At 64.7% G+C, this 57,355-nt stretch carries 50 protein-coding genes and 1 pseudogene (1 of these 51 cut by a window edge); 24 read left to right on the plus strand and 27 right to left on the minus strand.

Annotated features, from left to right (window positions below):
• Window positions 1–487 precede the first annotated feature (487 nt).
• The 4 genes and pseudogenes from CXY74_RS04285 to CXY74_RS04300 all read right to left on the minus strand — a co-directional run bounded on the left by CXY74_RS04285 (window position 488) and on the right by CXY74_RS04300 (window position 3,311).
• Window positions 488–733 carry a hypothetical protein gene (locus tag CXY74_RS04285; protein ID WP_104199290.1) on the minus strand — a complete coding sequence of 82 codons (246 nt, stop codon included), beginning with the start codon at window positions 731–733 and terminating at the stop codon, window positions 488–490.
• A 352-nt stretch (window positions 734–1,085) separates the two neighbouring features.
• A pseudogene (locus CXY74_RS04290) lies at window positions 1,086–2,264 on the minus strand (molybdopterin dinucleotide binding domain-containing protein); the annotation flags it as partial.
• Window positions 2,265–2,476: 212 nt separating this feature from the next.
• On the minus strand, window positions 2,477–2,686 hold the full coding sequence (locus tag CXY74_RS04295) for a DUF2945 domain-containing protein (RefSeq protein WP_104199292.1): 210 nt from the start codon (window positions 2,684–2,686) through the stop codon (window positions 2,477–2,479).
• A gap of 91 nt (window positions 2,687–2,777) precedes the next feature.
• On the minus strand, window positions 2,778–3,311 hold the full coding sequence (locus CXY74_RS04300; RefSeq protein ID WP_104199293.1) for a DUF488 family protein: 534 nt from the start codon (window positions 3,309–3,311) through the stop codon (window positions 2,778–2,780).
• Window positions 3,312–3,624: 313 nt separating this feature from the next.
• On the opposite strand from CXY74_RS04300, the gene CXY74_RS04305 reads away from it, so the two are divergent.
• Window positions 3,625–4,302, plus strand: a complete 678-nt coding sequence (locus tag CXY74_RS04305; protein ID WP_158252295.1) for a dienelactone hydrolase family protein — start codon at window positions 3,625–3,627, stop codon at window positions 4,300–4,302.
• Window positions 4,303–4,529: 227 nt separating this feature from the next.
• On the opposite strand, the gene CXY74_RS04310 is transcribed toward CXY74_RS04305, so the two are convergent.
• Window positions 4,530–5,600: an isopenicillin N synthase family oxygenase gene (locus CXY74_RS04310; RefSeq protein ID WP_104199295.1), complete on the minus strand. Its 1,071-nt coding sequence runs from the start codon at window positions 5,598–5,600 to the stop codon at window positions 4,530–4,532.
• Window positions 5,601–5,720: 120 nt separating this feature from the next.
• Window positions 5,721–6,584 carry an RDD family protein gene (locus CXY74_RS04315; protein ID WP_104199296.1) on the minus strand — a complete coding sequence of 288 codons (864 nt, stop codon included), beginning with the start codon at window positions 6,582–6,584 and terminating at the stop codon, window positions 5,721–5,723.
• Between the two features lie 17 nt (window positions 6,585–6,601).
• Here CXY74_RS04315 and CXY74_RS04320 point away from each other — a divergent pair, with 17 nt between their 5' ends.
• Window positions 6,602–7,597 carry a stage II sporulation protein M gene (locus CXY74_RS04320; protein ID WP_104199297.1) on the plus strand — a complete coding sequence of 332 codons (996 nt, stop codon included), beginning with the start codon at window positions 6,602–6,604 and terminating at the stop codon, window positions 7,595–7,597.
• Window positions 7,598–7,722: 125 nt separating this feature from the next.
• On the opposite strand, the gene CXY74_RS04325 is transcribed toward CXY74_RS04320, so the two are convergent.
• Genes CXY74_RS04325 through CXY74_RS04345 form a run of 5 tightly spaced genes read right to left on the minus strand, consistent with a single transcriptional unit; the run spans window position 7,723 to window position 13,256 of the window.
• The gene (locus CXY74_RS04325) at window positions 7,723–9,030 is read right to left on the minus strand and encodes a DUF58 domain-containing protein (RefSeq protein WP_104199298.1); all 1,308 of its coding nucleotides are present in this window, start codon (window positions 9,028–9,030) and stop codon (window positions 7,723–7,725) included.
• A gap of 2 nt (window positions 9,031–9,032) precedes the next feature.
• Complete coding sequence (locus CXY74_RS04330; RefSeq protein ID WP_104199299.1) at window positions 9,033–10,055, minus strand: MoxR family ATPase; 1,023 nt, start codon at window positions 10,053–10,055, stop codon at window positions 9,033–9,035.
• The gene (locus CXY74_RS04335) at window positions 10,052–11,380 is read right to left on the minus strand and encodes a DUF4350 domain-containing protein (protein WP_104199300.1); all 1,329 of its coding nucleotides are present in this window, start codon (window positions 11,378–11,380) and stop codon (window positions 10,052–10,054) included. Before CXY74_RS04335 ends, CXY74_RS04330 begins: the two co-directional genes overlap by 4 nt.
• Window positions 11,377–12,096, minus strand: a complete 720-nt coding sequence (locus tag CXY74_RS04340; protein ID WP_233193213.1) for a DUF4129 domain-containing protein — start codon at window positions 12,094–12,096, stop codon at window positions 11,377–11,379. The genes CXY74_RS04335 and CXY74_RS04340 overlap by 4 nt, the downstream gene beginning before the upstream one ends.
• Window positions 12,093–13,256 (minus strand): hypothetical protein, encoded by a 1,164-nt coding sequence (locus CXY74_RS04345; protein ID WP_104199301.1) that lies wholly within the window; start codon window positions 13,254–13,256, stop codon window positions 12,093–12,095. Before CXY74_RS04345 ends, CXY74_RS04340 begins: the two co-directional genes overlap by 4 nt.
• 156 nt (window positions 13,257–13,412) lie before the next feature.
• Between CXY74_RS04345 and mtrA the strand changes: the two genes are divergently transcribed.
• The 6 genes from mtrA to secA all read left to right on the plus strand — a co-directional run bounded on the left by mtrA (window position 13,413) and on the right by secA (window position 22,059).
• Window positions 13,413–14,093: an MtrAB system response regulator MtrA gene (gene mtrA, locus CXY74_RS04350; RefSeq protein ID WP_104196609.1), complete on the plus strand. Its 681-nt coding sequence runs from the start codon at window positions 13,413–13,415 to the stop codon at window positions 14,091–14,093.
• Window positions 14,094–14,150: 57 nt separating this feature from the next.
• Window positions 14,151–15,791: an MtrAB system histidine kinase MtrB gene (gene mtrB / locus CXY74_RS04355; protein ID WP_199183140.1), complete on the plus strand. Its 1,641-nt coding sequence runs from the start codon at window positions 14,151–14,153 to the stop codon at window positions 15,789–15,791.
• Window positions 15,784–17,490: an LpqB family beta-propeller domain-containing protein gene (locus CXY74_RS04360; RefSeq protein ID WP_158252296.1), complete on the plus strand. Its 1,707-nt coding sequence runs from the start codon at window positions 15,784–15,786 to the stop codon at window positions 17,488–17,490. Before mtrB ends, CXY74_RS04360 begins: the two co-directional genes overlap by 8 nt.
• Window positions 17,491–17,588: 98 nt before the next feature.
• Window positions 17,589–18,287 carry a ComF family protein gene (locus tag CXY74_RS04365; RefSeq protein ID WP_104199303.1) on the plus strand — a complete coding sequence of 233 codons (699 nt, stop codon included), beginning with the start codon at window positions 17,589–17,591 and terminating at the stop codon, window positions 18,285–18,287.
• Between the two features lie 121 nt (window positions 18,288–18,408).
• Complete coding sequence (hpf, locus tag CXY74_RS04370; protein WP_104199304.1) at window positions 18,409–19,113, plus strand: ribosome hibernation-promoting factor, HPF/YfiA family; 705 nt, start codon at window positions 18,409–18,411, stop codon at window positions 19,111–19,113.
• Window positions 19,114–19,251: 138 nt separating this feature from the next.
• Window positions 19,252–22,059: a preprotein translocase subunit SecA gene (gene secA, locus CXY74_RS04375; RefSeq protein ID WP_104199305.1), complete on the plus strand. Its 2,808-nt coding sequence runs from the start codon at window positions 19,252–19,254 to the stop codon at window positions 22,057–22,059.
• 107 nt (window positions 22,060–22,166) lie between these two features.
• On the opposite strand, the gene CXY74_RS04380 is transcribed toward secA, so the two are convergent.
• Complete coding sequence (locus CXY74_RS04380) at window positions 22,167–22,607, minus strand: Rv3235 family protein (protein ID WP_104199306.1); 441 nt, start codon at window positions 22,605–22,607, stop codon at window positions 22,167–22,169.
• Between the two features lie 132 nt (window positions 22,608–22,739).
• Between CXY74_RS04380 and CXY74_RS04385 the strand changes: the two genes are divergently transcribed.
• From CXY74_RS04385 to CXY74_RS04400, 4 genes are all read left to right on the plus strand, one after another.
• Complete coding sequence (locus CXY74_RS04385; RefSeq protein ID WP_104199307.1) at window positions 22,740–23,339, plus strand: hypothetical protein; 600 nt, start codon at window positions 22,740–22,742, stop codon at window positions 23,337–23,339.
• 89 nt (window positions 23,340–23,428) lie between these two features.
• Window positions 23,429–24,064, plus strand: a complete 636-nt coding sequence (locus tag CXY74_RS04390; RefSeq protein ID WP_104199308.1) for a hypothetical protein — start codon at window positions 23,429–23,431, stop codon at window positions 24,062–24,064.
• Entirely contained in the window at window positions 24,064–25,326 is a 1,263-nt protein-coding gene (locus tag CXY74_RS04395; RefSeq protein WP_104199309.1) for a regulator, read from the plus strand. Before CXY74_RS04390 ends, CXY74_RS04395 begins: the two co-directional genes overlap by 1 nt.
• Window positions 25,327–25,370: 44 nt before the next feature.
• The gene (locus tag CXY74_RS04400; RefSeq protein ID WP_104199310.1) at window positions 25,371–26,864 is read left to right on the plus strand and encodes a sensor histidine kinase; all 1,494 of its coding nucleotides are present in this window, start codon (window positions 25,371–25,373) and stop codon (window positions 26,862–26,864) included.
• A 201-nt stretch (window positions 26,865–27,065) separates the two neighbouring features.
• Here the strand turns inward: CXY74_RS04400 and CXY74_RS04405 are convergent, their stop codons facing one another.
• A complete protein-coding gene (locus tag CXY74_RS04405; RefSeq protein ID WP_035837005.1) occupies window positions 27,066–27,314 on the minus strand; it encodes a WhiB family transcriptional regulator in 249 nt (82 codons plus the stop codon).
• 194 nt (window positions 27,315–27,508) lie between these two features.
• On the opposite strand from CXY74_RS04405, the gene CXY74_RS04410 reads away from it, so the two are divergent.
• Window positions 27,509–27,958: a hypothetical protein gene (locus CXY74_RS04410; RefSeq protein ID WP_233193215.1), complete on the plus strand. Its 450-nt coding sequence runs from the start codon at window positions 27,509–27,511 to the stop codon at window positions 27,956–27,958.
• A gap of 41 nt (window positions 27,959–27,999) precedes the next feature.
• Here CXY74_RS04410 and bcp read toward each other — a convergent pair whose 3' ends face one another.
• From bcp to aroA, 3 genes are read right to left on the minus strand one after another with little or no spacing between them, the layout of a single operon-like run.
• The gene (gene bcp / locus CXY74_RS04415; RefSeq protein WP_104199311.1) at window positions 28,000–28,479 is read right to left on the minus strand and encodes a thioredoxin-dependent thiol peroxidase; all 480 of its coding nucleotides are present in this window, start codon (window positions 28,477–28,479) and stop codon (window positions 28,000–28,002) included.
• A gap of 18 nt (window positions 28,480–28,497) precedes the next feature.
• On the minus strand, window positions 28,498–29,685 hold the full coding sequence (gene rsgA / locus CXY74_RS04420; protein ID WP_104199312.1) for a ribosome small subunit-dependent GTPase A: 1,188 nt from the start codon (window positions 29,683–29,685) through the stop codon (window positions 28,498–28,500).
• Window positions 29,686–31,047 (minus strand): 3-phosphoshikimate 1-carboxyvinyltransferase, encoded by a 1,362-nt coding sequence (gene aroA / locus CXY74_RS04425; protein WP_104199313.1) that lies wholly within the window; start codon window positions 31,045–31,047, stop codon window positions 29,686–29,688.
• Between the two features lie 105 nt (window positions 31,048–31,152).
• On the opposite strand from aroA, the gene CXY74_RS04430 reads away from it, so the two are divergent.
• A complete protein-coding gene (locus CXY74_RS04430; protein WP_104199314.1) occupies window positions 31,153–31,833 on the plus strand; it encodes a sigma-70 family RNA polymerase sigma factor in 681 nt (226 codons plus the stop codon).
• Entirely contained in the window at window positions 31,830–32,072 is a 243-nt protein-coding gene (locus CXY74_RS04435) for a zf-HC2 domain-containing protein (protein WP_104126140.1), read from the plus strand. Before CXY74_RS04430 ends, CXY74_RS04435 begins: the two co-directional genes overlap by 4 nt.
• Here CXY74_RS04435 and CXY74_RS04440 read toward each other — a convergent pair.
• Entirely contained in the window at window positions 32,041–32,853 is an 813-nt protein-coding gene (locus CXY74_RS04440) for a VOC family protein (protein WP_104199315.1), read from the minus strand. The genes CXY74_RS04435 and CXY74_RS04440 overlap by 32 nt on opposite strands.
• 196 nt (window positions 32,854–33,049) lie before the next feature.
• The gene (locus CXY74_RS04445; protein WP_104199415.1) at window positions 33,050–36,856 is read right to left on the minus strand and encodes a multifunctional oxoglutarate decarboxylase/oxoglutarate dehydrogenase thiamine pyrophosphate-binding subunit/dihydrolipoyllysine-residue succinyltransferase subunit; all 3,807 of its coding nucleotides are present in this window, start codon (window positions 36,854–36,856) and stop codon (window positions 33,050–33,052) included.
• A gap of 182 nt (window positions 36,857–37,038) precedes the next feature.
• Here CXY74_RS04445 and CXY74_RS04450 point away from each other — a divergent pair, with 182 nt between their 5' ends.
• The 7 genes from CXY74_RS04450 to CXY74_RS04480 all read left to right on the plus strand — a co-directional run bounded on the left by CXY74_RS04450 (window position 37,039) and on the right by CXY74_RS04480 (window position 44,971).
• A complete protein-coding gene (locus CXY74_RS04450) occupies window positions 37,039–38,478 on the plus strand; it encodes a GuaB1 family IMP dehydrogenase-related protein (RefSeq protein ID WP_104199316.1) in 1,440 nt (479 codons plus the stop codon).
• A 164-nt stretch (window positions 38,479–38,642) separates the two neighbouring features.
• Window positions 38,643–39,980: a hemolysin family protein gene (locus CXY74_RS04455; protein WP_104199416.1), complete on the plus strand. Its 1,338-nt coding sequence runs from the start codon at window positions 38,643–38,645 to the stop codon at window positions 39,978–39,980.
• Complete coding sequence (locus tag CXY74_RS04460; RefSeq protein WP_104199317.1) at window positions 39,977–41,053, plus strand: hemolysin family protein; 1,077 nt, start codon at window positions 39,977–39,979, stop codon at window positions 41,051–41,053. The genes CXY74_RS04455 and CXY74_RS04460 overlap by 4 nt, the downstream gene beginning before the upstream one ends.
• Before the next feature lie 86 nt (window positions 41,054–41,139).
• On the plus strand, window positions 41,140–42,015 hold the full coding sequence (locus CXY74_RS04465) for an ADP/ATP-dependent (S)-NAD(P)H-hydrate dehydratase (protein WP_104199318.1): 876 nt from the start codon (window positions 41,140–41,142) through the stop codon (window positions 42,013–42,015).
• A 38-nt stretch (window positions 42,016–42,053) separates the two neighbouring features.
• The gene (locus tag CXY74_RS04470; protein ID WP_199183141.1) at window positions 42,054–43,334 is read left to right on the plus strand and encodes a glycosyltransferase family 87 protein; all 1,281 of its coding nucleotides are present in this window, start codon (window positions 42,054–42,056) and stop codon (window positions 43,332–43,334) included.
• A 9-nt stretch (window positions 43,335–43,343) separates the two neighbouring features.
• Window positions 43,344–43,646: a thiamine-binding protein gene (locus tag CXY74_RS04475; RefSeq protein WP_104196628.1), complete on the plus strand. Its 303-nt coding sequence runs from the start codon at window positions 43,344–43,346 to the stop codon at window positions 43,644–43,646.
• Window positions 43,647–43,684: 38 nt separating this feature from the next.
• Window positions 43,685–44,971 (plus strand): MFS transporter, encoded by a 1,287-nt coding sequence (locus CXY74_RS04480; protein ID WP_104199319.1) that lies wholly within the window; start codon window positions 43,685–43,687, stop codon window positions 44,969–44,971.
• Between the two features lie 52 nt (window positions 44,972–45,023).
• Here CXY74_RS04480 and CXY74_RS04485 read toward each other — a convergent pair whose 3' ends face one another.
• The 6 genes from CXY74_RS04485 to CXY74_RS04510 form a co-directional block, all read right to left on the minus strand.
• Complete coding sequence (locus CXY74_RS04485) at window positions 45,024–45,680, minus strand: response regulator transcription factor (RefSeq protein ID WP_104127064.1); 657 nt, start codon at window positions 45,678–45,680, stop codon at window positions 45,024–45,026.
• A 45-nt stretch (window positions 45,681–45,725) separates the two neighbouring features.
• Window positions 45,726–47,063 (minus strand): hypothetical protein, encoded by a 1,338-nt coding sequence (locus tag CXY74_RS04490; protein ID WP_104199320.1) that lies wholly within the window; start codon window positions 47,061–47,063, stop codon window positions 45,726–45,728.
• Window positions 47,060–48,229, minus strand: a complete 1,170-nt coding sequence (locus CXY74_RS04495; RefSeq protein WP_104199321.1) for a sensor histidine kinase — start codon at window positions 48,227–48,229, stop codon at window positions 47,060–47,062. Before CXY74_RS04495 ends, CXY74_RS04490 begins: the two co-directional genes overlap by 4 nt.
• A 71-nt stretch (window positions 48,230–48,300) precedes the next feature.
• On the minus strand, window positions 48,301–49,503 hold the full coding sequence (locus CXY74_RS04500) for a homoserine O-acetyltransferase (protein ID WP_104199322.1): 1,203 nt from the start codon (window positions 49,501–49,503) through the stop codon (window positions 48,301–48,303).
• A 73-nt stretch (window positions 49,504–49,576) separates the two neighbouring features.
• A complete protein-coding gene (locus tag CXY74_RS04505) occupies window positions 49,577–50,908 on the minus strand; it encodes a bifunctional o-acetylhomoserine/o-acetylserine sulfhydrylase (protein ID WP_104199323.1) in 1,332 nt (443 codons plus the stop codon).
• 110 nt (window positions 50,909–51,018) lie between these two features.
• Window positions 51,019–52,116 carry an acyltransferase family protein gene (locus tag CXY74_RS04510; RefSeq protein WP_104199324.1) on the minus strand — a complete coding sequence of 366 codons (1,098 nt, stop codon included), beginning with the start codon at window positions 52,114–52,116 and terminating at the stop codon, window positions 51,019–51,021.
• A gap of 29 nt (window positions 52,117–52,145) precedes the next feature.
• Here CXY74_RS04510 and CXY74_RS04515 point away from each other — a divergent pair, with 29 nt between their 5' ends.
• Window positions 52,146–52,925, plus strand: coding sequence for an SDR family NAD(P)-dependent oxidoreductase (locus CXY74_RS04515; protein ID WP_199183142.1), 780 nt, complete (start codon window positions 52,146–52,148; stop codon window positions 52,923–52,925).
• Window positions 52,926–53,015: 90 nt separating this feature from the next.
• On the opposite strand, the gene CXY74_RS04520 is transcribed toward CXY74_RS04515, so the two are convergent.
• The 3 genes from CXY74_RS04520 to CXY74_RS04530 all read right to left on the minus strand — a co-directional run bounded on the left by CXY74_RS04520 (window position 53,016) and on the right by CXY74_RS04530 (window position 56,986).
• The gene (locus tag CXY74_RS04520; protein ID WP_104199326.1) at window positions 53,016–54,632 is read right to left on the minus strand and encodes a cation acetate symporter; all 1,617 of its coding nucleotides are present in this window, start codon (window positions 54,630–54,632) and stop codon (window positions 53,016–53,018) included.
• Window positions 54,629–54,976, minus strand: coding sequence for a DUF485 domain-containing protein (locus tag CXY74_RS04525; protein WP_104199327.1), 348 nt, complete (start codon window positions 54,974–54,976; stop codon window positions 54,629–54,631). The genes CXY74_RS04520 and CXY74_RS04525 overlap by 4 nt, the downstream gene beginning before the upstream one ends.
• Before the next feature lie 84 nt (window positions 54,977–55,060).
• A complete protein-coding gene (locus CXY74_RS04530; protein WP_104199418.1) occupies window positions 55,061–56,986 on the minus strand; it encodes an AMP-binding protein in 1,926 nt (641 codons plus the stop codon).
• Window positions 56,987–57,092: 106 nt separating this feature from the next.
• Between CXY74_RS04530 and CXY74_RS04535 the strand changes: the two genes are divergently transcribed.
• Window positions 57,093–57,355, plus strand: partial view of a GntR family transcriptional regulator gene (locus CXY74_RS04535; protein ID WP_104199328.1) — the start only. The gene runs 409 nt beyond the window's last position; the window shows 263 of its 672 coding nt (coding positions 1–263); it begins with the start codon at window positions 57,093–57,095; its stop codon lies off the right edge, out of view.

Below are 57,355 nucleotides of genomic sequence, written 5' to 3' on the forward strand. Positions count from 1 at the left end.
GTGGGAGAGTAGGACACCGCCGGACTTAACTTAGAAACACCAGAAAAGCCATCCCTCACGGGATGGCTTTTCTGCGTTAACGGCCACCTGCGGGTGGCCGTTCTGCGTTAACCCACGCTGCACGAAAGCCCAACCCAGCTTAGGCAGGACAGCCCAGGGCGGAGTAGGGCAGGGCAGGGCTGGGCGGGGTGGCGGGGTGGCGGGACACTCGCTCCTCAGCTCAAACATTCGGGGTGTTCTGGCAGGCTCCGCGAAGAGCGTGCGGAGCCTGCCAGAACACCCCGAAAACTCGACACCCCGCGAATATCCCGCCACCCCGCCCCAACATGAACGAATTTGTGTTGCGTCACAGTTGGTGCAAGTCATTCCCCGCACACGCTGCATTACTAAGCCTCCGCTTGTGGTGGGGCATTTTTCTCGTCGACGTTAGCGCGAGGGGGAGGGCGCGAGGTTGAAGATGACGGTGTTGGCCTCTTCAGGCCGAGGTTTACTTTTTGGAGAAATCATTCGGTGTGAGACCCGCGATGCGATGCGCATGAGCGTGGAGCGTGTCCTCGTCGATGTGTACCCCAATGTCCGTAAAGCGCTGACGTAGAGCGTTGAGAACGTGCGCCTCGTCATGACCGGCCAGATCAGCTTCTTGTTGCATCAGAATCCCTGCCGCCTTGGCGTCATCCGGTTGGAAATGTTGGTCTTGAACCGGTTCGTCTTGGGTGCCGCTGTCGTCGGTCATTCTTTCCTTCTCTTCATCGGATTCGCCACGAGCATTGCGTGTAAACGCGTCAAGGAGCGAGCGATCGTGCAAGGACGTTCATCAGCGCGCATTGATGCCACGGTAGTCCTCGAAGCTGACGCTGACCAGTGTCATGCGCTTCGCGGGGAGCTGTGCTGGTGCTTTCATCGTGACAGAAGGCACGTAGTATCGCCGATAGAGCCAGAGTTTTTGCGTGGGTGGCAGCACGACTTAGGGTGGTCCGTGGCGCGGGTGGCACAGGTACGGCACCGGCCAGCGCCTGAACCGAACCCGGACGCCCACCCCATTGGTTGGAACGGCCGGGTTCAGTCGGTGAGCTCAGCAGGGCAGATTACTCGGCGCGTGCCACAAACCGCACCGCCATGGCTTTGTAGCCGGGCGTGTTCGATTCTCTCGCTACGAGCTCGCGGTGCATCAACGCGTTGGCTTCCGGGAAGTACGCCGTCGCACATCCGCGTGGAGTCGGATAGAACACGAGACGAAAGTCGTCCGCGTGGCGTTCGGCACCCTGGAAGGTACTGATCACATCGACCGCGGCACGATCAGAGAAACCCATCTCCATCGCGTCCTCGGCATTGATCAGAATCACCCGGCGACCGTTGGAGATGCCGTGGTAGCGGTCGTCAAGACCGGAGAACGTGGTGTTGCACTGGTCGTGGCTGCGCATGGTCTGCAAGATGAGGTGGCCGGCCGGCGGGGTGAGGTATTCCAGTGGGCTCACAGTGAAGCGGGCACGCCCAATGTCGGTCTTGAAGCTGCGGGTATCTCGTGGCGGGTTTGGCAACACGAAGCCGTTCTTCGTCTTGAGTCGGGCGTTGAAGTCAGTGAAACCTGGCAACACCCGCGAGATGTGGTCACGGATGACGTCACAGTCGTCAGACACGGCCTTCCAGTCGATGACGTGGTCGGCGCCGAGGGTGGCGTTAGCCATGCGGGCGATGATCACGGGCTCGGCCAGCAGGTGGTCTGAAACCGGTTTCAGGCGTCCCTGGGTGGTGCGCACAACGGACATGGAATCTTCGACGCTGAGCACCTGACGGCCACCCGGATGCTTGTCATCGGTATCAGTGCGGCCAAGGGTCGGCAGAATCAACGAGGTCAGTCCGTGGCGAACGTGCGACCGGTTGGGTTTGGCCGACACGCTCACTGTCAGGCCTACCCGCTGCATCGCTGCCTTGAGTAGATCGGTGTCCGAGCACGCCAACGCGAAATTACCGCCCATGGAAATAAAGACGTCAACATTGTTCTTCTCGAACGCGTCAACGGTGTCGACTGAGTCGAGGCCATGTTCGCGCGGAGATTCAATCGAGAATTCCCGGTTTAGGGCCGCGAGCATCGGCTCCTGCGGCTTCTCCCAGACGCCCATAGTGCGATCGCCCTGTACGTTGGAGTGTCCCCGCACCGGGCACACCCCCGCGCCGGGCTTACCAAAATTTCCCTGCAACAGGAGCAGATTGATGATCTCCTTGAGCGTGTTTACGGAGTGTGGCTGCTGCGTGAGTCCGAGGGCATCAGTTTCCGTTGTGAATTCGGCCATACTGTCTTCGTTTCGCCCGCTGATGCCAACATTTCAGACTTTCACTCGCGGTCACTCGCGGTCACTCGCGGTCACTCGTGTCAATACGTTCACGACGTGCTGCCATCCGTCGCCGCCATCACCGCCGACAGCAGGCACAGGGCGTGTGCACGTTCGCGTTGGTATCCATTGGCGGCCGCGCACGGCTAGATTTTCGTCAGGGCCTCGCCCTTATGCATCGCTACATGGTCGGTCGTGTCGCTCAAGATCTCGTATTGCGGATCATCACGACTGCAGCGGCGAATGTGGCCTTTGTATTCCACGTCCTTCCTATGAATCTTCGTGATGGTGCCGTGCACATGGCCGGCCTCGGAGTTCCAGCGCACGTGATCGCCGACTAAGAATTTTTTTATCATAGGTGCACCTTCCGCTGCCACAATGTTGCTATATCTCTTCACCCTATTCGCCGTCTTACGTCGCCCCGATCTGGATGTGCACCCTCGGTGATCACTCTTCCGGTGGGTACCAGACACGGTCACCGTGGACCTTGGCAAAGCTGGTCAGGGTGTGCGGCTTGGTCGAGGTCAGGCTCATGATGTCGGTAACCTGCAGGCCCCGCGCCAGCAGCGCATCTCCGATCAGTGATCGGTGACAACGCCAGGGCACGGCTTCGGCACACATGATCGCCACGGTCTGTTTCCTCGTCAGCGCTATCAACTCGTCGACACCGGCAACGAACTCGGGCGTTTGCATGTAGTCGGCGTAGTTGCGAAAGCTCCTGTTAAGCCACGCCCCGTTGATAGACGCTTCTGCCGCGGGGGTGTGCCGTAGCCCGCCGAGCTCGGCGAGTCGCTGATAGTCGATACCTGCCGTCGGCATGCTGACGATAAGTTCGTGTTCCCCAAATTGCGGGTTGTGACGAGACCCCGGAACGGTGCGCACGTCGATGAGTCGTTCGACACCGTGTCTATTCAACATTTCAACGAACTCCTCAAGGGGATGAGTCGAGTGCCCGATCGTGTACACACAGGTTTCAGCCATGCTCCCATTGAACCGCACCTACTACAGCCCGCATCAGGAATGTCCGATGTGTGCGCCCGACACTCGGCTCCGCAATAACGGGGAACCTGTGGACGTTGGCCATCGCCCTGTTGCCATCCCGAAGCCGTCGCTAACCTGATCAGTGCAGGAGGCTTGCTCGTTCCGGTTCACACGAGCTAGGCGCGGATATCGCCGATAACACCGCGGCCACAGGTGTCCGTGAACGAACGGAGAAAGCATGCAACCGATCCCGCAACGTTCCGACCATTCGCGCGCGATTAGCACTACAGGGGCGGGTGGTGTCCCCCTGACAGTGTCAGCGCCGATCGGCGTTGCATGGGCTGGAGTCGTCGTGCTCCACGAGGTGTGGGGCCTCTCCGCGCCAGTTGCCGATCTCGTCGTTCGCCTGGCCGACTGCGGTTACATCACCGCCGCGCCGCACCTCTACCATCGCATCGCAGACCCCGTCGACACCGCTGGAAAATTCGCGCAAGCCCGCCGGTACCACAACACCCTCACGACGGCAGGACTCACCTCTGACATCGAGAGCGCCCTGGCCTGGATTCGCGCCCAGGGAGCACAGAAAGTAGCGATACTAGGGTTCTCCATGGGAGGCACCCTCGCCTTGTGGGCGGCAGCGACACTGCACATCGATGCCGCAGTCACCTTCTACGGCGCCAACTTGGCTTCTCCACGCTGGCCTGGCATTCTCAGTGGAATTGAGGCCGCACGCGTGCTCAAAGCACCCTGGCTGGGAATATATGCCGGCAGGGACGACAGCACCCCCGCCCGTGACATCCAACGAATGCGCGAAATCCTGACCCACACCACCACTCAATCCGCGGTGGTGGTCTACCCCAAAGTTCGCCACGGCTTCGCCCTGGACCCGGACCCTCCACGCCACGCCGCAGACGAGACAGCAGACGCATTCACGCGAACAGCCCTCTTCCTGAAAACCCATTTACGCCAGGCCAACCAGCCATTTCCGTAAAGATCGCCACCACCGTCGACGGCGCTCGCCGACCGCCCCTCCATCAGGTGATCACGGTCATCGACGTGGACAAGCAGGAAGACGGTCGAGCCGATCTGTCAGGAAATGCGGATGGGCTGCCGATATCACCTACATCCGCACGTTCGCGAGTTGGGATACATTCCACGCATCGAGGCCGAAACTGATTTTCACACCCACCAGCCCGCTATCATCCGTATCAAACGGACCTAACCGAGTCTCCAGAACCCGGGGCTTGACCTGACGGATGCTTCAGCCTCTGCATCATCCGTCGTCCGGGATGAAAGCAGATCGGCGTGGTGGGCGGCGGCCACGTTGGGGTGGGCGCGCAGGCGGTAGCGCAGTGCGTTGTCACCGTAGGTGGTTTCGAGAATGGGACTGTTGGTCGGGTCGGCGGAGAGCCCGCGGGCCTCACGAGACAGGCTCTCGTCGAGCTGCAGCCGCGGCATTACGGTGTCGAGTGCTGGATTGAAGAAGAACGGCACGGAGATGCGGTCGGAACCGTCTTCAGGGGAGAAGACGCGGTGCAGAGTGGCCTTGAGGTAGCCATCCGTTGCCAGTTCGAGCATTTCGCCGATGTTCACGACGAAGGCGCCGTCGAGCGGGGGAACGTCGATCCACTCGCCGTCGTGTTCGACTTGCAGACCGTCTTTGTGCGGTTCGACGAGCAGCAGCGTGAGAACTCCACCGTCGCGGTGCTCGCCCACACCCTGAGCACGTACAGGCTGGCCGGGATAGCGCACGATCTTGGTCAAGAGAAAAGCGTTCTCGGCGAGAGCGGCGTCGAAGACGTTCTCGGGGCTGCCGAGGGCGAGTGCCCAGGCGCGCAGCAGGCGAAGCGCGATGCGGCTCAGCTCCGCATTCCAGCACAGGGCGACGGTCTTCAGCTCAGGCAGGGACTCCGGCCAGAGATTCGGGCCCTCAAGGCGCCAATAATCTGGAGTTCCAGCGGCGAAGGGCACGGGCTTGCGGTCTACCCCGATGTCGATTTGCTCACGCCAGTCGACGGCGTTGGCGGTGAGCTCCCCGCCGACGCGGGTATACCCGCGAAACTGGGGACTGTGGATGTTCTCCAGCGTGAGTTTCTGCTCGGCCGGCAAGTCAAAGAACTTGCGCGAGACGGCGAGAAGCTCCTTCGTCAGCTGCGGGTCGACGCCGTGGCCGGTCAGGTAGAAGAACCCGACCTCGTGGGTGACGCGCAGGAGTTCAGCGCGGAATGCCGCAGCTTCGGCCTCGCCAGCGTCGAGTTGAGAGAAATCGAGGATTGGGAGTGAAAGCACGATGGTTCAAGTCTGACACCGGGCAGGCCAGCTGCTGCCTCGGCATCATGTCGAATCGCGCGTAAATGCTGCTGATGTTGAGGCCAGGCCACGCACTCAGTGCCGCCCGTACTGGGTCAATCAGCGGTTGGGGAAGCCGTGGGGGAGGCCGGTCAGGACCGGGGCCAGGCGCGCCAAGCGCTCGCGCTCGAGGAGGAGGGCGGTGTATTCGCGTTCTCGGCGCACGGCGGCGACTCCGATGAGGAAGGACTCGGCCGGAGCATCGGGCAGTGGGGAGACGAACGGAGTGACCTCCGCCGAGAGGGTCTGAGCCAGACGTTCGCGGGTCAGTGGGGTCAGGTGAGGTGACTGCCGCAGGTACTGGGCCACCCGCCGCGCCAGCTGGTCGGGCAGCCGGGCAATGTCAACGGTCTGCGACCACGGCAGTAATGCTTCGGGCATCGGGCGCGGGATCTCGTTGTTACGTTGGACGCGCTCGTGCTGGCTGTAGGTGCCGGCCAGGAGGTCGCCGAGGCGCTTCGATCGGCCGTTGAGCAAGGCTGTGATGGCGGCGAGCCCGCCGAGCGTCATGATGATCTCCAGCACCCCGGTCAAGGCCCGAATGAATGCGTGGCGCAGGGAGATCGCTCCGCCGTCGTCGCGCACGATGCGGGCACCGATGGCGAGCTTGCCGAGCGATCGACCGTGAGTGAGGGTCTCGACCAGCACCGGCACGATCAGTACGGCGAAGACGAGCGCAGCAATCGAGATGGCCTGGGTGAGCGCCGAGTCGGTATAGCCCGCGACGGTCGTAACTAGGGCCAGCATAATGAGCAGGTACAGGGCCAGATAGGCGATCGTGTCGATGATCGAGCCGGCGGCGCGCAGAATGACGCTGGCGGGGTGCACGTCGAGCGCGACTGCCTCGCCGGTGACGAGCTCGTCGTCGCGAATCAGATCACTGTGACGGTCGGCACGATCGGCGGGACGCCCGGTCTCGTTCATGTCTACTATTGAATCAGATGGATCTCGATGCTTACACGGCCGCGCATCGCGCCGACTGGGACCGCCTGACCGAGCTTGGAGCCCGGCGGGAGCTGAGCGGTGCCCAGTCCGACGAACTCATCGAGCGCTATCAGGCCGGTGCCACTCAGCTCTCAGCGATCAAGTCCACTGCCGGGTCGACTCTCGAAGGTGACCGGCTGTCGGTCGGTCTCTCTCGTGCCCGGCTGCGTTTCACCGGCGTGAATGCCAATGTGTTGGCGCAAATTCCGCGATTTTTCGTCGCCCAGCTGCCGGCGGCCCTCTATCGGCTGCGCTGGCTGACGCTCGTGGTCGCCGTGGTGACCTTTCTAGTCGCCGGCTTGTACGCGGTGTGGGCCTACAACGATCCAGAGGTGCTCGCGAATCTAGGAACGGAGACCCAACTCGCTCAGCTGGCCAACGAGGACTTCGTCGGCTATTACTCAGCGAACCCTGCGGCGTCATTCACCGGATTTGTCTGGACGAACAATGCCTGGATCGCCGCACAGTGCATCGCCTTTGGCATCACCGGGGTCTACGTGCCGTTCATTATTCTGCAAAACGCCATGAGCCTCGGCACCACAGCGGCGATCATGTTCGCCTACGACAAGGGTGACGTATTCTTTCTCTACATCGCCCCGCACGGGCTGCTCGAACTGACCGCTATCTTCGTGGCAGCGGCTGGCGGACTGCTCATTTTCTGGGCCTGGATCGCCCCCGGTGCCCGCACCCGCGGGCAGGCACTCGCCGAAGACGGCCGCGCGCTGTTCACGGTGGCCATCGGTCTCGTTTTCGTGTTGCTGGTGTCGGGCATCATCGAGGGATTCGTCACTCCGCAGGCGTGGCCATGGCCGATCAAGATCGGTATCGGAGTCGTCGCCCTCGGCGCATTCCTGACGTACATGATCGTGGTCGGCGGCCGCGCCACTCGCGCCGGTGAAACCGGCGACCTGAGTGAGTTTGAGGCCGGAAGCACCCGCCTCTACGCTGCCTGACACCTCGCCTCGCTGCCGATTGCCGAAACTAGTTGCTGGTCGTTTCTGGTGGTCTCCACGGTCTTGAGTGGCGGGAGTGGTGTTGTCGCGGACGGTGCCAAGGGTGTCCCCGCAGCCGTTGGTCGTCAGAGCCGGCCGGCAGCCTTGAGGGCGATGTAGCGGTCGGCCAGGGCCGGCGGGAGCTGCGCGGGCGAGGCGGTGACAACATCCGCTCCCAGCCGACGGATAGCAGCCGATACGCGTGCCACGTCGAGCAGGGCCCGTTCCGCCGCCGCCGCCCGGTAAATCTCGTCGCGACCACCGCGGGTGGCTGCGGCGAGCACGGTGGCAGGGTCGAGCACGGAGGCCACGATCACCGTGTGTCGTTTGGTGAGCTGGGGCAGCACCGACAGCAGCCCGGTCGACGCCCCCGCAGCGTCGACCGAGGTGAGCACCACGACCAGGGCATGCTGGCTCGTGATGGACCGCACCTGCCCGGGAACGGCGGCCCAGTCCATCTCGATCAGTTCCGGGTCGATCAGGGCCATCGAATCGACCAGCTGCGAGAGCAGAGCGGCCCCGCTGGCACCCTGCACACGGCCGCGCACCCGGCGGTCGAACGCGAGAAAATCCACCCGGTCGCCGGCAACCGAGGTGAGCGCGGCGAGCAGCAGGGAAGCCTCGAATGCGGTGTCGAGGCGTGGCTCATTATCGACCCGCGCCGCCGAGGTTCGCCCGGTGTCGAGCAGAATGACGACGCGGCGATCGCGCTCCGGTCGCCAGGTGCGCACCATCACATCGTTGCGCCTGGCAGTGGCCCGCCAGTCGATCGAGCGCACGTCGTCGCCGCGCACGTATTCGCGCAACGAATCAAACTCGGTGCCCTGCCCGCGCACCATCACGCTCGTGCGTCCGTCGAGCTCCTTGAGCCGCGTGATTCGTGCGGGCAGGTGTTTTCGGGCATGAAAAGGCGGCAATACCCGGATGCGCCCCGGCGCGTTCAGCGTGGCCTGGCGGTTCCACAGGCCGAGCGGCCCGCGCGAGCGCACCGTCACCTGTTCGACCCGTCGTTCCCCGCGTCGAAACGGTGTGAGCGTGAGCGAGACGAGCCGCCGTTCCCCGGACGGGACCACGACGCGGCTGCGATTGCGTCCGGCGCCTGCCGACGGTTGCCAGGCATCCCGCACGACGCCGACCAGGCGGCGGCGCCCGGTGTTGGTGAGGTACAGCTCGCTCGTGACGGATTCCCCGAGTCGAACCCGGGCGGGCAGTATCCGTTCGACCGTCACGGCACGCGGAGACGCCGCCAACGCGAGGTCAAGGCCGCCAAGGACGAACACCAGCAGCAGCCAGAGAACGAGAACGCCGGTGGCGGCCGCAGGATCGGGCCCGAACAGCACGATAGGCACCACCCCGAGGGCGAGGAGAAGAACGAACCGTCCGCTGAGCGTCATCGTTAGATCGGAACCTGAACCTGCTGCAGCACGCCGCGCAGAATGGCGTCCACCGAGACGCCCTCGAGTTCGGCCTCCGGGCGAAGCTGCACGCGGTGACGCCAGACCGGCAACGCCATCGCCTGTACGTGATCGGGCGTGATCGAGTCGTAGCCGCTCAGCCAGGCCCACGCCTTGGTGGCGGCGAGCAGCGCGGTCGTTCCGCGGGGACTGACACCGAGCTTGACCGAGGGACTCATGCGCGTGGCGCGGGCCAGGTCGACGATGTAGGCGAGCACATCCGCACTCGAACCGACCCGCGCCACCGCGGCCTGTGCCGCAGCAAGTTCGACCTGGCCGAGCACCGCGTTCACCCCGGCCCCGGCCAGGTCGCGCGGATTGAAACCGGCAGCGTGGCGGCGCAGTACTTCGATCTCATCGACGCGTTGGGGGACTTCGAGCACGAGTTTGAGCAGAAACCGGTCCAGCTGCGCCTCCGGCAGCGTATACGTGCCCTCGTACTCGATCGGGTTCATGGTCGCCGCCACGATGAACGGCTCCGGTAGCTTGAGCGATTCGCCGTCAACGCTGACCTGCCGTTCCTCCATGGCCTCAAGCAGTGCGGACTGCGTCTTCGGCGGCGTCCGGTTGATCTCGTCGGCGAGCATGATGTTGGTGAACACCGGGCCCTGCCGAAACTCAAACTCGCCCGCGCGGGCATCGTAGATGAGCGACCCGGTCACGTCCCCTGGCATCAGGTCGGGCGTGAACTGGATGCGCTTCGTGTCAAGGCTCAGCGCGTGGCTGAGCGTACGCACGAGCAGCGTTTTGGCCACCCCGGGCACACCCTCAAGCAACACGTGGCCGCGCGCGAGCAGCGCGATGATCAGCCCGGTCACCGCGCCGTCCTGCCCGACGACGGCCTTACCGACCTCGGAGCGCACCCGGTTGAGCGCGGCCCGCAGCGCGGCGGCATCCTCTGCGGTCGAGGGCACCGCAGCTGCGAGCGAGTCAGCGGGCGTGATTGGGGTGGCAGGAGTGGTCATGAGTCCATTCTTTCGGCTGGAGGGGGTGGTAATTCCTGAGAATCGGATGCCGACGCCCGAGCAGCCGGCGCGGCCCCGGCTCGCACGGCCTGACCGGTCGCGTGTTCGAGAGCCTGTAAAGCGTCGGAGAATGCCATCAGCTGCGCGTCCGATTTGGGGATCGCGCCCACCAACACTCGCCGCACGTCATCGGGAGTGCGGCCGGTGAAATGGGCGACCGAGCCGACGACCTCCTCCAGGTGTGCGAGGCGGCCTAGGCCAACAGCGAGGGCGAGTCGCTGCACAGCGCCGACCCGCAGGGCGTCCAGCGCCCTGAGCCGGGCATTGCTGCGCGCGTACAACCGGGCGCGACCCTCCATGGTCTCGCTCGCTTTCACCGTGACCGGCAGGTTCTCGGCCACGAGCGGTCCGAACCGCGCTCCCCGCCAGAACGCAGCGGCGGCGGCGGCGAGTATGAGCAGAACGAGCACCGGGGTGACCCAGCCGGGCGTCAAGTCGGCGAGTGACGGGGGCCCGGTGCGGGGCAGATCGGCCAGTGTTGGCAGGTACCAGACCAGCGAGTCGCTCGGCCCCAGCAGCCCGAGTGCGAACGCCGCATTACCGTAGTCAGTGATGTGTTCATTACTGAACAGGCGGGCGTCAGGCACGAGGGAGATGATCCCGCCGGTCCTGTCGTTCTGCACCTGAACCAGCGAGAAAGTGTTGGTGCCGCTGGCAAAACAACCGGTGAGAAGCGGATGCCCGCCCCCGGGCGGAATGGAGAGGGTGTCCCCGCCCGGTGACAGTTCCCCGGCTCGATTCGCGGCCGGCACAAAGCAGTCAGCGGCGAGAGTGTCGGATGCGGACACACCGCCAAAGCCCACGGCCGGGGCCAGCGCCTGAAGAGCCAGAAAATCCGGTGCCGCGACAACGGTGCGCGCGCCGAGGTCGCCCAGTTCGCGCAGTTGCGACTGATCGAGGTAGCTGTTCTCGTCATACAGGAGCACGGTTGAATTTGTTCCGACTGAGCCCCGCACCTCGGCCAGGGAACTGGCGAGAGTCACGGTGACGCCCTGCTGGCGAAGCACCTCTACGAGCGCCATCGAGCCGGCCGGAGCAGCGTTGTCCCCGGCAAGCGCTCGGCCAACCGCCTGGCTGCCGCCGGACACGACCACGGCGACAATCGCGGTGGCCAGAATGCAGGCAGCGGCGATCAGCCAGAATGAGGAGCGGCCCAGCAGCGCTCGCAGGGTCGGGGTAGCCACGGTCGTGCTGCCGGCAGCACCGCCGACAGCACCAGTCAAGCGAGCAGGCGCATCGGTTGGGGAACCGAGCGTTGCGCTCATGTCCGACCTGCCTCGGTCAACGGGGCGAGTATGGCGGGCGCCGCAGCCCGCAAATCGGCCTCGAGCGCGGCGAGGGCGCGGTAGTCGGGCTCGAGACCGACCTGTTCGAGGTAGCGCACCCGATCAAAGGTGTCCGCAGCGCGGGCCAGTGCCGAACCGTGGGACGGAAACGCCAGCTGAGCCCGGGCAGCGAAATCATGCGCGGTCGTGCCGGGCGTGACCGAGAGCACCGTGCGTTCAGCCAAGCAGCGGGCCAGGGCGCGAAAAATCTCCTCGCAGGCCAGGCTCCAGTCGCCGCGACCGGCCGCCGCGTCGGCCGCCGCGCGCATCTCGGAGCTGCTGCGCTGGTCGATCGCGCCGAACAGGTCGAGATCTGCCCGGCGGCGCCTGGCCAGTTTTGGCGCGCCGAACAGCAGCCAGCCCGCCACGAGCACGGCGAGCACGAGTACGGCCGCGACAATCGGTACCCAGCCGGTCAGGCTGCCGTCGCCGCTGCCAGCCAGTGAATTGAGCCAGTCGAGAAAAGCCTGGGACGCCCGGTCGAACCAGGTCGGTCGGGCCGCTGCGTACGGGGCTTTAGCGAGCTCTTCGCGCAGCCACTGGCGAGCGTCTGGCGCGTCAGGAACCACCGGAACATCACGCGGCACGCCGAATGTGAAGCGGTCGAGGAGTGATTCGACCACCGATCCGAGCTGCGCCAGGCCCATCTCGGTCATGCCGCCGAGTATCCGCCGGAAACGGTTGGCGCCAGATACGGGTCGGGTACGTTGCCGCCCTGCGCTACGGATTCAACGTAGCGGGCCAGCTCAAGGTCGAGGCCTTCCTTGCGCATGCGCAGGTCGAGGTAGACCAGCGCTACGGTCGCTGACTGCACAACAGCCGCCACCGCCGCTACGGGAACGGCGATGATCAGGCTGACGATGGTGAGGATGATGGACGACTGCTCCATGAACGCCCCGGCCGGGTCCACGAGCGTAGTGCCGATTCCCATGAGCAGCGACACGGGCAAGCTGATGATCTGGCTGATGACCTGCACGATCACGGTGATCAGCAGCAGAATGCCCAGCGTGCGCCAGAAGTAGCCGCGCGTCAGCGACCAGGACCGAATAACGGATGCCCGCACGCCCAGGTTCTCCAGCACGATCAGGCTCGGGACCACACTGGTTTTAGTAAAGAGGAATGCGCTCGTGGCCACGAGCAGCAGACCGCCGAAGACACCGATGAGAACGCCGGCGACGAGGCCAACGGCACCGCCGACGCTGATCAGGAGCACGACGATGCCGGCCAGCACGGCCACGCCGACGAGCAGTGCACCGCCCAGCAGCAGGGTCCACAGGGTCAGCGGCCAGAGACGAGTTGCTGCCCGGCGCCACAGAGTGCCGAGCCGCAGTTTCTCGCCCAGGGTCGCGCGGGCCACCTCGACCACGATGATGGCCTGCAGCAGCGCAGAAGCGATGAGCGACAGAGTGATCGGAATGATGGCGGACAGCAAGCCTGCCAGCACCGAGCCGGCCGTGACGGCATCCTTTTGGTCGAGCGGGGCGCTGTCAATGCGGTCAAGGGCCCAGAACGCGACGAGCCCGACGATGACCACGGTGACGAGCGTAATCACCGCCTGCACGATCAGGCCACTACCAAAGGTGGCCTTGGGATTGCGGCGCAGGACCCGGAAAGACGCACCGAGCAGCGTACCGAATCCGATCGGCCGCAGTGGAATCAGTCCAGGCTTGGGCGGAGGCGCCCAAGCCTGGCCTGGGTTGCTGCCTGGAAAGGGTCCATTCGGATGCGGCGCGCTCTGATAGGGCGAGGACGGTGTCGCCAACTCCCCATAGCGCGGTGGAACGGGGGCGTCGGGGGCTAGCCAGGGGTCGGTCACTCTTCAATGCTGGCACAGGTCGATCGAGAAATGCGCTCGCGAGCACTCTGTCAGCGCACTCAGCTACTCTTATGCGAGACTTTGCCCTACTCATCGGGCAATCTGCTGAGCGAACGACATCAGAGCACACGGAGCTGACGTTCTGGAAAGAGACCCATGACTGCACGTATTTTGGTTATCGATGACGATACCGCCCTGTCCGAGATGATCGGCATCGTTTTGCAAGGCGAGGGCTTCACCCCGGGTTTTTGTGCCGATGGATCGCTCGCCTTCGAAGCGTTTCGTACCGAGAAGCCGGACCTGGTCTTGCTCGACCTCATGCTGCCCGGCCTCGACGGCATCGAAGTGTGCCGGCTGATCCGCGCAGAATCGGGGGTGCCGATCATCATGCTCACCGCCCGGTCTGACACCACCGACGTGGTCAAGGGGCTCGAGTCCGGTGCCGACGACTACATGGTCAAGCCGTTCAACCCCAAGGAACTCGTCGCTCGCATTCGCACACGCTTGCGCCCGCCCGCTGTCGACGGCGCATTAGCCCTGCACATTGGTGACCTCGTGGTGAACGCAGTCGGCCACGAAGTCACCCGCGGAACGGCGGCGATCAACCTCACGCCGCTCGAATTCGACCTGCTGCTGGCCCTCGCCTCGAAACCCCAGCAGGTCTTCACCCGCGAAATGTTGCTGGAGCAGGTCTGGGGTTACCACTACAAGGCGGACACCCGGCTCGTGAACGTGCACGTGCAGCGGCTGCGATCCAAGGTCGAGCACGATCCCGATAATCCCAAGATCGTCATGACGGTGCGCGGCGTCGGCTATCGCGCCGGTACGATCAGCTAGAAATCGCAGACCAGAGATGTCCCCCCGGCGACGCCCAGAGAAACGGTTTCCGAAACCGTGCCTCAGCTGACCTATTGGAGCAGGCCGCGCAACTGGCCGAGGCTCGTGCGCGCGTCGTGGCGCTCGTCCCTGCAATTTCGCACGGTGACGATTTCCGTCGCACTGTCCGGGCTGGCCATTCTGGTCGTGGGCGTGTACATGTCGGTCAGTATCGGTACTGACCTGTTTCAGTCGCGGCTCAGCCAGGTCCTGCTGGAATCAGACCGTGCGAGCAGTTCCGCGCAGAGCCTCTTCGATTCCTCCGACGCCACCGACCGGGTCGAAGTGCAGAACCTGCTCAGTTCGGCCCGCACCTCGATCTCCGCTGCCTCGTCGAGCCGACTGGTCGCGGTGCTGCGGGTGCCTGGCCAGGATCCGTCGACCGTCGCGCCGCTCGATTCGTCGACGTTTGGGCAATCGACCGGCGTGATCGGAGCAGACCTGCGCACCGAGGTGCAGGCGAATGACGGTGATCAGTTTTGGCAGTCCGTCACCCTGACCGGTGACGAGGCCACCACCATGCCCGGGATCGTGGTCGGGTCGCAGATCACGGTTCCCGTGGCCGGCCGATACGAGCTGTACATCGCCTACAGTCTGCAGGATTCCGAAGCGACGCTGCTCTTCGTGCAACAGACGCTCGGGGTGGCCGGTGTCGCGCTCGTCCTGCTGATCGGGGCCGTATCGTGGATCGTCGTGCGCTTCGTCGTCACGCCATTGCGGGTGGCCGCCGAGACGAGCCAGAAACTTGCCTCCGGCGACCTTGAAGTGCGCATTCCCGAGAAGGGCGAAGACGTCATCGCCACGCTTGCCCGCTCGTTCAACGGCATGGCCGACAGTTTGCAGAGCCAGATTCGTAAGCTCGCCGACCTGTCCGAGGTGCAACAACGTTTTGTATCGGATGTCTCGCACGAATTGCGAACGCCACTCACGACCATCCGCTTGGCCGGCGATGTGCTCTATGACCAGCGGGCGACTTTTCCGCCAGCCACCAGTCGCACCGCTGAGTTGCTGCACACCCAGGTGGAACGCTTTGAGTTGCTGTTGAGCGACCTGCTCGAAATCAGCCGGTACGATGCCGGGTCGGTGGAACTCGAGAGTGAACCGACGAATCTGGTCTATCTCGCCGAGGACGCCATCGACAGCCTGAAGTCACTGGCCGAGTCGAAGGGGAGTGATCTGCGGATCGTAGCGCCGGGCGGGTATCTCAACGCCGACGTCGACCCGCGACGCATCCGGCGGGTTCTGCACAACCTCATTGGCAACGCCATCGAGCACGGTGAGGGTAAACCCGTCGTGGTGTCAGTCGACAGCGACGAGAACGCGGTCGCGCTCGCCGTGCGAGACTACGGGCTCGGCATGACCCGGGCCGAAGTCGCGCACGTGTTCGACCGGTTTTGGCGTGCTGATCCGTCTCGCCAACGCACGATCGGGGGTACCGGACTCGGACTGGCCATCTCGCGCGAAGACGCGAGCGTGCACAACGGCTGGCTACAGGTCTGGTCGAGTCCGGGCGAGGGGTCATGTTTTCGGCTGACCCTGCCGCGCACGGCCGGAGCTGTGCTCGAATCGTCCCCGATCCCTTTGCCACCCGACGACGCAACGGCCGCGTTGGGCGACGTCGGGCATGTGCTTGGCATGGGCGGAGATCAGCATGACTGATCGCAGAGCGCGTGGTTCAATCTGGCGGGTCGTGCCGGCGCTGTTGGTGGCCGTCAGTCTTGCCGTTGGGCTCGGTGGCTGTACCGGTATTCCGCGCGACGGTGCCGTACACGCCGGCAATGACATTGCGCCGGACGATAATCCGGCACCGGTTTTTCTGCCGGCGCTACCGCAGAAGGACGCCTCGACGGAGGCTATTCTGAGCGGCTTCATCGACGCGTCGTCAAGCCCGGAGAACAACTACGACATCGCCCGCCAGTTTCTGGCTCCGGCGTTTCAATCCAGTTGGGACCCCACCTCGGGCGTCACCGTCGACAACGGTTCAGGGCGCACCCTGACCGTCATCGACGCGGCCACCACCCTCGTGGCGGTCACGCCGATCGCCGAAGTGGACCAGTCCGGGGAATACCGCGAGGTCGACGCGAGCCCGGTACCGTTGCGCTACGAATTTGCGCAGATCGATGGCCAGTGGCGCATCAGCGCGGCTCCGGATGGCACGGTGATCGACGAAAACACCTTCAATGAGGTGTTCAGTGCCCAGCCGGTCTATTTTTACGATCCTGGTTTTCAGTTTTTGGTGCCGGACCTGCGCTGGTTTCCGCGCGGCGCATCCGCTCCGACGAAACTGGTCAATGCGGTCTTGAACGGACCGAGCGCCTGGCTGACCGGTGCCGTGGCCACGGCGTTTCCGCAAGGATCCGAGCTCACCGCCGATGCCGTGCAGGTTGTCGGGCGTCAGGCCATGGTCGATCTGAACAGCGAAGCCCTCAACGCCGATCGGCAGACTCTCCAACGCATGAAGGCGCAGCTGGCGGCGAGTCTGCCGACGGGCCTGACAGTCGAAATCACCATCGACCAGAACTCCCAGGCCATTACTGCTCTGGAATCAGGGGCACCGCTCGTGGATCCGCGGGTAGATGCCCGGGCGCTCGTACTGCGCGGTGACGAGTTCGGTTTTCTCGCCGCGACCGGGCAGAGCGTCACTCCGCTGGATGGGCTTTCTGAGCCTATCGCCCAGCTGGCTCCGACCGCTGTGACGCTCGCATCGGGCCAGGGATCGGCGGCCGTACTCGCCAGCGACGGCGTCTACGTCGTTCGGGCCGGCGATGAACCCGAGCTGCTCGATGCGCGCGCGGGGCTGCTCGCGCCATCGATCGACAATGGCCGCTTCGTCTGGTCGGTGCCGGCTAACGATCCAAGTGCTCTCGTCGTCTACAGCCCCACCGGGGAAGCAACCCTGCTGCCTACCCCGTGGCCAGAGGCCACGTCGATCGCGGCACTAAAAGTGTCCCGAGACGGCTCTCGGCTGATTGCGCTCCTCGGCACCGGTTCTGAGACCCGATTCGTCATCGCCTCCATCATTCGAACCGGCGCGGCGCCGACCGGGATCGGTGCGCCCGTACTGCTGGCGTCGGGCGGCGGAGTCGGCCGTGACGCAACCTGGATCAATGAATTGACCGTCGCCTCGCTCAGCACGCTGCCCAGCGGAGAAGCCCGCATCGTCGCGCAACAGATTGGTGGCGTCAGCACCATTCTCGAATCCCCTGTGAGTAGCCGGTTCATTGTCGGCAGCAACTCGGTGCGTGATCTGCGAGCCCTCACTGACAGCGGCAGCCTCGCGGTGCAACGTGGAGCAGGCTGGCAGGCTCGCATCGACGGCGTGACCGTGCTCGCCACCCAGCAAGGCCTCGGCGACTGAGCAACCCGCCGCTTCTCCCCAGGAGGCGCCGAGGCGCGCTTATCCACCGCCGGTGCGTTCGGGCTGGCCCTGCCGGTATCCCGCGGCACACTGAGGTCATGAATCGACAGTTGCGCGATCGTCTGGCCGCTGCGAGCCGGGATGCCTGGGCAACCGTGCTGCCGACCGAGTGCAGTGGCTGTGGTGTCGTCGACCGTGCCCTCTGCGCCGAGTGCCGGCGGGCGCTGGTGCCTTCCGTACACCCGGTCGTCCGCGACGACGCCGTCATCTGGGCCGCACTCACCTACGAGGGCGCTGCCCGTCATGCGATCGCGGCTTACAAAGACGGCGGCCGAACGGATGCCGCCGCCGCGCTCGCCGGGCCGCTGCGGGCGGCCATCGTGGCCGCGCTGGCCGCCGTGCCCGCTGGCCGTCGGGGTCGTGATGCTACGCGTTGCGATGCCGGCCCCGAAATCCAGCTCGTGACCATTCCGTCGTCTCGTCGGGCCTGGCGTGTTCGGGGCTACCACCCGGTCGATGCCCTGCTGCACCGTGCCGGCCTGCACTCGTTTCCGGCGCTCGCGCAGCGCACTGAGGCCCTCGACCAAGTGGGCCTCGGCCGGGCGGCGCGGGCCGCGAACAAGAGCAACAGCCTCGTCGCCAGGCGTCCGCTCGACGGGGTGCTGGTGATCCTGGTCGACGACATCGTAACCACGGGAGCGACCCTGCTCGAGGCGCGCCGCGCCGTGTCTGCTGCCGGCGGTGCCGTCGTCGGTCTGGCCACACTCGCGGAAACACGGCGTCTGCTGTCCCCGTAATTGCCCTGTGGGCAAACTCGTCGACAAATAATGTGACTTCTTCCACTCCCACGGCTACGGTGGAGACAAAGGCGTGCACTGATCGCCCGGTTTTGGGCGGTCCGCCAAACTGGAGGTCGTCATGGAAACTAACATTGTGGGACGCAACCTTGGGATCACTGATCGCTTCCGGGATTACGCGACGGAGAAGGCCGAGAAAATTGCCCTTCTCGCCGATAAGGCCCTCGCGCTCGAGATCAAGGTCAGTCGCCACCACGAGAAGAACGGGGCGGCCGTCGGCAACGACCGGGTCGAACTCACCCTGATCGGCAAGGGTCCGTTGGTGCGGGCCGAAGCAGACGGATCCGACAAGTACGCCGCTTTTGACGTGGCGCTGGGTCGTTTGCTCGAGCGTGTTCGTCGTGCCAAGGACCGCAAGAAGGTACACCGCGGCGGCGCCCACCGGCCCACCTCGCTACACGAAGCGTCCGCGGTTGGCTTCAGCGTCATCGACATCACGCCGGCCAACCCCGAGACGCTCGAGCGGGTGCGAACCGGTGCGATTCCCATCGTGCAAGCGGATGCCCCCGAGGCCTCCCCCGAGGAGGATTACTGCCCCGTCGTCATCCGTCGCAAGGTCTTCGCGGCGGCCCCCATGACCGTCGATGATGCCCTCTACTTCATGGAGCTCGTCGGCCACGATTTCTACCTGTTCCAGGACATCGAAACCAAACGAGCCAGTGTGGTCTACCGCCGCAAGGGCTGGGACTACGGAGTCATCGAACTCGACGGTTCGGTTGGTGAGCTGCAGGAGGCTGTGCCCGTTACCAGCGGGCGTGCCAACTGACCAACTAGCATTACCTTAGCCGCCGACCAGGTCGGTGCTCTGGCAGCTGCCAGACGAGAGGCGCAGGCTTTGTGCTGTGGCAGTCCGATTGGGCTGCCACAGTGCGTGCCCGCACCGTTTGACTAGTGGAGAACATTCGTGGCGTCAATTCTTGAAAAGGTTCTTCGTGTTGGTGAGGGTCGCGTTCTGCGCCGCCTGGAAAACTACGCGAAAGCCATCAACGCGCTGGAAGAAGACTTCCACGAGCTCACCGACGAGGAGCTGAAAAACGAGACCGTCACCCTGCGGGAACGGTACTCCAACGGGGAATCGCTCGATGATCTGCTGCCCGAGGCCTTCGCCGCAGTGCGCGAAGCGAGCACTCGCACCCTGGGGCTGCGGCACTTCGACGTGCAGCTGATGGGTGGAGCCGCCCTTCATCTCGGCAACATTGCCGAGATGAAGACCGGAGAGGGCAAGACCCTCGTCGCCACCACCGCTGCCTACCTCAACGCCATCAGTAGCCGCGGTGTGCATGTCATCACGGTCAACGACTACCTCGCAAGCTACCAGAGCGAACTTATGGGCCGCGTGTTCCGTGCCCTCGGTATGACGACCGGATGCATCGTCTCGGGTCAGACTCCGGCGCAGCGGCGCGAAATGTATGCCGCCGACATCACCTATGGCACCAACAACGAGTTCGGTTTCGACTACCTGCGCGACAACATGGCGTGGCAGGCCAGCGATATGGTGCAGCGCGGGCACTACTTCGCCATCGTCGACGAAGTCGACTCGATCCTCATCGACGAGGCTCGTACCCCGCTGATTATCTCGGGGCCGGCGTCGGGCGAAGCCAACCGCTGGTTCAACGAGTTCGCCAGCCTGGCCAAGCGTCTCATCGCCGACGAAGACTTCGAGGTCGACGAGAAGAAGCGCACCATCGGCGTGCTCGAGCCCGGCATCGAAAAGGTCGAGGATTATCTCGGCATCGACAACCTCTACGAATCGGCCAACACGCCGCTGATCTCTTTTTTAAACAACGCCATCAAGGCGAATTCTTTGTTCAAGAAGGACAAGGACTACGTCGTCATGAACGGGGAGGTGCTCATCGTCGATGAGCACACTGGCCGTATCCTCATGGGACGCCGCTACAACGAGGGCATCCACCAGGCGATCGAGGCCAAGGAGGGTGTCGCCGTCAAAGCCGAGAACCAGACCCTGGCCACCGTCACCCTGCAGAACTACTTCCGCCTGTACTCGAAGATCTCCGGCATGACCGGTACGGCCGAGACCGAAGCCGCTGAGTTCATGAGTACCTACAAGCTCGGCGTCGTGGCCATCCCCACCAACAAGCCGATGCAGCGCATCGACCAGTCCGACCTGATCTACAAGAACGAAGAATCCAAGTTTCGTCAGGTCGTTGAAGACATCGCCCTGCGCCACGAAGCCGGCCAGCCGGTTCTGGTCGGCACGACCAGCGTCGAGAAGAGCGAGTACCTGTCCCGCCTGCTCGCCAAGATGGGTGTGCGACACGAAGTCCTCAACGCCAAGAACCACGCCCGTGAAGCCGCGATCGTCGCGCAGGCCGGTCGACTCGGCTCGGTGACCGTCGCCACCAACATGGCCGGCCGCGGCACCGACGTGATGCTCGGCGGGAACGCCGAGTTCCTCGCTGTCGCCGAGATGAACGCGAAGGGCCTCAGCCCGGTAGAAACCCCTGACGAGTACGAACTCGCCTGGGACGACGTATTCACCGCTGTCAAGGCCGGCGTCAGTGAAGAGGCCGAGAAAGTCATCGCTGCCGGCGGCCTGTACGTGCTCGGTACCGAACGGCACGAATCACGCCGCATCGACAACCAGCTGCGCGGCCGCAGCGGACGCCAGGGAGACCCGGGCGAGAGCCGGTTCTACCTCTCGCTCACCGACGACCTCATGCGCCTGTTCAACGCCGGCGCAGCCGAAGCCCTGATGGGCCGCTCGGGAGTGCCAGACGACATGGCGATCGAATCCAAGGTGGTCAGCCGCGCCATCCGCAGCGCACAGTCACAGGTCGAGGGTCGTAACGCCGAGATTCGTAAGAACGTGCTCAAGTACGACGATGTTCTCAACCGCCAACGTGAAGCCATTTACGGCGACCGTCGACACATCCTCGAAGGTGACGACCTGCATGAACGCACCCAGACTTTCCTCACCAACGTCATAGACGAGGTGCTCGACGTGCATGCCGGCGACGGCAACGGCGACGACTGGGACTTCGACGCGATGTGGACCGAACTGCGGACCCTCTACCCGGTGGGATTGACCATCGACGAGGTCGTTTCTGAGGCCGGCGACAAGGGCAGAATCAATCGCGATTTCATGCGCCGCGAGATTCTCTCCGACGCGAAGCTCGCCTACTCACGTCGTGAAGATTCCCTGGGTGCCCCCGCGATGCGCGAGCTGGAACGTCGTGTGGTGCTTTCGGTGATCGACCGCCGCTGGCGCGACCACCTCTATGAGATGGACTACCTGAAAGATGGCATCGGGCTGCGTGCGATGGCGCAGCGCGACCCGCTGGTCGAATACCAGCGCGAAGGTTTCACCATGTTTCAGCAGATGATGGGCCAGATTCGCGAGGAGACCGTTGGATTCCTGTTCAACCTCGACGTTGAGGTGACTGCCGGCGCTGGTGCCGTCAACGGGCCGGCCATTGCGGGGAAGGGGCTCAGCCCAGCTGACTCATCGGACGAGAAGCTCAGTTACACTGCGCCGAGCGATTCCGGCGGAGTCGAGGTGCGCAATCAGCGCGGCCAGATTCAGCAGGCTGCCACTGATCGGGCCAGGCGCACGGCGACGGTCGCGGCGAGCGATGACGAGCCGGAAGAAGCAGCCAGCCCGCCCCAGCGCGGAGCGTTTGGGCAGAAAAACGAGGGTGCCGCACCGGTGAACCGGGCCGAGCGCCGCGCCCAGGGCAAGAAGACGATCTAGCCCCGACGCACGGGCAAGTACGCCGACAACGCACGCCCATTCGTGGGCGGGCGTTGTCGAACGGGTCGTGAGCGGGGCATCCGTCTGCTGGCGGCGTTACCGGTGCATCAGAGTACAACGAGAACAGTGGCACGCCAGCGCTGATCCAAGCCCTCCAACTGTATCGAGACGACGTGCGCTCGGCGTTTGTCGTACACCAGGATCACTGCATTGAAACCGCCGGTGTCGGTAGGCCAGGTCTTGACATGGTCGATCCACAGCCTTGGCCGTTCAGCGACGACTCCCGTGATGGCTCTGGCGCGAGCGGCGATCGACACGCGCACGCGCAGATGAGCGTAGACGTCGTCGGTAACCCATCGCGCAAGCTGCTCGAGGTCTCTGGCTCCGGCGATAACTTCGACAGCCCGCAGCGCGAGGGCGCGCAGTACCTGCTCCGTTTCGGGCCGATGTGCCTGTCCGAACGGCTTCGGGCTGACTCCGCGCGCATCGATGCGAGCCTCCAAAGGGTGAACCTGCGCGCTGGAAGCACCGGAACCAGATGACGTCATCGTTCCTCCTGATGTCGAACAAGCAACTGTTGTAGCGCCGCACTCAATCAGCTTGATCACCGCGTTGTCTAGCGCTTAAAGAGCCTGTGCACAACGTGAGCGAGATCGTCTCGCGTCGGCTACTTTCGACGTGTGCGCTGGGATGATTTGTTTGATGACCTCGAAGGGCAACTCGAACGCGAGTTGCACTCCGAAGCTACCGACCTGCGCCTGAAGGAAGAACGCCAGCGGTTGGACAACCTCTCCCTGCGCACCCGATTGAGTAACGTGGTGCGGTCGGTCGGCCTGGGTGGCACGCTGCAGCTGCGCATCGTACTGGTCTCCGGTGAGACGATCGTGCTTCGCCCGACGACGCTCGGCCGAGACTGGCTCGCGGCTGACTTACCGTGCGCTAGAAACGGTCGGGTTCAGTGCGTGATTCCGCTCTCGGCCATCGCCGGTGTCGTGCTCAATGACGAGCAGAATCTGGCCTCGCTCGCGGTCGAGTCAGAATCTACCGGAAAGCTGATCGAACGTGTCGGTTTCCCCTTTGTACTTCGGGACCTGTGCCGGCGACGGCGCAGCGTAGAGCTCGCGACCCGCGGTGGTGTCCTGGCCGGCACCATCGACCGGGTCGCGCGTGACCACCTCGATCTAGCGGTGCATCCGCTCGGAACGCTGCGCCGCGCGCCGGAAGTGCTGCACTACCGTCTCGTGCCGTTCTGGCAAATTCACGTCATCCGGCTTGGGTAGCTGTGGATAACTTTTCCACGATTTTCCGCAGTCGGGCACGATAAGGCCCAAGGCATCATCAGAAGCGCAACAGACAAGCGAGGTAACGGATGAAAACAACCGGTCCCACACGCACGCGCCGCCGGTTCTGGGTTGATCCCCGATTTGTCATCGGTCTGGTGCTGGTCGCTGCGTCGATTGCGGGCGTCGGCGCGATCGTCGCCGGCAGTGATCGCACCACGGCGGTCTACACCGCACGGCACACACTGACCGTCGGCGATCAGCTCAGATCGGCCGACCTCGTGGAGAGCCGGGTGCAGCTCGGTGGCGCGGCCGACCTGTATCTTGTGCCGGCGGCCGACCTGAAACACGGTCTGCTCGTCACCCAGACCATCCTGGCCGGCGAACTCGTGGCCCGGTCCGCGGTCGGGCAAGCGTCGGGGAGCGACGTGACCAGTGTCGTCGTCGATATCCCCGGAAGGCTGGCCGCGTCCATCGTGGCAGGCTCCGTCGTCGATATCTGGTCGGCGCGGGCGACCGGGCCCAGCGAATACGCTCCGCCGACGATTCTCGTGGGGCAGGCCGTTATCGTTCGTATCGTCGAACCGACCGGCATCATCGCGGCCGGCAACGGGCAATCCGTCGAGATGCTCGTGCCGAAGGCCAGTGTGGGCGTGGTGCTGGAAGCGATCATGAACGGGGATGCCGTCGCGATCGTGCCCGTGAACACCCCGGTGGTGCCCTGATGGCCAGGCTTGCGCTCGTGCTGGATCGAGCGACCGAGCAGCGGATGCTGGCCGAGATCGTGGATTGCGGGCACAGTGTCGTCACGCGCGTTGATACCGCCCGGGAGTTTCTCGAGACCCTATCGCATGGCCAGCCGCACGTCGTCGTCGTCAGTGGTCGCCGCGAGTCCCTGACCGGGCAGCTGATCGCCGCGTGCGACGAGCGCGGCATCCGGGTCGTCGCCCTGACCGCAACCGAACAGGAGCGGCGGCACGCGGGCACGCTCGGCCTGTACGAAACGGTCGCGATACCCTGCGACTGGTCGGAGATCGAAGATCTGCTTGTGTCGGGCGTTGTCGTGCCGTTGCGGGTGGGGGAACGGCATTTCACCGGCGGCGCGCTCAACACCGGCTCGGTGATCGCGGTCTGGGGTCCATGCGGCGCCCCGGGGCGCACAACGCTGGCCATTAACATCGCGGCAGAAATCGCGGCAGCTGGTCACACCGTCGTGTTGGCCGACGTTGATACCTACAGCGCCTCGATCGCCCCGAGCCTGGGCATGCTCGACGAAGCACCCGGTTTCGCTGCCGCCTGCCGACTGGCCGGCAGTGACAGTCTCAACCAATCGGAGCTTGAACGTATCGCGCAACGCTACAACTCGCCCAAGGGTGCTTTCTGGGTGCTCACCGGCCTCGGCAGGCCGTCGCGCTGGCCGGAACTGTCGACCGAACGGGTCACCCGCACCATTGACGCGTTACGCCACTGGGTGGACTACGTGGTGGTCGATACCGGGTTCAGTCTGGAGAGCGATGAAGAACTGACCAGTGACGTGTTGGCGCCAAGGCGGAATGCCGCCACCGTCACTGCCCTGCGCGTGGCCGATCACGTCGTCGCCTGTGGGCTGGCGGACCCGGTGGGGATGGCCCGGTTTCTTCGTGCCTGGAGCGATCTCACCGAGGTGATCGGCACCAGTACGGTCAGCGTCGTGATGAATCAGGTGCGGGCGAGTGCTGTCGGGCTGAATCCGCGGGCGCAGGTCACGGCAATGCTGTTGCGTTTCGGCGGCATCGAATCATCGATTCTGGTGCCGCACGACCAAGGTGCCCTGGACGCGGCGGTATTGACGGGCCGCACACTGCGGGACGCGAGCCCGAAGTCTGCGGCGCGCGTGAGCATCCGTCGTTTTGTTCTGGAGGACCTGATCGTTCTGCCTGCCACGGAATCGCAGCGCAAGCCGCGGCGTGTCACGTGGCGCGGACGAAAGGCAGCCCCGGTCATGTGAGGTTACGGCGAGGTGAACCCACAGATACACCTAGGCTATGGAGAGTGTCGACGCTCAGTGATCTCGTACTTGCCCAGGGCCGCAGCAGCGCGGAAGACGTGGACTGGCTGCATATGCTGGTCGCGGACGGCCAGCTGCTGGCCGACCTCGCATTCGCGGATATCGTCGTGTGGGTTCCGACGACCTCCGACAGTTTCGTTGCGGTAGCGCACGCGCGCCCATCAAGCGCGGCCACCCTGTTCTATCGGGACTTCGTGGGCCAGCACATCAAAGCGGAGTGGCGCAACCAGGTCACTGAAGCGTTCGAGGCTGCGAAGATCGTCGACCGCGATGCCCCTGCCTGGTTCGAGGAGACTCCCACCCGCGTGCGGGCCATCCCGGTATTGCGGCGACTGAGCACGAGCGGATCCGAGGTGACCAATGTCCCGGTGGCGGTGCTCACCCGTCACACCAACCTGAGTGAGGCGCGCACGCCGAGTCGTCAGGAGTTGACCTTCAACGACTGCGCGAACGACCTCTTCGCCATGATCGCCTCCGGCGACTTTCCCGATCTCGGGGCCCCAACCGGACCGCGCCGCGGCGCGCCGCGCGCTTCGGACGGCCTGCTACGCCTTGACGTCGACGGCCTGACCACCTTTGCCAGCCCGAATGCGCTTTCCGCATTCAACCGTATGGGTTTCGCCGAAGAGCTCGAGGGGGAGTCCCTCGCCGAGGTCACCACGAGCCTGCTCACCGGCACTGCCGTCGTCGACGAGTCCCTGCCCCTGATCGTCACCGGGCGGGCGCCGTGGCGCACCGATATCGAGGCGCGTGGGGTGACGGTGTCGCTACGCGCGATTCCCATTCGCAACCGCGGAGAACGCGTTGGTGCGATCATCTTGTCCCGTGACGTCAGCGAGTTGCGCCACCAGGAACGTGAGTTGATCACCAAGGATGCGACCATCCGGGAGATTCACCATCGGGTCAAGAACAATCTGCAAACCGTGGCCTCCCTGCTGCGCATCCAGGCGAGGCGCACCCAGTCCGACCGGGCGCGCGAGGCACTGACCCAGGCGATGCGGCGGGTTGCCGCCATCGCTGTTGTGCACGACACCCTGTCGGAGGGGCTCAGCCAGATCGTCGACTTCGACGCTGTCTTCGAACGGGTGTTGCTGTTGACGGTAGAGGTGGCATCCGCTCACAACACGACAGTGCACCCGAAATCCTTCGGCAGCTTCGGTACCTTGCCGAGCGCTTATGCGACGCCGCTCGCGCTCGTGCTGACGGAGCTGGTCACCAACGCGGTCGAGCACGGCCTCGCCGGGCGTGAGGGTGAAGTGTCGATCGAGGCGCAGCGCAGCGACGAGACACTCACCGTCATGGTCCGCGACACCGGTGTCGGCCTGCCGGAAGGCAAGGTGGGCTCTGGCCTCGGCACGCAGATTGTACGCACACTCATACAGGGTGAACTCGGCGGCACGATCGACTGGCACACCATGATGGGTAGCGGCACCGAGGTGACGATCGAGATCCCCCTGCGTTTCATGAAGGAAGGCTAGCCCCCGCTTCCTTTTGGACGGGGCCTGGGCCCGAGGCGCGGGCCCAGTTTATAGACTTGGCCCGCGGCCATAAGGTGGGCCGTCGAGCGGGTGCGGTTTCGCGCGGTCGCGAGGTCCGCTGGCGGGTACAAAAAAACGAGCCAACGGCCGCCGGGGATACCGGATGGCCGCGGGCTCGCGTTCTGTGGTTGTGCTGGCTCGCTAGGAAGCTCGGCGGGCGCGTGCTGCGCGACGCTTGAGCGCGCGGCGTTCGTCTTCGCTCAGACCGCCCCAGACTCCCGAGTCCTGGCCGGTTTCAAGTGCGTACTGGAGGCACACCTCGGTGACGTTGCACCGTGCGCACACCGACTTTGCCTTCTCGATCTGGTCCACCGCGGGTCCAGTGTTGCCGACCGGGAAGAAAAGTTCCGGGTCGGCGGTGAGGCAGGCAGCTTTATCGCGCCAGTCCATAGGGATGCTCCTTTTGTTACATGGGTGCACGGCCGATTGGCCAGAGTTGCAGGGGGTGATGGCCGGTTGCAGGAATGTGGGATCTGCGCGATAACCGCGTTGAAATCGCCCACGTCCCTGTGAGCGTCAACCAAGCCTTCAATATCGTCCCATAATAGAGGTATCAAATCAATAGTTTCGTATGGTTTTTCGCTGTGAACAGCGGCTCTGGTGCAGGGCGCCCAGCCTGGATCGACCTCCGGGCTCTTCGTCGTGCCCCCCTGTTGGGGGTGCTGATCGCGTTCCTCGCCCTGGAAGCGCTCGCCCTGTGGTTCTTCAGCGCCTGGTGGGTGCTCGAACTGGTCATTGCCACCCCGACCTCGGTGGGAGCCGCGCTCGCCCTGTTGGCCCTCATCGTGGTCGCTGCCGTGTGGGTCAGTGCGATTACCGTCGGTGCTCTCCGTCGGCGTCCGTGGATTCGCGGCGGTGCCCTCACGTGGCAGCTCGTGCAGGTCATGATCGCGATCGGTTGTTTTCAGGGGATCTACGCTCGGCCTGACGTCGGCTGGGCGCTGCTGCTGCCGTCCATCATCGTGCTCGTTTTGGTGTTCACTCCGCGTGTCGTTGCTGCGACCAGCCACGAACCCGAACCCGAAGCCGACTAAGCGGCGCTGTGCGGGCCGTGAAGACCCGATCAAGTGCGAACCTAGGCGTCGATACCGAGCTTCTTACGCAGGCTCGCGACGTGGCCGGTGGCCTTGACGTTGTAGAGGGCGTGGGTGATGATTCCGGCCTCATCGAGCACGAGCGTCGACCGCAGCACACCGGTCACGATCTTGCCGTACAGATTCTTCTCGCCGTAGGCGCCGTAGGCACGGTGCACAGCGAGGTCGGTGTCGCTGAGCAAGGGAAAGTTCACGGCGTCGTGCTCTTGAAACTTCTTCAGTTTGGCCGGAGCATCTTTCGACAGTCCGAGTACCTGGTAGCCGGCCGATTTGAGCGAGCCGAGGTTGTCGCGAAAGTCGCAGGCCTGGGTCGTGCAGCCGGGGCTCATCGCGGCCGGGTAAAAATACACGACGACCCTGCTGCCCGAAAAGTCGGCCAGCGAAACGGATGCCCCATCCTGATCAGTCAGGGTGAACTGGGGGGCTGTATCGCCGACTGCAAGGCGCGCTAGATCCGTCATCCGTCCATCGTAACTGCGTCAGGGGACACGGGCTCCGCGCGCGGGCGCAAAGGTGGCGAGAAGGCGCTGCAGGGAGTCCAGGCGCACCCGGCCGGTCTCGCCGAGTTCATCAGCCTCGACGGCCTCGATGATGACGCAGTCCGGCGAGTCGGGTAAGTGCGTGCAGCCGCGCGGGCAGCGCTCTGCGATCGTCGCGAGATCGGTGAAGGCCTTCAGAATGTTGTCGGTGTTGATGTGCCCGAGGCCGAAGGATCGCACACCGGGAGTGTCGATGACCCAGCCGCGGCCGGCATCCGTTTGAAGGCGCAGCGACACGGTCGACGACGAGGTGTGGCGGCCACGCCCGGTGACGGTGTTGACGACGCCGATGGCCCGGTTGGTGCCCGGCACGAGCGCGTTCACCAGCGTGGACTTGCCCACTCCGGAGTGCCCGACGAAGACGGTGTCGTGACCGACCAGTGCCGCCGTGATCGCTTCGATCGGCATGCCGCCCTCGCCGCTTTGGAACACGGGCAGGTCGAGGCCGGCGAAATTGGCCAGGAATACGGCGGGGTCGGCGAGGTCGGTCTTGGTGATGCACAGGATGGGCTTCACACCGGCGTCGTAGGCCGCGACCAGGTACCGATCCACCAAGCGGATGCGTGGCTCCGGGTTGGCCGCAGCGACCACGATCAGCATCTGGTCGGCATTGGCCACGATCACACGCTCGACGGCGTCCGTGTCGTCGGCGCTTCGCCGCAGCAGTGTGTCGCGCGGCACGATGCGCACGATACGGGCCAGGCTGCCCTCCGCCCCGGTCGTGTCGCCGACGATGTCGACCCGGTCACCGTTGACGACGGCCTTCTTGCGCAGTTCACTGGCCCTGGCGGTTGTGATGCGCCGCTCGGTCGGCAGGTTTTCATCGAGCATGACCGTATAACGGCCGCGGTCGACCGAGAGGATGCGGCCGGTCAGGGCGTCCTCATGGCTCGGCCGGGTTTTGGAGCGGGGTTTACTGCCCTTGCGGCCGGGACGCACGTGCACGTTCGACTCGTCGAACTCAGGCTCGTCGTCGTCGGCAGAGGCCCACCAGGTGTCGCCAGGATCACCGGCGAGGTCGGCGTATTGGGTGTCGTCCGTGGACGGTGCGTCGGCGACGACATGAGCGCTGAGCCGATCGCGATCCTCGCCATCGCCCGGCAAAGTCGCATCGCCCGCCACCGCCATCTACAGCGCCGCTTCGGTGATCATCGCATGCCAGAGCTGCGGAAACTGGGGGAGGGTTTTCGCGGTCGTGCCGATGTTCTCCACGTCAACGCCGGGTACGGCGAGGCCGATCAGTGCTCCGGCCGTGGCCATCCGGTGGTCGTCGTAACTGAGCCACTGGCCGCCGTGCAGGGGGGCCGGCTCGATCTGCAGGCCGTCGGGCAGCTCCGTGACCTGGCCTCCGAGTCGGTTGATCTCGGTGGCCAGCGCAGCGAGACGGTCGGTCTCGTGGTTGCGAATGTGCCCGATTCCAGTGATCGTGCTCGGCGTTTCGGCGAGGGCAGCGAGGGCGACGAGGGTGCAGGCGAGCTCGCCGCCGGTCGAAAGGTCCAGGTTGACACCGAGAATGCGCTCGCCGCCGGTTACGGTGAGGCGGTCGCCCACGTGGGTGACGGTCGCGCCGAACAGCGGCAGGAGCTGCTCGAGGTCGGCGCCTACCTGAGTGGTCGTCTGTGGCCAGCCGGTGATGCTGACGCTGCCCCCGGCCACGAGCGCGGCGCAGAGGAACGGCGCGGCGTTGGAAAGATCGGGTTCGATATCGACCGCACGACCCGCGAGGAGACCGGGTTCGATGATCCATTCGCCGACGTTCGGCGTGGCCACGATGACTCCGCGAGCGCGCAGCACCTCGATGGTCATCTCGATGTGCGGCAGGCTGGGCAGTCGTTCGCCGGAGTGTGTGAGGTGTAGTCCGTGCTCGAAACGTGCGCCGGCCAGCAGCAGGCCGGAGACGAACTGGCTGGACGTGCCCGCGTCGATGGTCGTGGCGCCGCCAGTCACCGCTCCGCGGCCGTGAACGGTGAAGGGCAAGGCGCGCTTGCCATCGTCGTTGATATCGCCGCCGAGGTCGCGCAGCGCACCGATGATCGGACCCATGGGGCGGCGGCGAGCACCGACATCGCCGTCGAACGTCGTCGGGCCGAGGGCGAGGGCAGCCAGCGGCGGCAGAAAACGCATAACGGTTCCGGCCAGGCCGCAGTCGATCGTGGTGGAACCGAGCAGTTCCTCGGGCGGGGTCACCAACAGGTCGGAGCCGAACGCACCCGCGCCGGTCACCGCCTCGATCGTGGTGCCCAGCTGGCGCAGCGCGGCGACCATGAGATCGCTGTCGCGGGAATGCAGCGGCGACCGGAGCAGGGACGGTTCGCTGGCCAAAGCGGATGCGACGAGCTCCCGGTTGGTCAACGACTTCGAGCCCGGCAGGGCCAGCACAGCTTGCAGGGGCACGTCCGTGTTCGGCGCCGGCCACCAGGCATTTTCCTCGGTCGGTGAATTATCGCCGTACGGATCGAACTCCGGCTTGGAATATCTCGAGATCAGCATCGGTTATCAGGATAGTCGGTGATAACAATCTGAGGGAGATGCATGACGGTGTCAATGCTGCTGGAGCGAGCCCTGGCCGTGGGTAACGGCTTAGAATCAGGGGTAATGACTTCAGACACGCCCGCGAACTCGGGAGACCTTTCGAGCAGCGACACAGAATTCACGACACTTTCCCCGACCAAGGCGGAACTGCGCGAGCAGACCCGCGGCTTGTTCGAGGAACAGGCGTTGCCTTTTCTCGACCAGCTGTACGCGGCGGCCATGCGAATGACACGCAACCCGTCGGATGCGCAGGATCTCGTGCAGGAAACCTTCGTGAAGGCTTTCGCCGCCTTCGCACAGTACGAGCAGGGCACCAACCTCAAAGCGTGGCTGTACCGCATTCTCACCAACACCTTCATCAATGCCTACCGCAAGAAGCAGCGCGAGCCGTACCAGGGCACGATTGATGAGTTGGAAGACTGGCAGCTCGGCGGCGCCGAATCAACCACCGCCATGTCGGGGCGTTCGGCCGAGGCCGAGGCCATCGACCACCTGCCGGACAGCGCCGTCAAAGACGCCCTGCAGTCAATTCCCGAAGACTTCAGACTCGCCGTGTACTTCGCCGACGTCGAAGGGTTCTCCTACCAGGAGATCGCCGAAATCATGAAGACCCCCATCGGCACCGTAATGAGTCGCCTGCACCGTGGCCGGCGACTCCTGCGCGAGCTGTTGGCCGGCTACGCGGCCGAACGCGGGCTGGGCATGGAGCAGGACCAGAAAACATCCAGGAGCACAGAAAAATGACCGATTGTGGTTGCGAGAAGGCCAAGGCCGAACTCGAGGAATACCTGCACAACGAACTTCGCAAGAATGATGCGGCCGACATTCGGGAGCATCTCGCCAGTTGCCCCGACTGCAGCAGCGAGCATCTTGTTGGCCGCACCCTGACCGAGGTCATGCAGCGCGCGTGTAAGGAGACCGCGCCCGAAGACCTGCGCGACCAGGTTTTGCTCAAGCTGCGCTCCCTGCAAGCCTCACACTAGTCGGAGGTTGCGAGGACGCTTCGACCTGCCCGAGCAGGAACGCGGCGCCCGTCGCATCCGTTACCTGAGCGAAGGTTCCGAAGTCGGAATCCCACGGTTCTCTCAGCACTCTGCCACCGATTTCACTCACCTTCTTCGCGGATGCCCACACATCGGCGACGCCCAGGTACACCTGCCAATATGCCGGCACCCCGGCTGGCAGCATGGCAGCGGCGTCGTACACCCCTCCGGTCATGGATTCGTCGTGGCCGAAGGTGCTGTAGCGAAAATCGGCGGTGTCGCTCAACGGAAGCGGCGTCCAGCCGAACACCTCCTCGTAGAAGGCGATCGTTGCGTTGAAATCCCGGGTGATCAGCTCGTGCCAAACCGGCGTCCCGATCTCGTTGTCGACGTGAAACCCTCGATGGCCGTCGGCTTGCCACACACCGACGGCCGCTCCCGCCGGGTCGGTCAGTACAGCCAGCCGCCCCTGGTCCCCGACAGTCTGCGGGAGCACGAGCACGCTAGCGCCCGCGGACCTCGCGGCGCGCACGGTTTCGTCGACGCTATCGATCGCGAGATAGGTGGTCCAGAAGTCACGGTTTCCGCGCTCCTGGGCAGTGAGACCAGCGATGGCGGCGTCGCCGTGGAAGAACATCGTATAGCGGCCGCTTCCCGACCCGGTGTCGACGGCTCGCCAGCCGAGCAGTTCGGTGTAGAACTTGATCGACCGGGCCGGGTCGCTTGTCATCAGGTCGATCCAGCACGGCTCCCCGAGCTGGTTCACAGTGCGAACGGGCATGGTCTCTCCTCGGGTTGCCCTGAGCCTAGAACCGTCGGCGCACTCTGGCAACACGCCGGTATCGGCACCACGGCGGGAACGAACCGATGCCCCGTGCCCGCTCGCACAACCCCGCCGGCCCACGCATCCAGTCGCCGCGGACACGCCAATGGGGGTGACTCTCGCCACCCCCATTGTTAGAGCCTCGCTGTGACCCTTACAGGGTCAAAGCGTCGCGCTGCAGTTTGGCCTGCTCGATTGCGTGGCGCTTGGCCGATCCCGCCGCTGGGGACGCCGACGCCGGACGGGAGAACAAGAGCATGGCGCGCGGGCCGAGCTTGCTGGTCTCCAGGTAGAAGAACGGCCAGGCACCCTGGTTCTCTGGCTCGTCCTGCACCCAAGCCAGCTCGGCGTTGGGGTACTGGGCGGCTACGTCCTTCAGCTCCACGGCGGGCAGCGGGTAGTACTGCTCAACGCGCACGAGGGCGATCGCCGGGTTCGGGTTCTTCTCGAGCTCGTTCAGCAGGTCGTAGTAGATCTTCCCGGCCATGAACAAGACGCGCTTGACGGCGCTCTTGTCGGCAATACGGGCGTCATCGATGACCGCCTCGAACTTGCCACTGGTCAGCTCGGCCACGGCGCTCGTCGCGCCGCGCAGCCGCAGCATCGACTTGGGCGTGAACACGATCAACGGGCGACGCGGACGCATGTACGCCTGGCGACGCAGCAGGTGAAAGTATGACGCGGGCGTCGACGGGCGTGCCACGGTCATGTTCTCCTCGGCACACAGCTGCAGGAACCGTTCGATGCGAGCCGACGAGTGGTCAGGCCCCTGGCCCTCGTAGCCGTGCGGCAGCAGCAACACAACAGATGACCGCTGCCCCCACTTCTGCTCGGCCGAGGAGACGAACTGATCGATGATGGTCTGCGCCCCATTGGCGAAGTCACCGAATTGGGCTTCCCAGAGCACAAGAGCGTCGGCGCGTTCCACCGAGTAGCCGTACTCGAAGCCCATGGCGGCGTATTCGCTCAGCAGGGAGTCGTAGATCCAGAACCGCGCCTGGTTGTCCTTCAGGTTGGCCAGTGGCAGCCATTCCTGGCCGTTCACCCGGTCGTGCAGAACGGCGTGACGCTGCACGAACGTGCCGCGGCGGCTATCCTGTCCGGCGAAACGCACCGGGGTGCCCTCGACCAGCAGCGAACCCAGCGCGAGCAACTCGCCGAAGCTCCAGTCGATGTTGCCGTTGCGGCTCATGTCGAGACGCTTCTGCAACAGCTGCTGCAGCTTATTGTGCACCGTGAAACCGACCGGCTTGTTGTTGAACGCGTCACCGATGAGCTGGATGACACTTTCGGGAACGCCGGTCGTCTCTGGCTCGCCAGCGGCGTCCTCGCGTTCCTGTGCCTCAGCTTCGGCCTTCGCGGTGGCGGCCATCTCCGGGGTGATGATCGGAATCGACGCGGTCTGCGCGGCGTGCGTTTCCAGGAATGCACGTTCGAGGCGATCCTGGAAGTCGCGGTGGGCTGCTTCGTATTCCTCCACGGTGATATCGCCACGGCCGACGAGCGCCTCGGTATAGAGCTTGCGCACGCTGCGCTTGGCCTCGACCAGGTTGTACATCAGCGGCTGGGTCATCGAGGGGTCGTCGCCCTCGTTGTGTCCACGACGGCGGTAGCAGATGAGGTCGACGACGACATCCTTCTTGAACTCCTGGCGGTAGGCGAACGCGAGCTCGCCAGCACGCACCACCGCCTCGGGGTCGTCCCCGTTGACGTGGAAGATAGGCGCCTGAATGGTCTTGGCGACGTCGGTGGCGTAGACGCTGGTGCGGGCATCCTGCGGCAGGGTCGTGAAACCGAGCTGGTTGTTGACCACGATGTGCACGGTGCCGCCGGTGCGGTAGCCGCGCAGCTGGGACATCTGCAGGGTTTCGAGCACAACGCCCTGGCCGGCCATCGCGGCGTCACCGTGAATGAGGATGGGCAGGGTGGAGAAGGTGCCGATCGGCTTGCGGTCCTGCTTGGCCCGCACGATGCCCTCGAGCACGCCGTCGCCGGCCTCGAGGTGCGACGGGTTGGCGGCCAGCGAGACCGGAATCTCGGCGCCGTCCTCACCGCGGAACAAGCCCATGGTGCCGAGGTGATACTTCACGTCCCCGGAACCGTGCACGGTGCGCGGGTCTTGCGTTCCCTCGAACTCGCGGAAGATTTCGCCATAGGTCTTGCCGGCAATGTTGGTGAGCACGTTCAGGCGGCCGCGGTGAGCCATGCCGATCGCGACCTCGTCGAGGCCCTGCTCGGCAGCGCCCTGCAGAATAGTGTCGAGCAGCGGAATGGTGCACTCGCCGCCCTCGAGGCTGAAGCGTTTCTGGCCGACGTACTTGGTCTGCAGGAACGTTTCGAAAGCCTCGGCCTCGTTGAGCTTGGCCAGAATTCGCATCTGCTCGTGGTGCGTGGGCTTGACATACGACTTCTCTATTTTTTCCTGCACCCACTTGCGTTGGGCTGGGTCTTGAATGTGCATGTACTCGATGCCGGTGGTGCGGCAGTACGAGTCGCGCAGGACTCCCAAAATGTCGCGCAGCAGCATTTGGCGCTGCGAACCGAAACCGCCGGTCACGAAGGAACGGTCGAGGTCCCAGAAGGTAAGCCCGTGGGTGGCGATATCGAGGTCGGGGTGACTGCGCTGCGAGTACTCCAGCGGGTCGATGTCGGCCATCAGGTGGCCGCGCACGCGGAACGAGTTGATCAGTTCCTGCACGCGTGCGGTCTTGTCGACGGCGCTCGTGAGGTCGACGCTAATGTCCGGTGCCCAGTGGATCGGGTCGTATGGAATGCGCAGCGCTGAGAAGATTTCTTCGTAGAAGTTGTGCTGGCCGATCAGAAGCTCATGCACAATCTTGAGGAACTCGCCCGAACCGGCGCCCTGGATAACCCGGTGGTCGTAGGTGCTGGTGAGGGTGATGGTCTTGGAGATGGCCAGGCCGGTGAGGGTCTTGACGCTCGAACCCTGGAATTCGGCCGGGTAGTCGAGGGCGCCGGCGCCGATGATGCAGCCCTGGCCCTTCATGAGGCGGGGCACCGAGTGAACCGTGCCGATGCCGCCGGGGTTGGTCAGCGACAGGGTCGCTCCGGCGAAGTCATCGGCGGTGAGCTTGTTCTTACGTGCACGCGTGACCAGGTCTTCGTAGGCGGCGAGGTACTCGCCGAAGGTCATCGTGTCGGCACGCTTGATCGCCGGGACGAGCAGGGCGCGGGTGCCGTCGGGCTTGGGCATGTCGATGGCCAGTCCCATGCCGACGTGGGCGGGAGCGACGACCGAAGGCTTGCCGTCGACCTCGTCGTAGTAGACGTTCTGGCTGGGGAACATCTTGAGCGCGCGAATGAGCGCCCAACCGATCAGGTGGGTGAAGGAGACCTTGCCACCACGAGCCCGCTTCATGTGGTTGTTCATGACGATGCGGTTGTCGATGAGCAGCTTGGCCGGAATGGTGCGCACGCTGGTAGCCGTCGGCACGGTCAGGCTGGTGACCATGTTGGTCGCGAGTGACTTCGCCATGCCGCGCAGCGGCGAGACCTGATCTTGTTTGACCGGCTCGGAGGCATCGACGATGATGGCCTGCGGGCTCGTTACGGGGGCGTCAGCGGGAACGGGGGCCGGTTTGGGCGCACTCGAGGTGGTGCGTGCCGTCGGCTGGTTCTCGGTCACCGGAGCCGGAGCCGGGGCTCCGGGAGCGGTCTGCGCGACCGGCGCGGCGGCCACGACCGGAGCTGCTGCTGGCGCCGTTACGGCTGGCGCCGGAGTTGCCGGAGCTGCCGGAGCGGTGGCCTGCGGTGCCGCAGAGGCGGATGCCGGGGTGTTCGCGGTCTGGTGGTAGCTCTCGAGCACCGGCCACCACGATTCATCCACTAACTTCTTGTCGATCAAGTAGCGTTCGTACAATTCGTCAACGAGCCACTCATTTGCTCCGAATTCGCCCGACGTTGTCTCGTCGGAAGCTCCACCGGTTACCTGGCCTGACACCGTGGGATCGCCCACTCTCTGCTTTGAATTTGGATGCCCTCGGCGGGTTCAATCGCCGGGTCAATCTGCGCTTTCATTGAGCCTGTCGCTGACGATCTTGACCGCCAGGTCAGTCTGCCCGTCTAGCCTAATCCCATCCCGCGCCGCCATAAACACTCCTCTGAGCGGCTAGCGTTCTTGGTATGCAGTTCTATGGAACGACACCCAGTCACGATTTGACCTACTCCGACGTGTTCCTGGTGCCCGGCCAATCGACCGTCACCAGCCGTTTAGATGTCTCGCTGGCCCCGAGTGACGGCACTGGCGCCACGATACCCATCGTGTCGGCGAACATGAACTCGGTCACTGGGCCACGCCTGGCGGCCTCGCTCGCCCGACGTGGCGGGCTCGGGGTGCTGCCGCAGGACATGCACCTGCAAGATTTGGATGCGGCCATCCGTTGGGTGAAAGACCAGTCGGTTCGTTTCGACACGCCGTTCGTATTCGCCCCCGACGACACCGTCGAGCTCGCCCGTCGGCAAGTTCCGGCCGTTCCCGGACAGGGAATTGTGATCCATTCCGCTGATGGTGACTACCTCGGCTGCATCGTCGCCAGCCGGCTGGCGACAGCCCTGCCCGACGCTCGCCTGGGTGACCTGCTGCACGGTGAACTGACCGCGATCGACGCCGATGACGTGGACGGACCGCGCCGCGCTTTCGACCTGATGACCGAGGCCGACATCGACTTCGCTCCGGTACTGCACCATGGCGTCGTGATCGGAACCCTCAGTCGCAAGAGCGCCCTGCGCTCCACGCTCTACCAGCCCGCACTCGACGCACACGGACGGCTCAAGGTCGCAGCGGCGATCGGTATCAACGGTGACGTTGCGGCGAAGGCTCGCGCGCTTGCCGCCGCCGGCGTAGACATTCTGGTGATCGACACCGCGCACGGCCATCAGGATGGCATGTTGAGAGCGATCGGCATCGTCGCCGACCTGAACCTCGGGCTGCCGATCGTGGCCGGCAACGTCGTGACTCAGGACGCCGTGCGTGATCTGGTCGGCGCTGGCGCGACCATCGTGAAGGTCGGAGTGGGTCCCGGGGCGATGTGCACCACCCGCATGATGACCGCCGTCGGCCGGCCCCAGTTCTCGGCCGTGCTCGAAACGGCCACCGCCGCGCGTGAGCTCGGCGCTCACGTCTGGGCAGACGGCGGGGTGCGCTACCCGCGCGACGTGGCCCTGGCGCTGGCCGCTGGAGCGGCATCCGTCATGATCGGTTCCTGGTTCGCTGGAACCACCGAAGCGCCCGGCACGCTGAATGTGGATGCCAGCGGCGCGGTCTACAAGGAAAGCTGGGGAATGGCGTCGACCAAGGCCGTTCAGGCGCGGTTCGAGCGCCTCGACGCCTACGACCTCGCCCGCAAGACCCTGTTCGCCGAGGGAATCTCGAGCTCGAAAATCTACCTCGATCCGCTGCGCCCGTCGATCGAAGACCTGCTCGACATGATCACCTCGGGGGTGCGCTCCTCATTCACCTACGCCGGCGCCACCACTGTCGCGGACTTTCACGAGAAAGCGCTCGTGGGTATTCAATCGGCCGCCGGCTACGAGGAGGGTAAGGCGCTGCCGGTGTCCTGGTAGTGCTGGCGGTCTTTCGCGGGTGCAGTATCCGCTGGCTGCCGGGCGCGCGGGCAGGTGCTCCGGTATACTCATCTGAATAATGGATGACCCTCCCACCGCTGAACCCTCGTCCCACAAACCCTCGCCCGTAGTCGCTGGCGGTGAGATCCTTGTCTGAGCTGGTCATGCTCGGAGTCGGCCTCATCCTCACCGTCGGAACGGGCCTTTTCGTTGCCAGTGAGTTCGCCCTGGTGAATCTCGACCGCGCCGACCTCGAAGCGCGCCGCGATCGCGGGGAGACCCGCCTCGCCCTGACCATCTCCGCTCTGAAAATCACCTCGACGCACCTGTCGAGCGCGCAGCTGGGTATCACCTTGACCACCCTGCTCACCGGCTACACAATCGAACCGGCCCTGTCGTCACTGCTGCGCGGCCCGCTCACCTCGATCGGCCTGCCCGTCGATCTTGTGCCGGTGTTCGGCGCCACGATCGCCATCTTGACGGCGACCCTCGTGTCGATGGTCATCGGTGAGCTGGTGCCGAAGAACTTCGCGCTGGCCCTGCCCATTCAGACCGCACGCCTGGTGCTTCCGTTCCAGACCGTGTTCACGACCGTTTTCAAACCGGCGGTGCTGGTGCTCAATAACAGCGCCAACGGTCTGCTGCGCTCTGTCGGCATCGAACCGAAGGAAGAGCTTTCTGGCGCCCGCACAGCCGAGGAACTCTCCTCACTCGTGCGCCGTTCGGCCAGCGCCGGACTGCTTGAAAAAGATACCGCCACGTTGCTGCACCGCACGCTGCTGTTCTCCGGGCATACGGCATCCGACGTTATGACACCGCGTCCGCGCGTGGCGAGCATCCACCGCACCGATTCGGCGCAGGCGGTCATCGACCTCACTCGTTCCACCGGTTATTCGCGCTTTCCCGTCTTCGACGAGAGCGTCGACGACGTCGTGGGCATCGTGCACGTCAAGCAGGCGGTGGCTGTGCCGCGCACGCGCCGAGCGGATGTTCCGGTGTCGGCCCTACAGACCGACCCGGTGCGTGTACCCGAAACCATGAAGCTCGACGACCTGCTCGGCGAGCTGCGCGCCCGCGGCTACCAGATGGCCATTGTCGTCGACGAGTACGGCGGAACCGGCGGCGTCGTCACCCTCGAGGACCTGGTCGAGGAATTGGTCGGCGAGGTGGCCGACGAGCACGACCGGGCCCGCGCGGGCGTCGTGCGCTCTCCCGACTCACTGACCTTTCCCGGCATGCTGCGGCCCGATGAACTGCTGGAACGCACGAGCGTCGTCGTGCCGGAGCAAGGCCCCTATGAGACCGTGGCCGGTTTTGTCATGAGTGAGCTGGGCCGCCTGCCCGTGATCGGTGATCGGGTACCGTTGCGCGGCGGCTTCCTCACCGTTGAGCGGCTGGAGGGGCGCCGGATCGACCGGCTGCGCTTCACTCCAGAGGCCGTGCCCAAACCCGTATCGGCTGTTGAGACCAAGTCCGATCGAAAGAATGTGGGCGACAAATGAGCGACTGGGCCGGACTTGCCTGGTTGGTCGTACTGCTTGCCGCCAACGCGTTCTTCGTCGGAGCGGAATTCGCCGTGATCTCGGCCCGTCGCTCGCAGATCGAACCGCTCGCCGAGGCCGGAAAGCGCAGCGCCAAAACTGCGCTGTGGGCGATGGAACACGCGACGCTCATGCTCGCCACGTCCCAGCTGGGGATCACAGTGTGCTCGCTGCTCATTCTGAACGTCTCAGAGCCGGCGATCCACCATCTGCTCGAGGTGCCGCTGGGTCTGACCGGCTTGCCGGACGCCTACACCGGCACGATCGCGTTCATTGTGGCGCTGCTCGTGGTTTCGTACCTGCACGTCGTGTTCGGTGAGATGGTTCCTAAGAACCTGTCATTTTCGGTGCCGGACCGCGCTGTGCTGCTGCTCGCGCCGCCGTTGGTGTTCGTCGCCCGCGTTTTCAAGCCGCTGATCGTCACCCTCAACGCCTGCGCCAACGGAGTATTGCGCCTGTTCGGGGTGCAACCCAAGAGCGAGGCGACGAGCGCGTACACCCTGGACGAAGTGGCGACGATCGTTACCCAGTCCACCCGCGAGGGGGTTCTCAGCGACGGAACCGGCGCGCTCAGCGCAGCGTTCGAGTTCACCAACCTCAAAGTGCGCGACGTGGCCGTCGGCCTCGGCAAGCTGGTCAGCCTGCCGGAGTCGGCCACGCCGGCCGACGTCGAGAAAGCCGTGACCCGCCACGGCTTCTCCCGCTACGTGCTCATCGATGCTGAAGGCTACCTCACCGGCTACGTGCACCTGAAAGACGTGCTCGACCTCGACGTGCCGTCGGCCTCGGCCGGTGCCGCAACGCTGGCTGAGCCCGACAGCTACGCGGGAGCGATCCCCGCCAAGCGCATCCGTACCTTGATTTCGATCTTCGAAGACACCGACCTCGAAGATGCCCTCGCCACCATGCGTCGTTCGGGAGCGCACCTTGCGCGGTCGTTCACCGCCGAGGGCGAGACCACCGGGGTGCTCTTTCTGGAGGACATCATCGAGGAGCTGGTCGGCGAAGTGCAAGACGCTACCCGCCGCGACTAAACCACCATCCCGGCCTGGGGCACGGGCGCACTCGAAAAGGCGGAGGCGGATCCGCGCGCAGATCGAAAACGACCTATCGTGGAGGCATGGTGAAACGGCGCGGCTGGCTCGAATGGGAGGCCGAACAAGCCCGCGACTGGATCTCGCGGCCCCAGGCCGGTGACGACAAATACTCGCGCGGCGTGCTCGGCGTGCGCACCGGTTCCAAGGAATACCCGGGGGCAGCGGTGCTCGGCGTTGACGCCGCCGTGCGCACCGGGCTCGGTATGGTGCGCTACCTCGGTCCGCGCCGCGCTGCAAACCTCGTACTCCAGCGCCGGCCCGAAATAGTCACCATGTCCGGTCGGGTGCAAGCCTGGCTGCTCGGCTCCGGCATGAATGCATCCACACGAACGGATACCGTCACGGCCGCCCTGGCGGCAGCCTTCGCCGAGGGCCTGCCCACCGTCGTCGACGCTGGCGCCCTGGACCTGGTCTCGCGGGCCATCGGACCGACGGTGATCACCCCGCACGCGGGCGAACTGGCCACGATGCTCGCGAATGAGACCAAGCCTGGCTCGGCCTCGCAGATTGCCGAGCACCCGGGGGAATGGGCTATTCGGGCCGCCTACCTGTTCGACGTGACGGTGCTGCTCAAGGGTGCCGTCACCCACATCGCCTCGCCGTCTGGCGCCCGCCTGACCGTGTCGATCGGGCCGGCCTGGCTGGCGACGGCCGGGTCTGGCGACGTGCTCGGCGGCATCCTCGGCGCGCTCCTGGCGACCCATTCCGACCAGCTCGAAACGGATTCTGCCTCCCTCGCCCCGCTCGCCGCCACCGCAGCCCTGCTACACGCCGAAGCTGCGATTCTCGCCTCAGCCGGCGGCCCGATCGCGGCCCTCGACATAGCGGATGCCGTACCGCGGGCTGTCGCCGCTCTGCTCGACCACGGAATCGACCCCGGTCAGCGTGTGGCCCGGTAGAACAGGACACGACGCGGCCGGTTGTGCCAAGGTGAAGCGTGCGAATTCACGACGAGACCCGCAGCGCCGCTCACACGCGGCCGGTGCTGCGGCATCCGCTCACCGTGTTGTGGTCGGCCTTCGTGATTGTGCACGTAGTGTTGATCCTTCTGGCCATGTTCGGGCCGGGGTATTCGCTCGGCGACGTCGAGGTGGTCTACCGCGGCTGGGCTGAGAATGCGTTTGCGGGTCGCATCGTCGGGATCACGGAGAATTTCGTCTATCCGTTGCTCGCCCTCGTGCCGATTGTCAGCGCGTTCGCTTTCGGAGGTACGGCCTACCTTGCCACCTGGTTCGCGGTCGTGACCGCGTTGAACGCCGGGGCCTTTGTCGTACTCGTTCGCTCGCACCGCGCGGTGGCCTGGTGGTGGCTGGCTTTTCTGGCGCTGCTCGGCCCCATTGCGCTCGCCCGAATTGACGCGATCACGGTGCCGCTGTGCATCGTCGCCCTGCTATGGCTGCGCCGCCGCCCATTCTGGGGCACGGCACTGCTCACGATCGCGACCTGGATCAAGATCTGGCCGGTCGCCGCGCTCGCCGCCCTGTTCGTGGCGTCGAAACGACGGTGGCGCATGGTCGGCGTTGCCGCCGCCGTCACCGCTGCGGTCGTCGCCGCGGCTGGAGCGCTCAGCCTGAGCCGCGGCAGCGGCATTCACGTGCTGAGTTTCGTGGCCGAACAAGCGGGCCGGGGGATCCAGATTGAATCGCCCGTCGCAGTGCCCTGGCTCTGGCAGACCGCACTGGGCGTGCCGGGTAGTTTCATCTATTACGACCACGAGATTCTCACGTTTCAGGTCGCCGGCGCTGGCACCACCGCAGTGAGCGCTCTGATGACCCCGTTGTTGGCCCTGGCCGCCGTCGCAGTGTTGCTGCTCGGCGTCCGCGCCCAGCGCCGGGGAACGTGCACTTTCGCGGTGCTACCGCCGCTGACGCTCGCGTTGACGGCGACGCTGATCGCGGTCAACAAGGTCGGTTCGCCGCAGTTCATCAGTTGGCTGGCCGCGCCGATCATTCTGGGACTGGCGGTGAACGGGCGAACCTGGCGAACGCCGGCGCTGCTCGGTCTGACGCTCGCCGCGCTCACCCAGCTCGTCTACCCCTATCTGTATGACGGGGTACTCAGGGCCAATCCGGTCATGGTGCTCGTGCTGACCGTGCGCAACCTGCTCGAGTTCGTGTTGCTCGGCTGGGCCCTGTGGGCGCTGTATCGACTCACACCAGCGCGGGGCGAACCCTCATCCGCTGATCGAAACCAAAATTTCACCAACAACCACCTCTAGGGAGCCACTATGCTCGTCGCATTTTCCGTTGCACCGTCCGTCGCCGCCGACTCGCAGGGATCGGTGCACGACGCGGTCGCTGCTGCCGTGCGTATCGTGCGAGACTCCGGCCTGCCCAATCACACCGATTCGATGTTCACCACGATCGAGGGCGACTGGGACGAGGTCTTTGCCGTCATCAAGGCCGCGACCGAGGCGGTGGGCGCGTTCGGGCCGCGCGTATCGCTGGTGCTGAAGGCCGATATCCGCCCAGGGCACACCGGTGAGCTCACCGGCAAGCTTGAGCGCCTCGAGACCGCCCTGGTTGACTGAATCTGGCGCGCGAACGAGCCGGGGTTTAGGCTTATTGCATGCCCCTCACTCCTGACGGGTCGACGCAGCTGTCGTCGACCCGAATTCGTCTTGCCCTGTTAGCGCTCGCTCTGGGTGGATTCGGTATCGGTGCGACCGAATTCGTGGCCATGGGTCTGCTGCCGAACCTCGCCTCCGACCTGCTGCCGGGACTCTACGCCAGCGCACCGGATGCCGCCAACGCGCAGGCGGGCTGGCTCATCTCGGCCTACGCCCTCGGTGTCGTCGTCGGCGCGCCGACGATCGCCGCGGCTGCAGCCCGCTGGCCGCGCAAACAGTTGTTGCTTGGCCTGCTGACCGCGTTCACCCTCGGCACCATCGCGTCGGCCCTGCTGCCCACCTTTGAGACCGTGCTGGCCGCTCGTTTCGTGGCCGGGCTGCCGCACGGCGCGTACTTCGGCATCGCCTCGCTCGTTGCCGCCCACCTGATGGGCCCGGGTAAGCGGGCCCGCGGCATCGCGATCGTGCTCGGCGGTCTGACCATCTCCAACGTCATCGGGGTGCCCACGATCACCTGGATCGGTCAGATGAGCGGATGGCGCGTCGCCTACCTCGTCGTCGCCGCTATTTTCGCGCTGACCTTCGTGGCCGTCGCCGTTTTCGTGCCGTTCCAGGCCGGCAACCCGAAAGCCACCATGCGCGCCGAGCTGCGGGCGTTTGGCAAATTGCAGGTCTGGATCACCCTGTCGATCGGCGCGATCGGCTTCGGCGGCCTGTTCGCCGTGTACACCTATGTGGCCCCCCTCGTTATCGAGATCACCGGGTTAGCCGCAGCAGCAGTGCCACTCATCCTGGTGGTCGTCGGCCTCGGCATGACAGCGGGCAACTTCGCCGGGGGAGCCCTGGCCGACTGGAGCGTGCGCCGCACAATGTACATCGCGTTCGGCGTGCTCATCCTCGCGCTCGTCACCCTGGGTTTGTCAGCACAGTTCTTGGCCGGGCTGCTGGTGGGGATGTTTCTGATCGGCGCTGCGGCATCCGCTTTGTCGCCGACTATCCAGGCCCGGCTGATGGATGTGGCGCACGAAAGCCAGTCGCTCGCGGCGGCGCTCAATCATTCCTCGCTCAACGTCGGCAACGCCCTCGGCGCGGCCCTCGGCGGGGTGGCCATCGCTGCGGGCCTCGGTTATCTCGCCCCGGTGTGGATCGGTGTTGGGCTCAGCGCGCTCGGCGTGCTGCTGACCGTGGTCACCTTCAGCATCGACCGCAGCCGTCGTCACCGTGGCCAGCACGTGCCGTACGGAACCCAGCTGATCCCCGTCGTCCGGCAGCGTCAACGCAACTGACCGGCCAGCATCGAAATGTTGGCCGGTCAGTGGTGAAGCGGATGCTGCGCGTTCAGTCCGTCTGCAGCAGGATGCCGTCGTGGATGGCGCGCTTGCGCAGCGCGACCTTCGTGCCCACGTCGTAACCGGCCAGGCGATACTTCTCGCGAATGCGTTTGAGGTAGCTCTTGGCGGTCTCTTCGGAGATGCCGAGCTGGTAGGCGACGGCCTTCACCGGCTCGCCGGCCCCGTAGAGCGCCATGACGCGGCGTTCCTGCGCGCTGAGGCGGGGCCCTTCGACGTTGTCGGTAGAGTTGAGTGCATAGTCGAGCTCGGCCGAGATGTACGACTTGCCGTTGTAGGCCGCGCGAATGGCGTCGACGATCATGCTCGCTTCCTCGCTTTTGACGAGGTAGCCCAAAGCGCCAGCGGCGAGGGCTTCGCGCACGAGGGCTGGCTCGGAGTAGGTGCTCATGAGCACTGTTTTCACCCCGGTCGTCCTGAGCGTGGAAATCTTCAGGGAAACCGGAATGTTGTCCTTGAGGTCGAGGTCGAGCAGGACGACATCGACCGGAAACTCGGGGTGAGTCAGCAGCTCGGGCCAGGTGGTCACCGCCGCCACCATCTCGATGTCGTCAGCTGCGCTTCGGATCCACTCGGTGAGTGCGCCGAGCAGCATCCTGTGGTCATCCACCAGGGCCAATCGGATGGGACGGTCTGTCGTCGTCATTTTCTGCCTCCTACTTCCTGCACACTATCGTCTAAATACCCAAAATTAGGCATCCGCGGGATTGTCCACGCTGCACTCGATGTCTACCCACAGACTTCCGGCCCGATTTGAGTCCACATGCGGGCCAACCGCACGAATTGCCTGCCAGGTTTCGGGATCGACACGCCGCCTGGACACCCCTGTTGTGGTCAATTCGATCGGAAAACGCACCTTTTTGTGCGGGAGTGCCCCATGTGTGGGGGCAATTGGTCCAAGGCGAAGCGAAATGGATGCTCCTGACCGTGCTGTATCCCCCATGAGGAGCCAAATTGTCAACAGCAGCCCATCGCGTTGCGGCGGGGAGAGCAGCCCGGCCAGGCCGGCGGGATCGCTGAGTGCGACAACCGGGCCGAGAAATTCACTCTCGGTGATGGCATGGTGCAGCCACGTTTCGGTGCGTCCTTCGATCAGGTGCAATCGAAGCTGGGTGGCCAGGGAAGCGGCCGTTGCCGCCGCCGACGGCGCGAGTGGCAGTGCGGTGCGGCCCTGCGCTACGTCGTCGAGCAGGGTCTCGGCATCGAGATCGAGCCGCGCCAACTGCTCGGAGGCGAGCATCCCGACCGCGAATCGCGGCTGGGAGACCGTGCTCTGCACCAGCACGAGATCGAGTTCGCGCTGCACCATGCGCCGAAAGGCCTGCACGATGCTCGCACCGACTAGCGGTGGCGCGACAGCGAGGGTGATGGAGAGAATGTCGGGGCCGAGGGTGAGCAGGTCCGTGCGCGTTTTGAACAGCGTCGCCGCGCTTATGACCAGACCGAGAGCCACCGCGGCCATGGTGATATCGCCGGTCTCTCGCAGCGTCACGATCGACAGGAGGAAAGCACCGACGGCGGGCGCCGCTGTGGGAAAGTCTCCCGCGCCACTCACTCCCCAGGATCCGGCCAGATCGAGCATCACCACGATCACACAGACTCCCAGGGAGGCTAGGAACAGCCAGAACGGCAGCCGGCACCCCAGTTTGCAGGCCGCGATATTCACGGCCATCGCGGTGGCCAGCAGAATGACCCAGGCCAGAACGCTCAGCACGGGGACCCGCGCTGGGTCCCAGTCGATGATCAACCGTGCGAGCAGGAACACAGCGATGAACGCCCCGCTGACGCTCATGCCGATACCCAGATGACGGGCGCCCAAACCGTTCCGGTCCGACCGAAAGACGGTGATGCGGCCGTCACCGCGCAGAATCGTGCGTGGAAAACGCAAGGGCAGCAGGTCAGCTCGGGTGCGCCGGCCCGCGGATGCCGGTGGCCAGCTGCGTTCGGAGGATCCGCCGAGCAGACGCAAACCGACACCGCGTGCCCGCGGGTGGGTTGCAATGGGTGCGGTGTCGTTGAACTGGTTCACTTCGGAACCTCCAGCACGACCGTGGTTCCGGCCCCGGGCGACGAGAACAGGCGGGCGTTGCCTCCGATATCCCGAAGCCGGGCGATGACCGATTCGGCGACGCCGAGCCGCTCAGAACCCACCTGGCCGAGATCGAAACCGACCCCGGTATCGGTGACCATCACGCGAACGGTGCTGTCGTCATCCGTTATCGTCACGTCGGCCTGGTCGACACCGGAGTGACGGCGCACGTTTTCGAGGCATTCTGAGAGGGCCAGGAGAAAGGAATCCAGAACGGTACTGTGCAGTTGTACCTGGCCGCTGCCGTGCCAGTTGACGGTGAGGCCCATGCGTTCAAAGCGTTGGCGCACAGCATCCAGGGTGTCGCCGAGAGTGAGCACCGACGCCGATTCCAGGCTGTAGACCCCGGAACGACGCGGCGTCGGCAGCCCGCCGAGGCGTAGCTGGCGCAGCAGCCGCGCGTCGTCACCGGCTTGTTTTTGCAGTGCGATCGGGCTCACCCCGACACCGGAGTGGGCGAGAAGGGTCAGCGTGGCGAGCACCGTGTCGTGCAACAGGCGGGCATCCTGGCGGCGCTGAGCCTCCAGCTCGCTCGCATGCCGCTCGGCCCGGTGGGCGCGGCCGATCGCGGCGATGCGATGCATCACCCGGGGCACGCTCTGCGCGATCCACCAGGAGGCGAGAGTGAATGACAGCCACATGGCCACGGTCAGGGCCAGCAACACCGTTCGGTCGGGAGCATCGACCGTCACGACAGCGACGCTGGTGACCGTGAGCGCGAAGAATGCCGCGAGCAGCATCAGCCGGCGGGGGCTGATCAGGAGCACGGCGGCCACCGCGCACATCGGCGCGGTGGAGACCATGCCGATGACACTTTCCTCGATTAAGTTCGGCGGAACGCCGGGATGGCTGGTGAAACCCACGATGAAGATGATCGCTTCCCCGCTGAGCAGGGTCAGAACGGCCCAGCGCAGCGCTCCGGTGCTTCCGAGCAGGTACTGGCCAGTGGCCATAAGTAGCACCAGCACGGCAGACCATAGGCGCGCGTCGGCCTCCAGACCGCCCGGTACCAGCACGCACGCCAGCGTTGTCGCCGAACCAACGAGCCCGCCTGTCTGCACCCCTCTTCGCAGGAGACGGTCGCGCTCCTTGATGATGCGTTGCATAGGTGCCTGTCCGGTTGCCGATGAAGGTGCTCTATCAGCACCATACCGGGCGACGCACACGTGGGTACGACTTAGCGCAACACCCGCTTGATCTGGGCTCCGATTGCCGCGTTCTCAATGAGGAAGCCATCGTGGCCGTAGCCGGACTCGAGGACCACCGCGGCGGGTCCATCGATATTGTTTGTCAGGTGCGCGGCGATCGTGCGCTGGCCATCGACGGGAAAGAGACGGTCGCTATCGATCCCGACGACGACCGAGTGGGCACTGATCCGGCCGAGGGCAGCCGCAACGCCGCCGCGTCCGCGACCGACATCGTGGGAGTTCATGGCTTCAACCAACACTATGTAGCTGTTGGCGTCGAAACGTCGAGTGAATTTGTTGCCATGAAAGTCGAGGTACGACTCCACGGCGAAACGGCCATTGGCGCCGAGCGGACTGATGCCGCTCTGCCAGCCACGGTCGAAGCGGGCGTTCAGCTCGGCCGGGCTTCGGTAGTTGAGCAGGGCCATTCTGCGAGCCAGGGCTAAACCGCGCGTCGGCCCGTCGCCGTCTGCTTCGTCGTAATAGTCGCCGGCACGAAACGCCGGGTCGGTGCGAATGGCCTCGATCTGCACCGAGTTGAGCGCGATCTGGTCGGCGGTCGTGATCGGTGGCGCGGCCAAAATGATCAGGCGGTCGACCCGGTCGGGGGTCTCGATCGCCCATTCGAGGGCGTGCATGCCGCCCATCGAACCGCCGATGACGGCCGCCCAGCGGTCAATGCCGAGCAGGTCGCTGAACACCCGCTGCGCACTGACCTGGTCGCGAATGGTCAGATAGGGAAAACGGATGCCCCACTCCACACCGTCGGGCGCAAGCGATGCCGGTCCGGTGCTGCCCTGGCAGCCGCCGAGCATATTCGGCGCCACGACGAACCATGAATCGGTGTCGATGGCGAGGCCGGGGCCGACGATGCCGTCCCACCAGCCGCCGGTCTCCTGCCCGGGGCCGGGCGCGCCAGCTACGTGGCTATCACCGGTGAGGGCATGGAGCACGAGCACGGCGTTGTCGCCGGTCGGGCTCAACGTGCCCCAGGTTTCATAGGCGAGGCGGGCCATCGGCAGGCTGCCGCCGGCCTCGAAAGTGAGTGGCCCGAGGTTGAGGAACTGGCGGTGGCCGACCGGGTCGCCGTCGCGCCAGGCGCCGGTCGCCGGAGGCTTGCCAAGCACCGAGCGCGCCTGGGCTTCGGTGATGAAGCTCGACGGGACCGTGTCTGCTGACGATTGCCATTCCATACAGATCTATTCTGGCGGTCCGATGAACAGCCCGGGCGCATGTTACGTCGTACGCCCGGGCGAAGAGCGATCGTCAGGCGTTGCTGCGGTCGCGCTTGACGACGTCGCGGGCTGCAGTCAGACCGGCCTCGAGGTCGGCTTTTAGATCGGCGACGTTCTCAATGCCCACGGAGAGCCGCACCAGGCCGGGCGTGACTCCGGCCGTGAGCTGCTGCTCAGGGGTCAGTTGGGCGTGCGTGGTCGACGCCGGGTGAATGACCAGGGAACGTACATCCCCGATGTTGGCGAGGTGGCTGAACAGGCTCAGGTTGTCGACGAGGGCGCGGCCGGCCGCGACTCCGCCCTTCAATTCGAACGAGAGCACAGCTCCGACGCCGAGTGGAGCGTACTTGTTGGCGGCGGCATACCAGGGGCTGGACGGCAGTCCGGCGTAGTTCACCGAGGCGATGTCATCGTGGTGGTCGAGCCATTCGGCGATGTCCTGGGCGTTCTGCACATGGCGTTCGATGCGCAGGCTGAGTGTTTCGATGCCCTGAATGAGCTGCCAGGCGCTGGCCGGGGCGATGGCGCTTCCGAGGTCGCGCAGCAGCTGTACGCGGGCCTTGATGATGTAAGCGATGCCGTCGCCGACCGCGGTGGTATAGCTCGCGCCGTGGTAAGACGGGTCGGGTTCGGTCAGTCCCGGAAACTTTTCGACGTTTTTCGACCACTCGAACGTGCCGCCGTCAACGAGTACGCCTCCGATGATGGCGCCGTGGCCGCCAAGAAACTTCGTTGCCGAGTGCACGATGATGTCGGCGCCGTGCTCAAACGGGCGAATCAGATAGGGCGTGGCAATCGTGTTGTCGACGATCAGCGGAATGCCGGCCGCGTGGGCAACATCCGCTACCAAACTGATGTCGAGCACGTTGATGCGCGGGTTGCCGATCGTCTCCGCGAAGAAGAGTTTGGTGTTGGGGCGCACCGCGCGCTGCCACTCATTCGCGTCATCCTGGTCTTCGACGAAGGTGGTTTCGATGCCGAGCTTGGCCAGGGTGTACTTGAACAGGTTGTAGGTTCCGCCGTAGATCGAACTCGACGACACGATGTGGTCGCCGACCTGAGCGATGTTCAAGACCGCGAAGGTGGATGCCGATTGGCCGCTGGACAGCAGCAGCGCCGCGGTTCCGCCCTCCAGCGCGGCCACGCGCTCTTCGACGACGGCCTGGGTGGGGTTCTGGATGCGGGTGTAGATGTTGCCGAACTCGGCCAGAGCGAACAGGTTCTGCGCGTGCTCGGCGCTGTTGAAGACATACGAGGTGGTCTGATAGATCGGGGTAGCGCGCGCGTTCGTGACCGGGTCGGGCCGGGCGCCGGAGTGAACCTGCTTGGTCTCAAACTTCCACGTTGAAGAATTGTCGGTCACAATAGCCTCCGGATTACTCAGCGCGGACTGTCCGGCCTCGCCCTGAGCCTATGAAGCCGCGAATGGCCGTGCAAGAGTGGGCGAAACACAACGTCACGTTGTCGAGGCGGTTAGGTGCGCTCGCGGCGTGGTCTCACGATCGTTCCGGTCGGCGGCGCTATGGATGTGCCAAACAGCCACCGGGCTTTCGGTTCGACGAAGGGCCGAGCCAGCCGTCGAACGAGGGGCGTCGACAGCAGGAAAGAGGTAGCCACGCTCAGCACGATCATGCCCGGCAATACCCACGCGGGCTGCGGCCCGTCGAGCACCCCCGTTTCGCGCAGCGGATACAACACGAAGGTGTGCAGCAGGTAGATGTACATCGTGGCCGTGCCGAGGTTGGTCACCCAGGTCGTGCGGCGCGGAATCAGCATGAGGAACGCCACAATGAGCGCACAGGCGAGCAGCATGACGGTCAAACGGATGCCGCCGGCCCAGAACTCGGAATACCCGAATATCGCGTACGCCTCGTCGTAGAGCAGGAATCGGCGCACCTGCACGGTGCGCAGGGTCCCGATGTTGAGCCCGATCAGCAGATACAGCAGGGCGAACAGCCCGATCGCCCCGGCCCGCCAACGCCAGATCAGGCCATCGCGCAGTTCAAGCCAGGCATCGGTCAACTTCCACTGGCGCAGCTTCCAGCCGAAGACGAAGAATGGCAGCAGCCCGAGGGCGCGGGACAGGGTGAACGTGCCGTCGATACTGGGCAGGTAGCCGGCCCCGATCGAGATGATAATGCTGATGATGAGGGGATAGCGCAAAAGCACGAGGTAGGGCAGGGCAATGCGCCAGAGCAACAGGGCGAGCAGAAACCACAGTGTCCAGCTCGCGGTGGAATAGTCCAGAACGAACTTGCCGCCGAGGATCCAGCGCAGCACCGTCCAGATTGTTTCGAAGATGACGTACGGAAAGATGATGTCGGTGAGCAGCCGGTGCAGCTGCCGTGCGTCTGGTGGTCCTGACTTGGCGAAGTAGCCGCTCACAGCCACGAAGACGGGTACGTGGAAGGCGTAAATGAACAGATACAGCGTGTACGCGACATCCGATTCGCCGATGAGTTTGAGAATCGCGTGGCCGATCAGCACGAGGGTGACCGCGACCCAGCGCGCGTTGTCCCAGAGTGGTACGCGACGCTTCTGTAGTGAAGTGGTGGTGTCCAGTGCGCTCATTGACACCATTCTCCCGCCACAATGGAGAAATGAGTACTCGACGAGTGGTTGTGACCGGAGCAAGTTCAGGAATTGGAGCAGCGACGGCACGCCTGTTCCGAGAGCATGGCTGGAACGTAGTGGGGGTCGCGCGGCGGGCGGACCGCCTCAAAACGCTGCAAGCCGAAACGGGGGCGGATGTCTTCACCGCCGACCTCACAGTGCAGGCGGATGTCGACGCCTTGCGTGACTACCTCGCGGGCAGCGGTCCGGTGCACGCCCTCGTCAACAATGCCGGCGGCGCCAAGGGTCTCGATTCGGTCGAGGCTGGCAGCATCGAAGACTGGGCCTGGATGTTCGAGATCAACGTGCTTGCCGTCAAGCGGGTCACCACGGCCATCCTGCCGCTGCTGCGCGCCGGCATCGACTCCGGGGCAGGGTCGGCCGATATTGTGACCGTCACGTCGATTGCGGGCCATGTCGCCTACCTCGGCGGTGGCGGCTACAACGCGGCCAAGTTCGCCGCGCACGCCATGACCGCAGTGCTGCGCCTCGAACTCTCCGGCGAGCCGATCCGGGTGATCGAGATCGCGCCGGGCATGGTCAAAACGGATGAGTTCGGTCTGGTTCGCTTTGACGGTGACGCCGACAAGGCTGTCGCGGCTTACGATAACGTGCCCGACCCGCTCTCGGCCGAGGACATCGCCGAGACCATCGTCGCAAGCGTTGAGCGGCCCGCGCACGTGAACCTCGACCTGATCGTGATCAAGCCGGTGGCCCAGGCTGCCACGACCCGCATCGCCCGTGGTCCTCTAAAAGTTCGGGAGTAGCAAGCAGCCAGCAGCGTTGCTAAAAAACGGGCTGGACAGGATCGTGAGATCCTGGCCAGCCCGTTCGTCAATGCGGGGGAGGGGCGGGGGTTAGTGCTCGACGGCCTTTTCCGCGCCGTGTCCGGTGAGTGAGCGTACGGCCATTTCGGCGGCGAGCTTCGGGCTCTCCTTCGTGGTGCTGGTGACCGATCCGAGCCAGCCCAGGAAGAATCCGAGTGGGATCGAAACGATGCCCGGGTTGCTCAGCGGGAAGAACGCAAAGTCGACACCTTCGCCGAACATGGAGGTGGGCGTGCCCGAGAACACCGGCGAGAAGATGATCAGCAGAACGGCTGAGGACAGTCCGCCATACATGCTCCAGACCGCGCCACGGGTCGTGAACCGACGCCAGAACAGCGAGTAGAGGATGGTCGGTAGGTTGGCGCTCGCCGCGACGGCGAAGGCCAGGGCCACCAGGAAGGCGATGTTCTGCCCCTGCACGCCGATACCGCCGGCGATGGCCAGAATTCCGATGACAACGACGGTACGGCGGGCGACCTTGACCTCGTCGTCAGGGTTTCCCTTGCCCTTCTTGATGACGGAGCCATAGATGTCGTGTGCGAAGCTCGTTGCTGCCGTGATCGTGATGCCGGCCACGACGGCCAGGATCGTCGCAAAGGCGATGGCCGAGATGAAGCCGAGCAGCAGCGGACCGCCGAGGGCGAGCGCGAGCAGTGGGGCTGCCGAATTCACTCCGCCTGGAGCGGCCTCGATGGTTTCCGCACCGACGAGCGACGCGGCACCGAAGCCGAGCACCAGGGTGAAGATGTAGAACGCGCCGATGAGCCAGATAGCCCAGACGACCGAACGACGAGCTTCCTTCGCGGTCGGAACCGTGTAGAAACGCATCAGCACGTGCGGCAGGCCGGCGGTGCCGAGCACCAGGGCGAGGGCGAGGGAGATGAAGTCGAGCGGGTTCGCGCCGTACTTCAGGCCCGGGGCCAGGATGTCTGCGCCGGCGGCGGAGACGGCAACCGCGCTGTCGAGCAGGTTCGACAGGCTGAAGCCGTTGATCGCGAGTACCCAGACGGTCATCGCGAACGCACCGATGATGAGCAGGAATGCCTTGACGATCTGCACCCAGGTGGTGCCCTTCATGCCGCCCACGAGTACGTAGACGATCATCAGGCCACCGACGACGGTCACCACGATGGACTGGCCGAGCTTGTCATTGATGCCGAGAAGCAGTGAGACGAGTCCGCCGGCACCGGCCATCTGGGCGAGCAGGTAGAAGAAGCAGACCGCCAGGGTGGTCGTTGCTGCTGCCATGCGCACGGGGCCCTGCTTCAATCGGAAGGAGAGCACGTCGGCCATGGTGAACTTGGCCGTGTTGCGCATGAGCTCGGCGACGAGCAAGAGGGCGACGAGCCAGGCCACGAGGAATCCGATGGAATACATGAAACCGTCGTAGCCGGTGACGGCGATCGCGCCGACGATGCCGAGGAACGACGCTGCTGAGAGGTAGTCTCCGGCGATGGCGAAACCATTCTGCGGCCCGGTGAAGGAGCGGCCACCCGCGTAATAATCTGCGGCGGTCTTGTTGTTGCGTCCCGAACGGATCACGATGATCAGCGTCACCGCCACAAAGGCGAGAAAGATCGAGATGTTGAGTACCGGGTTGTTTTCAACCGGTTTGACGGTTTCGGCCAGAATCTGCAAAGCGTTCATCGCTGTTCCATCCGCTCAAGTTCGCCGCGAAGTTCTTCGGTCAGGGGATCGATCTTGCGGTTGGCGAAGGTCACATAGCTCATCGTGATGATGAAGGTGGTGACGAACTGGCCGAGGCCGAGGAGCAGGCCGATGTTGATGCTGCCAAAGACCGGCGTCGCCATGAAATCGTGCAAATACGCCGCGGCGAGAACGTAGGCGATGTACCAGACCAGGAAGAAGATCGAGAGCGGCACGACGAATCGGTTGCGGGTCTTCTTCATGTGCAAAAACTGCGGCGTCTTCTCGTAGGCCTCGTAATCGATTGTGGACTTCGGTGGGGCGTCTTTCACTGCTTCACTCATGGGGCCTCCTTGCCTCAGGGATGGAAAATGCGGGTGTGGAAAAAAGTGCGGGCTCCCGTTGGGGGCGGAATGCTCGTGACCGGGTCAGGAAACGGATGCCGACAGCGCCCGTTTCAGATCGTCGAGAACGGTGGGGTCTTCGATGGTGGGAGGGATGGAATATTCTTCGCCATCGACGATTTGCCGAATGGTCTTACGAAGAATCTTGCCCGACCGCGTTTTGGGCAGCCGGTCGAGGATGGTGACGTCGCGAAACGCTGCGACCGGGCCGACGTGTTCCCGAACGAGGGCGACGAGTTCTGCGGCAAGTATGTCGTGATCGACAATACTGCCCGCTTTGAGGGTGACGAAACCCGCGGCACGCTGACCCTTGAGCGGGTCGTGCACGCCGAGTACGGCGCACTCGGCGACGGCAGGGTGCAGCGTGAGGACCTCTTCGAGGGAACCGGTCGAGAGCCGGTGCCCGGCAACGTTGATCACGTCATCGGTACGACCCATCACGAATAGGTAGCCGTCGGTATCGAAATGTCCGGAGTCGCCGGTGGCATAGTAGCCGGGAAAAGCGGTCAGGTAAGAACTCGTGAAACGGTCCTCGCTGCCCCAGACCCCGAGAAGTGTGCCGGGTGGCAGCGGAAGTCGGATGGCGATGTTGCCGTCCTTACCGATCTTCTCGATCGGTCGGCCCTGGGAATCGAGGATGGCGATGTCGTACCCGGGCACCGGAACCGTGGCCGAGCCCGGTTTGGTCGGCAACTCTTCGATGCCGAGCAGGTTGGCGCAGATTGGCCACCCTGTCTCGGTCTGCCACCAATGGTCGACGACCGGGCAGTGCAACCCATCGTTGGCCCAGTGGAAGGTTTCGGGGTCGAGGCGTTCTCCGGCCAGGAACAGGCTGGTCAGGCTGGACACGTCGTGGTTCTTCAGTTCGAGCAGGTCAGGGTCGACGCGACGGATGGCTCGAATGGCCGTTGGAGCGGTGAATAGCACCTTCACTTTGTACTCGTCGACGACACGCCAGAAAGCCCCGGCATCGGGGGTGCCGATGGGCTTGCCCTCGTAAATCACCGTGGTAGCGCCGGCCAGAAGGGGTGCATAGACGATGTAGGAGTGGCCGACCACCCAGCCGACATCGGAAGCGGTCCAATACACGTCGCCGTAGCCCACGTTGTACACATTGCGCATCGACCAGTTCAGGGCGACAGCGTGGCCGCCGTTGTCGCGAATGATGCCCTTGGGCTTTCCGGTCGTGCCGGATGTATAGAGGATGTACAGCGGATCCTCGGACCGCCGGGCGACCGGGTCAGCCGGCGCGGCTTTGGCCTCCTCGTCGGCCCAGTCCAGCCACACGGTATCCGTGGAACCGTCGTGGTAGTCCGCAGCCGAGCCGGGAACACTCTCTCGGTCCCGCACGATGACCGTGTGCACCGAGCCCTGGCTCAGGGAGATGGCCTTCTCGACGAGCGGCAGGTATTCAACAATGCGGCCGGGTTCGAGACCACCGGATGCCGTGACGATGACACTGGGACGGGCGTCATCGATGCGCACGGCGAGTTCCGTCGCGGCGAAACCGCCGAAGACAACGGAGTGCACCGCTCCGATGCGAGCGCAGGCGAGCATGGCGACGACGGCTTCGGGGATCATCGGCAGGTAGATGATGACCCGGTCGCCGGTACCGACGCCGTTGGCGCGAAGGACGCCGGCGAATTTGGCGACCCGACCGAGCAGGTCGAGGTAGCTGAGCTGTATGCGGGTGCCGGTCATTGCGGAGTCGTAGATCAATGCCGTCTGGGCGCCTCGCCCCGCGAGAACGTGTCGATCGAGAGCGTTGTAGCTCGTGTTGAGTGTGCCCCCCGGAAACCAGCTTCCGGTCGCCGTGCCGTCAACGGCGAGGGCACTCGTCGGTTGCGTGATCCACTCGATGCCGGCGGCAGCTTCCAACCAGAAGTCCTCCGGCGACGAAATGCTGCGTCGCCAAGCCTCCCGGTAGCCCGCACCTGATTCGCCGTTCATGTAAACCTTCTCCATCGAAGTTTCTCTGTATACAAAGAGTGCTTGAAGTATTGCATATAACCCAGCAAGGTGGAATAGGATCACATTTGTGTATACAGAAACCGCAATGTTGAGGTTGGGCGCACCGCTTCGGGCTAGCGAGCGGGCGTACCGTCAGCTGCGCGGAGAGATTCTCAATGGCCTCCTCGCCCCCGGTGCCGCCCTGCTCGAAGTCGAACAGGCTGAGCGCATTGGCGTATCCCGCACTCCCTTGCGCGAAGCGGTGGCCCGATTGATCGCCGACGGCCTTGTCGTGGGTCGCCGTGGTCGTGGCTTCGAGGTGACCGACATCTCCGTTGACAGTATCTCCGAACTGTACGAACTGCGCCA

It is taken from the genome of Cryobacterium sp. Y29, assembly GCF_002929825.1.
Taxonomy (GTDB): Bacteria; Actinomycetota; Actinomycetes; order Actinomycetales; family Microbacteriaceae; genus Cryobacterium.

What these genes read in the sequence shown, in the direction of transcription:
- CXY74_RS04390 (WP_104199308.1), top strand. Translation starts at nt 23,429, where the DNA reads ATGAAAACAACCGGTCCCACACGCACGCGCCGCCGGTTCTGGGTTGAT.
- CXY74_RS04330 (WP_104199299.1), bottom strand. Translation starts at nt 10,055, where the DNA reads ATGACCACTCCTGCCACCCCAATCACGCCCGCTGACTCGCTCGCAGCT.
- CXY74_RS04395 (WP_104199309.1), top strand. Translation starts at nt 24,064, where the DNA reads ATGGCCAGGCTTGCGCTCGTGCTGGATCGAGCGACCGAGCAGCGGATG.
- CXY74_RS04525 (WP_104199327.1), bottom strand. Translation starts at nt 54,976, where the DNA reads ATGAGTGAAGCAGTGAAAGACGCCCCACCGAAGTCCACAATCGATTAC.
- CXY74_RS04455 (WP_104199416.1), top strand. Translation starts at nt 38,643, where the DNA reads ATGCTCGGAGTCGGCCTCATCCTCACCGTCGGAACGGGCCTTTTCGTT.
- CXY74_RS04530 (WP_104199418.1), bottom strand. Translation starts at nt 56,986, where the DNA reads ATGAACGGCGAATCAGGTGCGGGCTACCGGGAGGCTTGGCGACGCAGC.
- rsgA (WP_104199312.1), bottom strand. Translation starts at nt 29,685, where the DNA reads ATGGCGGTGGCGGGCGATGCGACTTTGCCGGGCGATGGCGAGGATCGC.
- CXY74_RS04515 (WP_199183142.1), top strand. Translation starts at nt 52,146, where the DNA reads ATGAGTACTCGACGAGTGGTTGTGACCGGAGCAAGTTCAGGAATTGGA.
- CXY74_RS04365 (WP_104199303.1), top strand. Translation starts at nt 17,589, where the DNA reads ATGAATCGACAGTTGCGCGATCGTCTGGCCGCTGCGAGCCGGGATGCC.
- CXY74_RS04465 (WP_104199318.1), top strand. Translation starts at nt 41,140, where the DNA reads ATGGTGAAACGGCGCGGCTGGCTCGAATGGGAGGCCGAACAAGCCCGC.
- CXY74_RS04380 (WP_104199306.1), bottom strand. Translation starts at nt 22,607, where the DNA reads ATGACGTCATCTGGTTCCGGTGCTTCCAGCGCGCAGGTTCACCCTTTG.
- CXY74_RS04485 (WP_104127064.1), bottom strand. Translation starts at nt 45,680, where the DNA reads ATGACGACGACAGACCGTCCCATCCGATTGGCCCTGGTGGATGACCAC.
- CXY74_RS04495 (WP_104199321.1), bottom strand. Translation starts at nt 48,229, where the DNA reads ATGCAACGCATCATCAAGGAGCGCGACCGTCTCCTGCGAAGAGGGGTG.
- CXY74_RS04300 (WP_104199293.1), bottom strand. Translation starts at nt 3,311, where the DNA reads ATGGCTGAAACCTGTGTGTACACGATCGGGCACTCGACTCATCCCCTT.
- mtrA (WP_104196609.1), top strand. Translation starts at nt 13,413, where the DNA reads ATGACTGCACGTATTTTGGTTATCGATGACGATACCGCCCTGTCCGAG.
- CXY74_RS04315 (WP_104199296.1), bottom strand. Translation starts at nt 6,584, where the DNA reads ATGAACGAGACCGGGCGTCCCGCCGATCGTGCCGACCGTCACAGTGAT.
- bcp (WP_104199311.1), bottom strand. Translation starts at nt 28,479, where the DNA reads ATGACGGATCTAGCGCGCCTTGCAGTCGGCGATACAGCCCCCCAGTTC.
- CXY74_RS04460 (WP_104199317.1), top strand. Translation starts at nt 39,977, where the DNA reads ATGAGCGACTGGGCCGGACTTGCCTGGTTGGTCGTACTGCTTGCCGCC.
- CXY74_RS04440 (WP_104199315.1), bottom strand. Translation starts at nt 32,853, where the DNA reads ATGCCCGTTCGCACTGTGAACCAGCTCGGGGAGCCGTGCTGGATCGAC.
- CXY74_RS04480 (WP_104199319.1), top strand. Translation starts at nt 43,685, where the DNA reads ATGCCCCTCACTCCTGACGGGTCGACGCAGCTGTCGTCGACCCGAATT.
- CXY74_RS04475 (WP_104196628.1), top strand. Translation starts at nt 43,344, where the DNA reads ATGCTCGTCGCATTTTCCGTTGCACCGTCCGTCGCCGCCGACTCGCAG.
- CXY74_RS04430 (WP_104199314.1), top strand. Translation starts at nt 31,153, where the DNA reads ATGACTTCAGACACGCCCGCGAACTCGGGAGACCTTTCGAGCAGCGAC.
- CXY74_RS04285 (WP_104199290.1), bottom strand. Translation starts at nt 733, where the DNA reads ATGACCGACGACAGCGGCACCCAAGACGAACCGGTTCAAGACCAACAT.
- CXY74_RS04360 (WP_158252296.1), top strand. Translation starts at nt 15,784, where the DNA reads ATGACTGATCGCAGAGCGCGTGGTTCAATCTGGCGGGTCGTGCCGGCG.
- CXY74_RS04510 (WP_104199324.1), bottom strand. Translation starts at nt 52,116, where the DNA reads ATGAGCGCACTGGACACCACCACTTCACTACAGAAGCGTCGCGTACCA.
- CXY74_RS04340 (WP_233193213.1), bottom strand. Translation starts at nt 12,096, where the DNA reads ATGACCGAGATGGGCCTGGCGCAGCTCGGATCGGTGGTCGAATCACTC.
- CXY74_RS04520 (WP_104199326.1), bottom strand. Translation starts at nt 54,632, where the DNA reads ATGAACGCTTTGCAGATTCTGGCCGAAACCGTCAAACCGGTTGAAAAC.
- CXY74_RS04500 (WP_104199322.1), bottom strand. Translation starts at nt 49,503, where the DNA reads ATGGAATGGCAATCGTCAGCAGACACGGTCCCGTCGAGCTTCATCACC.
- CXY74_RS04335 (WP_104199300.1), bottom strand. Translation starts at nt 11,380, where the DNA reads ATGAGCGCAACGCTCGGTTCCCCAACCGATGCGCCTGCTCGCTTGACT.
- CXY74_RS04295 (WP_104199292.1), bottom strand. Translation starts at nt 2,686, where the DNA reads ATGATAAAAAAATTCTTAGTCGGCGATCACGTGCGCTGGAACTCCGAG.
- CXY74_RS04320 (WP_104199297.1), top strand. Translation starts at nt 6,602, where the DNA reads ATGGATCTCGATGCTTACACGGCCGCGCATCGCGCCGACTGGGACCGC.
- CXY74_RS04405 (WP_035837005.1), bottom strand. Translation starts at nt 27,314, where the DNA reads ATGGACTGGCGCGATAAAGCTGCCTGCCTCACCGCCGACCCGGAACTT.
- aroA (WP_104199313.1), bottom strand. Translation starts at nt 31,047, where the DNA reads ATGCTGATCTCGAGATATTCCAAGCCGGAGTTCGATCCGTACGGCGAT.
- CXY74_RS04325 (WP_104199298.1), bottom strand. Translation starts at nt 9,030, where the DNA reads ATGACGCTCAGCGGACGGTTCGTTCTTCTCCTCGCCCTCGGGGTGGTG.
- CXY74_RS04450 (WP_104199316.1), top strand. Translation starts at nt 37,039, where the DNA reads ATGCAGTTCTATGGAACGACACCCAGTCACGATTTGACCTACTCCGAC.
- hpf (WP_104199304.1), top strand. Translation starts at nt 18,409, where the DNA reads ATGGAAACTAACATTGTGGGACGCAACCTTGGGATCACTGATCGCTTC.
- CXY74_RS04435 (WP_104126140.1), top strand. Translation starts at nt 31,830, where the DNA reads ATGACCGATTGTGGTTGCGAGAAGGCCAAGGCCGAACTCGAGGAATAC.